Consider the following 55,437-nt stretch of genomic DNA (forward strand, 5'->3'; position numbering starts at 1 on the left):
CAGCGAGCCCTTCCACATGGTGCCGACCCAGTTGAAGAACTTCACACCGGTCGGGACCGCGATCAGGAAGGTCATGAAGGAGAAGAACGGCAGCAGCACTTGGCCGGTGACGTACATGTGGTGGGCCCACACCGTCACGGACAGACCGGCGATCGCGATGGTGGCCGCGATCAGGCCGGAGTAGCCGAACATCGGCTTGCGGCTGAAGACCGGGATGATCTCCGACACGATGCCGAAGAACGGCAGCGCGATGATGTACACCTCGGGGTGACCGAAGAACCAGAACAGGTGCTGCCAGAGCAGCGCCCCGCCGTTGGCCGGGTCGAAGACGTGTGCCCCGAACTTGCGGTCCGCCTCCAGGGCGAACAGCGCGGCGGCCAGCACCGGGAAGGCCAGCAGCACCAGCACGGCGGTCAGCAGGACGTTCCAGACGAAGATCGACATCCGGAACATCGTCATGCCGGGCGCGCGCATGCAGATGATCGTGGTGATGAAGTTGACCGCACCCAGGATCGTGCCGAAGCCGGAGAAGGCCAGGCCCATGATCCACATGTCGGCGCCGATGCCCGGCGAGCGGACCGCGTCCGACAGCGGCGCGTAGGCGAACCAGCCGAAGTCGGCGGCGCCCTGCGGGGTGATGAAGCCGGCGACGGCGATCAGCGAGCCGAACAGGTACAGCCAGTAGGCGAACATGTTCAGACGCGGGAACGCGACGTCGGGGGCGCCGATCTGCAGCGGCATGATCCAGTTCGCGAAACCGGCGAAGAGCGGCGTCGCGAACATCAGCAGCATGACGGTGCCGTGCATGGTGAACGCCTGGTTGAACTGCTCGTTCGACAGGATCTGGGTCCCGGGACGAGCCAGCTCGGCGCGCATGACCAGCGCGAGGATGCCGCCGATCAGGAAGAAGGCGAACGACGTGCCCAGGTAGAGCGTGCCGATCGTCTTGTGGTCAGTGGTGGTCAGCCACTTGATGATGGTGGAACCCGGCTTCCGGGTCCGCTGCGCCCCGACCGTGACGGCCCCGGCGCCCCCGCCGGCCGCGGCGGGCTCGTTGAGGATGGTCACTTCTCTTCACTTCCCATGGTCGTGATGCCGGAGGGCACCGCGCCGGTCTGACCCTTGGCCCGGAGCTCCTTCAGGTGAAGGTCGTACTCGGCACGGTCGACGACCTTCACGTTGAACAGCATGCGCGAGTGGTCGACGCCGCAGAGCTCGGCGCACTTGCCCATGTACTCGCCCTTGACGGTCGGGGTGACCTCGAACTTGTTCACCACGCCCGGCACGACGTCCATCTTCATCAGGAAGTTGATGGGCCAGAAGTCGTGGATGACGTCACGAGAGGTGAGGCGGAACTGCACCGTCTCGTTGACCGGCAGGTACAGGGTCGGCGCCGCCTGCGGGGTGCCCACCTCGTACGCGGCTTCCTGGTTGGCCGGGTCGGGGTTCTCGGTGTTCTCGTAGTTGAACGCCCAGCTCCACTGGAAGCCCACCACGTTGACCGTGTGCTGCGGCTTCTCGGAGACAGCGATCAGCTTCGACTCGTCGCGGGCGACGAAGTAGAAGAGGACCGACACGATGATGATCGGGACCGCGGTGTAGAGCGCCTCGATGGGCACGTTGTACCGGGTCTGCGGGGGGACCTGCACACCGGTGCGGCTGCGCCGGTGGAAGATCACGCTCCAGATGATCAGACCCCACATCAGTACGCCGACCACCAGCGCCGCGATCCAGGAGCCCTGCCACATGTGGAGGACCAGGGGTCCTTCCTCGGTGACGGGACTCGGGAGGCCAAGCCTGGGGAGGTCGTTGGCCGAGCAGCCGGTGGCGGTCGCGATGACGAGGCCCAGTGCCAGCGCCTGAGGCAGCTTCCGCCGCATCGTGCGCCGCGGCGAGCGGTCGGAGCCGTTGGGACTCACGTAGCGCCTTCCCGAAGTCTCGCCCGCCTTCGCGTCGCCCCGGAGAGGTTGTTGCCTCCCCGGCGACCCGTCCACGGGCACGGTTTGAATGCTTATGCGGGCCAAACCCTACTCCAGCCTTATGCGCTGCTGACGGGCAGGTCCCGGTAACGCGCCGCCCGGACACCCGATCAGGCCCGGCAGGGGCTGCGCCGCAGGTCATCCTAGGCATTCGGGGTCCGTACGCCCGATCGGGGGATGACCTCGGACGACGTACGTGACAGTCCGTCGGACGCGGACTATTCGGACATTCGGGGTGATCGACTGACGGTCGGTGAGCCCCCGGGGCAGCCCGGAATACACCCGGGAGTGTCGTTAAATGTGACCGTGTACTTCGATGTGGCCTCCACCGCACCGCTCCACCCCGTCGCGCGGCAGGCGCTGACCGCCGCCCTGGACGAGGGATGGGCCGACCCCGCCCGGCTCTACCGATCCGGGCGGCAGGCCCGGATGCTGCTGGACGCCGCCCGCGAGACCGTGGCCGGGGTGCTCGGCTGCCGGGCCGACGAGATCGCCTTCACCGCGAGCGGGACCCAGGCGGTGCACCTCGGCGTGCTGGGCGCGCTGGCCGGGAACCGGCGGCGCGGCGGGCACCTGGTGCACTCCGCCGTCGAGCACTCCAGCGTGCTGCACGCCGCCGACCGGCACGAGGGCGCCGGCGGCGAGGTCTCCGTCGTCCCGGTCGACCGGTACGGCCGGGCCGCCCCCGAGGGGTTCGCGGCGGCGCTGCGGCCGGACACCGCGCTCGCCGTGCTGCAGTCCGCCAACCACGAGGTGGGCACCGTCCAGCCGGTCGCGGAGGTGGCCGAGGCCTGCGGGGACGTGCCGCTGCTGGTGGACGCGGCGCAGAGCGCCGGGCGGGTGGACGTGCCGCGCGGCTGGTCGCTGCTGACCGCCAGCGCGCACAAGTGGGGCGGGCCGGCCGGGGTCGGGGTGCTCGCGGTGCGCAAGGGCGTCCGGTACTCCTCCCCGCTGCCCGCCGACGAGCGCGAGGGCGGCCGGGTACCGGGGTACGTCAACGTGCCGGCGATCGTCGCGGCCGCCGCCTCGCTGCGGGCGGTCCGGGCCGAGGCCGACCGGGAGAACGCCCGGCTGTACGAGCTGGTCGAACGGATCCGGAGCAGGGTGCCGCGCCTGGTGCCCGAGGTGGAGGTGGTGGGCGACCCGGTGCGGCGGCTGCCGCACGTCGTCACCTTCTCCTGCCTGTACGTGGACGGCGAGGTGCTGCTGACCGAGCTGGACCGGGCCGGCTTCGCGGTCTCCTCCGGCTCCTCCTGCACCTCGTCCACGCTGACCCCCAGCCACGTGCTGGCCGCGATGGGCGTGCTCACCGAGGGGAACGTCCGGGTCTCGCTGCCGTACGGCGCCGCGGAGGCGGACGTCGAGCGGTTCCTGACCGTCCTGCCCGGGCTGGTGGCCCGCGTCCGCGCCCCGCTGGGGCTGGACCTGGCCCTGCCGCCCGCGGCCGACTCCGACTCCTCCGCCGACTCCTCTGCCGGTTCGGGCTCCGGCTCCGGCTCCGGCTCCGGGGAAGCGGAGCCGGCGGAGGAGCCGACCACCGTCCTCGACGCCCTCGGCAAGCGCTGCCCGCTGCCCGTCATCGAGCTGGCGAAGCGGATCGGCGGGGTGCCGGTGGGCGGGACGATCGCGGTGCTGGCGGACGACGAGGCGGCCCGGCTGGACGTCCCGGCCTGGTGCGGGATGCGCGGACAGGAGTACCTGGGCGAGGCCCCGGCCACCGAGTACGGCGGCGACCGGGGCGTGGCCTACCTGGTGCGGCGGACTACCTGACCGAACGGACTACTTGACCAGGTGCGCCCGGACGTCGGCGGCGGCCTCGGAGCCGTAGGCGGCCTCGAAGCGCTGCAGGAAGGCGTGCGGGCGCAGCTCGTACTCCTGGGTGCCGACGGTCTCGATCACCAGGGTGGCGAGCATGCAGCCGAGCTGCGCGGCGCGCTCCAGCTCCAGCTGCCAGGAGAGGCCGGCCAGGAAGCCGGCCCGGAAGGCGTCGCCGACGCCGGTCGGGTCGGTCTTGCTGTTCTCGGGGGCGCAGCCGACCACGACCGGGGCCTCGCCCTTGCGGTCGATCCGGACGCCCTTGCTGCCGAGGGTGGTGACCCGGGTGCCGACCCGGCCGAGGATCTCGTCGGCGTCCCAGCCGGTCTTGGACTCGATCAGCGCGGCCTCGTACTCGTTGGTGAAGAGGTACGCGGCGCCGTCGACGATCTGGCGGATGTCGTGGCCGTCGAGGCGGGCCAGCTGCTGGGAGGGGTCGGCCGCGAAGGCGAAGCCGCGGGTGCGGCACTCCTGGGTGTGGCGGACCATCGCCTGCGGGTCGTCCGCGCCGATCAGCACGAGGTCCAGCCCGCCGACCCGGTCGGCGATCGGCTTGAGCTCGATGTTGCGGGCCTCCGCCATGGCACCGGTGTAGAACGAGGCGATCTGGTTGTGGTCCTCGTCCGTGGTGCACATGAAGCGGGCGGTGTGCCGGGTCTCGGAGATGTGGACGGACCGGCAGTCCACGTTGTTGCGCTCCAGCCAGCTGCGGTACTCCGCGAAGTCCGCGCCGGCCGCGCCGACCAGCACCGGGCGCAGGCCCAGCACGCCCATGCCGAACGCGATGTTGGGCGCGACACCGCCGCGGCGGATGTCCAGGGTGTCGACCAGGAAGGACAGCGACACGGTGTGCAGCTGCTCGGCGACGAGCTGGTCGGCGAACCGGCCCGGGAACGTCATCAGGTGGTCGGTCGCGATCGAGCCGGCGACGGCGATACGCACGGGGTCTCCTCAGAATGGCGGCAGGGCCATGGGACGGCGGGGGTGTAACCCACCCACGGTACCCGGCGGGAGGTGGGGGCCAGCAAGAATGCCTCCTGCGGCACCCCCCGCCCCCTCCCGTGTACTACCCTCCGGTAGCTCTGGTGGGGGCCGGAGGACCGGCCTAGGGTCGCTGACAGGGGGCCGTTCCCGGCCCCGCCCAGGCCCGTGGCACTTCTGTCACGGCACCGCTGGATCGGAAGTGATGGCCGATGATGCCCAGTCACCACCCGCTGCGGGTTCCGCCCGCCCTGCTCGGCGACGCGGACGGGGATTCGCTGGACGCGCTGGTGGACTCCTCGCGGCGGCTGCGCCGGTTCTGGCCGCTGCTGGCGACCGGCCCGCAGGACAGCGCCCCCGCCCGGGCCGCGCTCCGCGTCCCCTCCCGGACCCAGCGGCTGGTCGCGGGGATGCCCGAGTACGGCCTGTAGGGGCTTCCGGAGCACTCGCCGGGTGAGCACGGGGAACCGGAATCGTCCGGGGCACGTCACACCGGCGCGGTGCGGCCCCGGAGGCGTGCCGCTGAGCCCTCGGGAGGAAGTACAGATGGATCTGGAGACGATGCCCCGGCGTTCCGGCCGGGCACGCGCGGTGACACTGGCGGGTCTGGTGCTGTCGGCGGCGGCCGTGCTGGCCGGGTGCGGTGACGGGGAGGGCAAGGCGGGTTCGGACGCGGCTCCCGGTACGCGGGAGCCGGCGGTGAGCTCGCCCTCCTCCCCCGGCGCGACGGGCACCGCCGAGGCTCCGTCGCCGACCGCCCCGGCCCCGGCGTCCCCGTCGGCTCCGGCTCCGGTGACCACCCCGCCGGCCGACCCCTCGGCGACCGCCCCCGACCCCCGGCCGGCCAGCCCCGCGCCGGCCACCACCGTCCCGGGCCCGGCGCTGACGCCGACCCCGGCGCCGACGCCGCCGGGCGGCAACGGCATCGCGATCGGCGAGCCCGCGCCGAACGGCACCCCGAACGGTTCGCAGGTGCACCCGGCGATCACCTACCGGGCGGACGGCAACAAGTTGACGGTCTGGTTCTACGGCGGGGTCTGCGAGCGGTACGCGCTCAAGGCCGACGAGTCGCACCCGGGCCGGGTGGACATCCGGGTGACCGTCGCGGCGCCGATCCCGGCCGGGCAGGCCTGCGCCGACCTGGCCAAGCGGCAGACGGTGGCCTTCGACCTGAAGCAGCCGCTGCAGGGCCGTACGGTGACCGACCTGGCGACCGGCCGCGAGGTGCCGCTGGAGGCCGATCCGCACGTCGGCCCGGATCCGGTCGGCCCGGAGATCGCCGGCACCCCGTAGTACCCCGTAGCCGGTACTCCCTGAGCGGCACCGCGCAGGCAGCACCGCACAGGCGGCTCCGCGCGGAAACGTTTTCGCGGACACGACGAAGGCGGCCCCGGATGTCCCGGGGCCGCCTTCGCTCGAACGACTAGCTGAACGAGTCGCCGCAGGCGCAGGAGCCGGTGGCGTTCGGGTTGTCGATCGTGAAGCCCTGCTTCTCGATGGTGTCGACGAAGTCGACGGTGGCGCCGCCCAGGTACGGGGCGCTCATCCGGTCGGTGACGACCTTGACACCGTCGAAGTCCTTCACGACGTCGCCGTCGAGCGAGCGCTCGTCGAAGAACAGCTGGTAACGCAGGCCGGAGCAGCCGCCGGGCTGGACGGCGACCCGCAGCGCGAGGTCCTCGCGGCCTTCCTGCTCCAGCAGGGCCTTGACCTTGCCCGCGGCGGCGTCGGTGAGGAGGATGCCACTCTCTACGGTGGTCTCGTCCTGGACGGTCATCTGCTTTCTCCCGGTCTTGACGACGGTTCTGCCGCCAGTGCCAACCAACGGCCGTCCGGTTTCATTTCCCGGACGGCGGTCTATTCGGCTGGTCCGCGGCGGCGGGGTTTCCGTGGGCCGGGTGTGCCACCCGCTCCTACGCTCCCCATGCTCGCACACCGGCGGGGCGAGCGGTCACGCCCGAGTGGTCCGATCCCGGCGAACCGGCCCCGCGGCGGCACCGGTGCGGCCAGGATGGAGGCCATGATCCTGCGCCTGGTCCAGGACACCGCCGCCGACGCGGAGGTCGTCCAGCACATCGCCCGCGCCGCGTTCGCCTCGCTGCCCGACTCCCCCGGGGCCGCCGACCAGCCCCGCTCGCGGGTCTACCGGCTGGCCCGCACCAGACATCTCGTCCGCACCGACCCGCAGGGCTGCTGGCTGGCCGAGAGCGACGGCGAACCGGTCGGCGCGGTGCTGTCGCTGCGCCGCGAGGGGGTGTGGGTGCTCGCCCTGTTCGCGGTGGTCCCGCACGCCCAGGGCAAGGGCGTGGGCCGGCTGCTGCTGGAGCGGGCCGCCGCGCACGGGCGGGGCTGCCTGCGCGGGATGCTCTGCGCCTCGCCGTCCCCCGCGGCGGCCCGCCGCTACCGGCTGGCCGGGTTCACCCTGCACCCGGCGATGCGGCTGACCGGGCGGGTGGACCGGTCCGGTCTGCTCGACCCCGGGGACATCCCGGTGCACCCGGGCAACGCCACCCACCGGCACCTGCTGGACTCGGTGGACCGGCGACTGCGCGGCGCCGCGCACGGCCCGGACCACGAGCTGCTGCTGGCGCACTGCGACGAGCTGCTGGTCGCGGACGCGCTGGCGGGCAGCGGCTACTGCTACCGGGACGGCGGCGAGGTGAAGCTGCTGGCGGCGTCCTCGAAGCGGATCGCCGTCCGGCTGCTGCGCGAGGCGCTGGCCCGGGTCCCGGACGGCACGGACGCGCAGGTGGAGTTCCTCACCGCCGAGCAGGAGTGGGCGCTGGACGTCGGGCTGGAGCTGGGCCTGACCCTGGAGACCCGGGGCTACCTGGGTCTGCGCGGGATGCGCCCGCCGGCGCCGTACCTGCCGAACGGCGCGCTGCTCTAGGGTCCGTCCCGGACGCGCGAACCCCCGCCGGACGTGCCCGGCGGGGGTTCGGAGAGCCTGCGGGACGGGCCCTGGGCCTGGACCTAGACCATCGTGTCGAGGATCTCGCGGACCATCTCCATGGTGGTGCCCGGGTGCAGGAAGGCGAAGCGGGCGACCGTCTCGCCGTCCCAGCCGGTGGGGGTGACGAAGCCGATCTGGTCCGCGAGCAGCTGCTGCGACCAGCGGTAGTAGTCGTCGTTGGTCCAGCCGGTGCGCTTGAAGCAGACCGCGGAGAGCTGCGGGTCGAAGAGCAGTTCCAGGTTCTCGGTGTCCCGGATCAGCTGGGCGGTGTCCTGGGCGAGCTTGAGGCCGGCCTCGATGGCGTCGGTGTACGCCTGGACACCGTGCACGGCGAGCGAGAACCAGAGCGGCAGGCCGCGGGCGCGCCGGGTCAGGTGGTAGGCGTAGTCGGTGGGGTTCCACTCGTCGCCCTCGGTGTGCAGGACGTCCAGGTAGGAGGCGTCCTGGGTGTGCACGGCCCGGGCGAGCTGCGGGTTGCGGTAGATCAGCGCGGCGCAGTCGAACGGGGCGAACAGCCACTTGTGCGGGTCCACCACGAAGGAGTCGGCGTGCTCGATGCCGTCGTAGCGGGCGCGCACGGAGGGTGCGAAGAGGCCCGCGCCGCCGTAGGCGCCGTCCACGTGGAACCACAGGTCGCGCTCGCGGGCGACCTCGGAGAGGCCCTGGAGGTCGTCGACGATGCCCTCGTTGGTGGTGCCGGCGGTGCCGACGACCGCGATCACCGTCTCGGGGTTCGGGTCGGCGGCCAGGGCGGCGCGCAGCGCCTCGCCGGTGAAGCGCCGGTTCACGGTCGGGACCTTGAAGGCCTCGACGCCGATGATGTTGAAGGTGTTCTTGACCGAGGAGTGCACCTGGTCGGCGACGGCGATCCGCAGCCGCGCCTCCGGGCCGACGCCGAGGCGGCGGCGGGCGGTGTCGCGGGCGACGACGAGGGCGGAGAGGTTGCCGGCCGAGCCGCCGGAGACGAAGGTGCCGCCGGCCGTCCCGGGCATGCCCGCGCGGTCCGCGATCAGGCGCAGCACCTGGTTCTCGGCCGCGATGGCGCCGGCCGCCTCCAGCCAGGAGATGCCCTGGAGCGAGGCGCAGGAGACGACCATGTCGAACAGCAGCGCGGCCTTGGTCGGGGCGCACGGGATGAAGGACAGGTAGCGCGGGCTGTCGGCGGAGATCACCGCGCGGGAGAGCTCGTGGTCGTACAGCTTGAGCACGTCGGCCGGGGCGTTGCCGTGCTGGTTCAGCAGGCCGGACAGCTGGGTGCGCAGGTGCTCGCCGTCGCCGGGGTGGTCGAGCGGGACGGGGTCGTACTGCAGCCGGTCGCGCATGTAGTCGAAAACCAGGTCGACCAGGTCGCTGTCGGGCCGGTGCATGCGGTCGGGGGCTGCGGACACGGGTGTCCCTCTCGGCTGTGGGGGTCGGGGAGGGCCCGGTGGCACGGGGATGGGCACCGTACCGCCGGACGTGATCAGCGTAGGCAGCGCCGGGCTTCCGCCGCGCGTCGGAACGCGGCCGGTCAGGCAGGTTTCGGGCGTCTTCGGCGGGGCTCGCGCAGGATTCCTGCGCGGGCGCGGAATCGGCCGTCCGGAGGTCAGCCGATGAGCTGGGAGAGGACCACGGAGGAGCGGCTGCGCTGGACCCCGGGCTCGCGGCGGATCCGCTCGATGACCGCCTCCAGGTGGCGCATGTCGGCGGCGCGCAGGTGGACCAGGGCGTCCGGGTCGCCGGTGACCGTCCAGGCGGCGATCACCTCGGGGAACTGACGCAGACTGGCCAGGATCTCCTCGGGCGCGGTCCGCTCGCGGCAGTAGACCTCGACGAAGGCCTCGGTCTGCCAGCCGAGGACCGAGGGGTCGAGCACCACGGTGAAGCCGCGGACCACCCCGCGCGCCCGCAGCCGGTCGATCCGGCGGCGGACGGCGGTGGCGGAGAGGTTCACCTGCAGGCCGATCTCGGCGTACGAGGCCCGGCCGTCCCCGGCCAGCCGGGCGAGGAGCATGCGGTCGGTCTCGTCCAGGGAGGCCCCGACCGTCTCGTGCGCTCGGCTGCTGCTCATCGGTGCGGGGCTCCACGGGTCGTGCGGCATCGGGGACGGGGGGCGGGACGGCGACGGCCCGCCGAAACGGTTCTGCACCATTCTGGCGGATGACAGGACCGAGTCCACCGCTGGCAGATGACGGCCTGCGGTCGGTCCGCGGTCGCGCCTCAGTCCACCAGGAGCACGATCTTGCCCCGGGTGCGGCCCTCCGCGCTGAGCGCCTGGGCGGAGGCGGCCTGGGCCAGCGGGAAGGTGGACGCGACGGTCACCGTCAGCCCGCCCGCGTCGGCGAGCGCGGCCAGCTCGGCCAGCCCGGCGGCGTCCGGACGGACCCAGACGTAGTGGCCGCCGCGCGCCTTCACGCCGAAGTCGGCGATCGAGGCGATCCGCGCCGGATCCGCGACCAGCCCGGCGGAGACCTCGACGGCGTCGCCGCCGACCAGGTCCAGCGCGGCGTCCACGCCGTCCGGGGCCAGTGCGCGGACCCGGTCCGCCAGCCCCTCGCCGTGGGCGACCGGCTCGGCGCCGAGACCGCGCAGGTAGGCGTGGTTGCGCTCGCCCGCGGTGCCGATCACCCGGGCCCCGGCGGCCCGCGCGAGCTGGACGGCGAGGTGGCCGACGCCGCCCGCGGCGGCGTGCACCAGGACGGTGTCGCCCGCGCCCACGCCGACCGCGCGCAGGGCCTGGAGGGCGGTGAGCCCGGCCAGCGGCAGCCCGCCGGCCTGCGCCCAGTCCAGCGCGGCCGGCTTGCGGGCCAGCGTGCGGACGGGTGCGGAGACCAGTTCGGCGTAGGTGCCGTGCTCGACCGAGTCCTTGCGGACGTAGCCGTAGACCTCGTCGCCGGGGGCGAACTCGGTGACCCCGCCGCCGACCGCGCGCACCACCCCCGCCGCGTCCCAGCCCATCACCATCGGGAAGTGCGCGTCGAGCAGGCCGTCCAGCCGCCCGTCCCGCACCTTCCAGTCCACCGGGTTCACCCCGGCCGCCCTGACCTGCACCAGTACCGAGTCCGGGCCGACCTTCGGGTCCGGCAGGTCGGTGTACTCGACCACCTCGGGGCCGCCGTAGCGGCGGATCGCGATTGCCTTCATGGGCCCAGCCAATCCCGGGCGGGCGCGGATCCCGGCCCGGCCACGCCGGACCGCGCCACAACTTCCCTCCGGCCCGCCGGAACTTCCCTCCGGCCGCGCCACCACGCGCCGAACCGGCGAGCGGTTCTCGTCACATCGACAGGATGGCCATCGTCACTCTGACGCTAACCGGTTATCATAGATTGCGTCAGATAGACGAAAAGGCTTCACCGCTCGATCGGCCGCACAGAAGGGCACCCGCCCGTGACCACCACCATCACCGAGACCTACGGCGTCGACCCCACTCCGACGCCGCTCGCTCTGCTGCTGCTCGGCCGCGAGGCCGACCCGAACAGCGAGCGCGGCGTCGAGTGTCCCGGCGACCTTCCGCCGGCCTCCGACCCGGACCTCGTCCAGCGCGCCCGCGCGGCCAAGGCCGCCCTCGGGGACCGCGTCTTCATCCTGGGCCACCACTACCAGCGCGACGAGGTGATCGAGTTCGCCGACGTCACCGGCGACTCCTTCAAGCTCGCCCGCGACGCGGCGGCCCGCCCGGAGGCCGAGTACATCGTCTTCTGCGGCGTGCACTTCATGGCCGAGTCGGCCGACATCCTCACCGGCGACGCCCAGCAGGTCGTGCTGCCGGACCTCGCGGCCGGCTGTTCGATGGCCGACATGGCCACCGCCGACCAGGTCGCCGAGTGCTGGGACGCGCTGACCGACGCCGGCATAGCCGACGTCACCGTCCCGGTCTCGTACATGAACTCCTCCGCCGACATCAAGGCCTTCACCGGCCGGCACGGCGGCACCATCTGCACCTCCTCGAACGCCAAGCGGGCCCTGGAGTGGGCCTTCGAGCAGGGCCAGAAGGTGCTCTTCCTGCCCGACCAGCACCTCGGCCGCAACACCGCGGTGCGCGACATGGGCTTCTCGCTGGACGACTGCGTCGTCTACAACCCGCACAAGCCGAACGGCGGCCTCACCGCCGAGCAGCTGCGCGCGGCGAAGATGATCCTCTGGCGCGGCCACTGCTCGGTGCACGGCCGCTTCAGCCTGGACTCGGTGAACGACGTCCGCGCGCGGATCCCCGGCGTCAACGTCCTGGTGCACCCCGAGTGCAAGCACGAGGTCGTCGCGGCCGCCGACATGGTGGGCTCGACCGAGTACATCATCAAGGCGCTGGACGCCGCCGAGCCCGGCTCCAAGTGGGCCATCGGCACCGAGCTGAACCTGGTCCGCCGGCTCGCCAAGGCGCACCCGGACAAGGAGATCGTCTTCCTCGACCGGGCGGTCTGCTTCTGCTCCACCATGAACCGGATCGACCTGCCGCACCTGGTCTGGGCGCTGGAGTCGCTGGTCGAGGGCCGGGTGCCGAACGTGATCAGGGTCGACCCGGAGACCGAGAAGTACGCCAAGGCCGCGCTGGACCGGATGCTGGCCCTGCCGTAGCGCCGCGTCCCGGCCGCGGCCGGGGCTCGACCGCAGGACCGCGGGACCGCGACCAAAAGGGCGGGCCCCCTCCGTACGGAGGGGGCCCGCCCGCGTGTCTGGCGCGGAGACGGCGGCTATCCGGGGATCCCCGGGATCAGGCCGTCACCTTCGTCCCGCAGCAGCTGCCGGACCTCGTCGATCGTCGCATCGGCATCCGGGAGGATCAGATCGGACGGCTCCAGGGAGTCGTCCGGCAGCGCGGTGCCGAATTCCTTCACCGCACCGAGCAGCTCACCGAGCGCCCGGCGGAAGTGTTCCTCGTCCCCCGACTCCAGTGCGGTGAGGAGCTCCTCGTCGAGCTCGTTGAGCCGGTTCAGATGGGTCTCGCCCACCTGGAACTGCCCCTCACCCATGACCCTCATGATCATGCCGTGCGTCTCCCTGTTCCTGGGGAATGTTTCCCGAAGGTGTTCCGGGGTGGAGCTCAGATCACTTGTTGTAATTGATGCGCGGGCTGTCCTGCTGCGGGGCGGAGTCCTGCGGGCGGCCCTGCTCGATCGCCTGCGGGCCGGAGGCCGGGGAGCCACCGGTCAGCTCGGCCTTCATCCGGGCCAGCTCCAGCTCGACGTCCGAGCCGCCGGCCACCCGCTCCAGCTCGGCCTCGATGTCGTCCTTGCGGCCGAGACCGCTGGCGTCGTCGAGCGCGCCGGAAGCCAGCAGCTCGTCGATCGCACCGGCCCGGGCCTGCATCTGGGCGGTCTTGTCCTCGGCGCGCTGGATGGCCAGGCCGACGTCGCCCATCTCCTCCGAGATGCCGGAGAAGGACTCCGCGATCCGGGTCTGCGCCTGCGCCGCGGTGTAGGTCGCCTTGATGGTCTCCTTCTTGGTGCGGAAGGCGTCCACCTTGGCCTGCAGCCGCTGGGAGGCCAGCGTGAGCTTCTCCTCCTCGGCCTGCAGCTGCTGGTACTGCGTCTCCAGGTCGGTGATCTGGGACTGCATGTTCGCCTTGCGGGTCAGCGCCTCGCGCGCGAGGTCCTCCCGGCCGAGCGAGAGCGCCTTGCGGCCCTGGTCCTCGTACTTCGCCGACTGCTGCTGCAGCTGGGTCAGCTGGAGCTCCAGACGCTTGCGCGAGGTGGCCACGTCCGCGACGCCCCGTCGCACCTTCTGCAGCAGCTCCAACTGCTTCTGGTACGAATAGTCGAGCGTCTCTCGCGGGTCTTCCGCGCGATCCAGGGCCTTGTTCGCCTTGGAGCGGAAGATCAGCCCCATACGCTTCATGATTCCGTCGCTCATGGGCCTCGGGTGCCCCCTTCTCCGGCCTGCGGTCTCTATCTCGTTACCAGACACGACGAGTGTATGTGCAGCGAGCCCGTCGCCGCAGTGCACCTGCCTGCAACAAGCCTGCTACAGCCGACCCCCTCGCGGCCTCCTCCGCGGGGTGGATCCCGCCCTCGTCCCACCCTCCGGTCAGCGGAGTGATCCCCTACGGGAAACCCCCCGGAAACCCGTACCGGGGTACTGTCCGGCCGGATCGATATGCGTTTGGGTCCGAGGACACCGGAAGAAGCCGCCCCGCACCCCGTACGCTGGTGGTGTGTTCCGACGCCGTTCAGATGATGCCGCTGCCTCCGCCGCCGTGCTGGAGAAGCAGGACGAGACGACCCAGCCCCGCGACCCGCAGGCGAAGAAGGGCCGGCCCACGCCCAAGCGCAGTGAGGCCGAGGCCAACCGGCGTACCCGCGTGACGGTGCCCAAGGACCGCAAGGAGGCCTCCCGCCAGGCCCGCGAGCGGATGCGCGCCGAGCGCGAGAAGCAGCGCACCGCGCTGCTGGAGGGCGACGAGCGCCACCTCCCGGCCCGCGACAAGGGTCCGGTGCGCAAGTTCACCCGTGACTACGTCGACGCGCGCTGGTCGCTGGCCGAGTTCTTCCTCCCCGCCGCGGTGCTCATCCTGGTCCTCAGCATCGTCAAGGTGCAGTCCGTCCAGCTGCTCTCCACCGTGCTGTTCCTGCTCTTCTTCGTCCTGGTGATCCTGGACTTCGTCCGGCTCGGCTTCGGCCTGCGCAAGCAGCTCGCCGAGCGGTTCGCCGGGCAGAACACCCGCGGCGCGGTCGCCTACGGCCTGATGCGCATCCTGCAGATGCGCCGGCTGCGACTGCCCAAGCCGCAGGTGCGGCGCGGGGAGAAGCCCTGACCGCCGAACCGGTGGACTCCGGCTGGGCCCCTCCCGTCTGGGACGGGCCCGGCCTCTACGCGCTCCCCGGGCAGGGTGACGGCGGCCACGACCGGATCGCCCAGGAGCGGGCCGGCCACGAGCGCCGGCTGCCCTCGCGCAGCGGCTCCTTCGCCGCCGGCACCGGCCACTGGCTGGAGCGGCTCGGCACCCTGCGCAACCTCGTCCGGCAGGAGATGGTCGCCCGGCAGCTCGCCGAGCAGCTCACCGGGCGCAGCGCCCAGCGCGTGCTCGACATCGGCTGCGGCCAGGGCACCCAGGCGCTGCGACTGGCCCGGGCCGGCCACTACGTCACCGGCATCGACTCCGACCCGGACGCGCTCGGCGTCGCCCAGGGGGCGCTGGCGGAGGAGCCGGACGAGGTCCGCGACCGGATCCAGCTGCTCATCGGCGACGGCCACCAGTGCGGGCGCTGGTTCGGCGCGCGCAGCTTCGACGTGGTGCTCTGCCACGGCGTCCTGATGTACCTCCCGGACCCCGATCCGATGATCGCCTCGCTGGCCCGGCTGCTCGCGCCCGGCGGACTGCTCTCGCTGCTGGTCCGCAACCGCGACGCGCTGGCCCTGCGGCCCGCCGCCTCCGGCGACTGGCGGGCCGCCCTGCACGCCTTCGAGAGCGATCGGTACTACAACCGGCTCGGGCTGGCGGCCCGCGCCGACCGGATCACCGACCTCGCCGTCACCCTCTCCGAGGTGTCCGTGCCGCTGCGGCACTGGTACGGCGTCCGGGTCTTCACCGACAACACGCCCGACGACGCGGCGCCGCCGGTCGACGGCCGGCAGCTGGCCCAGCTGCTGGAGGCCGAGGAACGGGCCGGCCGGACCGACCCCTACCGGCAGGTCGCCGCGCTGCTCCACGTCATCGGGATGAAGTAGCCCCCGGAGCGGCTCCCCCGGTGCCCCTGGTGCCCCTGGTGCCCCCGGCTCCCCGGGGCCTCACGCCTCGTGCAGGCTCATCGAGTAGATCTCACGGCCGTCGTCCAGCAGCACGGCGGTGTCCACGCCGTCCTCGGCCAGCTGCTTCCAGGCCTCCCCGATCCACGTCTCGGCGTCCCCCTGGCCGGCGAACTCCTCCACCTGGCCGTCGCCCGGTGCCACCGCGGTGCCGTCCGCCTTCTCGTACCGCCACGTCCAGACCATGCCCGGCTCCTCCCACTGGCGACCACCCGCGACCGCTGCCGGTCGCCGATGGTCGCTGCTGATCGCTGATGGCGCGCTTGTGCTGCGCAGCCTAAGTCCTCAGGTTGCCCAGCAGGATCTTCGGTATGCGCGGTGGGAGAGGATGGGACGCATGACTGACGACGCCCCCCTGCCCCGCACGCTCGTCCTCGGCGGCGCCCGGTCCGGCAAGTCGACCAGGGCCGAGCAGCTGCTCGCCCCGTACGGCGACGTGCTGTACGTCGCGACGAGCGGCACCCGGGACGGGGACTCCGAGTGGGCGCAGCGGGTCGCCCTGCACCGGGACCGGCGGCCGGCGAGCTGGCGCACCGCCGAGACCTGCGCGCTGGAGGCGGTGCTGGCGGACGCCTCCGACCCGGCACCGGTGCTGATCGACTGCCTGGCGCTCTGGCTCACCGCGGTGATGGACGACTGCGGCGCCTGGGACGACCTGGTGTGGGCGGACGGCGGCGAGGCGGCCGTGCAGGCCCGCTGCGAGTCGCTGGCCGCGGCGTGGGCGGCCACCGGGCGGCGCGTGGTGGCCGTCAGCAACGAGGTCGGCATGGGCGTCGTCCCGGCCACCGCCGCCGGACGCCGGTTCCGCGACACCCTGGGCCGGCTGAACATGGCGGTCGCCGACGCGTCCGAGCGTGTGCTGCTCGTCGTGGCCGGGCAGGTTCTCACCGTCAAGCCCGCCGTTGGCTGAACACCCACGGCGTGTAGCCTTCCGGACGATGGACACGACCGTGGATCTCGATACGTTCTCCTCGCTCGTCGAACGCCCCGACGAGAGCGCCCGACGCGCCGCCGAGGAGCGCTGGCAGGAGCTGGACCGGCCGCGCAACGGCCTCGGCAGGCTGGAGGAGCTGGGCGCCTGGCTGTCGTCCGTGCAGGGGCGCTCCCCCGTACGGCCGCTCTCCGCGCCCAAGGTGGTGCTGTTCGCCGCCGACCACGGGGTGGCGGCCCTCGGCGTCTCCCGGCTGCCCGCGCAGGGCGGCACCGCGGCGCGGGTCCGGGCCGTCCTCGACGGCACCGCGCCGGTCGCCCTGCTCGCCCGGCGCTTCGGCGCCGAGGTGCGGGTGGTCGACGTCGCGGTCGACGCGGACGCCGCGGACTTCCCGGACGAGGTGACGGCCCACCGGGTGCGGCGCGGCTCCGGCCGGATCGACGTCGAGGACGCGCTGAGCCCCGAGGAGACCGCCGAGGCGTTCCGGGCCGGGATGGCCGTCGCCGACGAGGAGGCCGACGCCGGGACCGACTTGGTGGTGCTGGGCGACCTCGGGGTCGGCGCGACCACGGTGGCGGCGGTGCTGGTCGGCGCGCTCTGCGGGACGGACGCGGCGGCGGTCACCGGGCGCGGCTCGGGCATCGACGACAAGGTGTGGATGGTCAAGTGCGCGACCGTCCGGGACTCGCTGCGGCGGGCCAGGCCGGTCCTGGGCGACCAGCTGGCGCTGCTCGGCGCGACCGGCGGCGCGGACTTCGCGGCGATCACCGGGTTCCTGCTGCAGGCCGCGGTGCGCAAGCTCCCGGTGGTGCTGGACGGGGTGGTCTCGTCGGCGTGCGCGCTGGTCGCGCAGCGGATCGCGTTCCGGGCGCCCGAGTGGTGGCGGGCCGGGCAATCCAGCGGCGAGCCGGCGCAGGCCAAGGCGTACGACCGGCTGACGCTGACGCCGCTGCAGGAGCAGGGCATCACCATGGGCGAGGGCGTGGGCGCGCTGATGGCGCTGCCGCTGCTGCAGGCCGCGTCGGACACGCTGGCGGAGAAGGTGCCGGCGCCGTTCGTACCGGCCGCTCCGAAGGAGTCGGCGAAGCTGCCGTCGGCGGCGGAGCTGCTGGGCCGGCTGTAGGAGACGTCTTGTGGCCCCCGGGCCGCCGGGGGCCGTCCGCGACGGCGATCCGGCGGCCCGGGGGCCTTTCGCCGTGCGCGGCCCCCGGCGCCCCGCGGCGCGCGGGAGGCGGGCCGGCGGGGAGTACGGAAGGCTGGTCACGGTGGAGGCACGGGCGATGACGGGCGGGCAGGGCGCGGACGGGCCGGGGCCGGACGGGCGGGCCGGATGGGCGGACGGGCTGCGGTTCGCGTTCGGGACGCTGTCGGTGCTGCGGGTCCGGGTGGAACGCTGGGACCGGGCCGCGGGCGGCCGGGCGATGATCGCCGCACCGCTGGTCGGCGTCGTCCTCGGAGCGTCGGCGGCGGGCACCGGGGCACTGGTGGCGTGGCTCGCGGGCGGACCGCTCGGGGCGGTCGCGGCCGTCGCGGTCCTGGCGGCCCTGACCCGGGGGCTGCACCTGGACGGGCTCGCCGACGTCGCCGACGGCCTGGGCAGCGGCAAGCCCGCCGAGGACGCGCTGCGCATCATGAAGCAGTCGGACATCGGACCGTTCGGCGTCCTCACCCTGGTGCTGGTCCTGCTCGCACAGGTCGCCGCGCTGTCCGGGCAGTTCTCCGCCTCCCCGCTGCGCGGCGCACTGACGGTGCTCGCGGCGGCGGTGGCCGCGCGGTGCGCGCTCGCCTGGGGGTGCCTGCGGTCGGTGCCGGCCGCGCGGCCGGGCGGGCTCGGCGCGATGGTGGCGAGCACGGTGACGCCGGCGGCGGCGGTGCTGTCGACCGGCGCCGCGGCGTTGCTGACCGCGCTCGCCGGACTGTCTGACGGCTGGTCAGCCCTGCGGCTGCCGCTTGCCGTTGTCGTCGGCACGGGCTGCGCCGTGCTGCTGTTGCGGCGCTGCGTGCGACGGTTCGGCGGGATCACCGGGGACGTGCTCGGCGCGATGGCGGAGACCGCCGCGACCGGGACCCTGCTGACGATCGCGCTGGCGGGCTGAGTACGGCGCCAAAGCCCCTGCACCGAAAGGCGGTACACCGGGCGGCGCGTGATCCCAGCATGCGGACTACCATGCGGGGAGCACCGCAGCCCTGCACCGTCGCAGGTCCTGCCCGGCCGACGCGCGTTGGGGCGCCGGGGCCTCTGGTGTGTGCGGCCGCCGCGGGGCGGCGGGGGCACACAGCCAGGGGCCCCGGGCCCGACGGGCCCGGCCGGACGGCCCTGGCCGGCGGTTCCGGGCTGCGCCGGTGCGGCACCCGCGCCGACCGGCCGTGGACCGCGAAAGAACAGGACGCATTACGTGACTGCATTGTCTGTGAGCACCTCCTCCGCCGCTTCGCTGCGCGCGGACGCCCTGGTGATCGGTGTCGCGAAGGGCCCCAAGGGCATTGTGCTGGCCCCCGGCGCCGAGGCCGTGAGCGAGGCGTTCGAGGGCAAGCTGGCCGAGATCCTCACCACGCTGGGCGCGACCGGCGCCGAGGGCGAGGCCGTCAAGGTGCCCTCCCCCTCCGGCCTGAAGGCCGCGCTCGTGCTCGCGGTCGGCCTCGGCGACGCCGCCGAGGGCGCCTACGAGCTGGAGGCCCTGCGCCGCGCCGCCGGTGTCGCCGCCCGTACCCTCGCCGGCAGCAAGAAGGCCGCGCTGGCCCTGCCGGCCGAGTCGGCCGAGGAGATCGAGGCGGTCGCGCTGGGCGGCCTGCTCGGCGCCTACGCGTTCGGCACCTACAAGAACAACGGCGGTGCCAAGGAGCCGGTCGGCGAGCTGATCGTGCTCTCGACCCGCAAGGGCAGCAAGGACGCCAAGGCGGCCGTCGAGCGCGCCCTCGTCGTCGGCGAGGAGATGAACCGCGCCCGCGACCTCGTCAACACCGCGCCGAACGACCTCAACCCGAAGGGCTTCGCCGCGATCGCCCAGGCGGCCGGCAAGGAGCACGGCCTCAAGGTCGAGGTGCTGGACGAGAAGGCGCTGCTCAAGGGCGGCTTCGGCGGCCTGCTGGGCGTCGGCAACGGCTCGGTCAACCCGCCGCGGCTGGTGAAGGTGGCGTACACCCACCCGAAGGCCAAGGCGAGCCTGGCGTTCGTCGGCAAGGGCATCACCTACGACTCGGGCGGCATCTCGCTCAAGCCGGCCGGCCACAACGAGACCATGAAGTGCGACATGGCCGGCGCCGCCGCGGTGTTCGCCGCCGTGGTCTCCGCCAAGCGCCTGGGCCTGGCCGTCAACATCACCGCCTGGCTGGCCCTCGCCGAGAACATGCCGTCCGGCTCGGCCACCCGCCCGGGTGACGTGCTGCGGATGTACGGCGGCAAGACCGTCGAGGTCCTGAACACCGACGCCGAGGGCCGCCTGGTGCTGGCCGACGCGATCGTGCGGGCCGGCGAGGAGAAGCCGGACGTCATCGTCGACGTGGCGACCCTGACCGGCGCGATGATGCTGGCGCTGGGCAACCGCACCTTCGGCGTGATGGCCAACGACGACGAGCTGCGCTCGGCCCTGCACGCGGCCTCCGGCGAGGTGGGCGAGCAGTCCTGGCCGATGCCGCTGCCGGCGGAGCTGCGCAAGGGCATGACCGAGTCGACCATCGCCGACCTCGCCAACATGGGCGAGCGGATGGGCGGCGGCCTGGTGGCCGGCCTGTTCCTGAAGGAGTTCGTGGCCGAGGGCATCGACTGGGCGCACCTGGACATCGCCGGTCCGGCGTTCCACGAGGGCGCGCCGTTCGGCTACACCCCCAAGGGCGGCACCGCGAGCGCGGTCCGCACCCTGGTCCGCTTCGCGGAGCAGAAGGCGGCGGGCGGCAAGGCCTGACCGACCGGGACCGCCTTCGGGCGGAGGACGGCCGTGGGACGGGGTCCGGCGCGAGCGCGCCGGACCCCGTCCGGCTTCCCGGGAAGGGTTACCCGCCGGTAGGGGGCGTGGCAGGGGATCCGCACCCCTGTTCGCTGCGGGCGAAACTTTGTTCCACACTGCGGAACCAGGCGCTCCGGAGTCCCCGCCGACACCTTCGGGCCCGCTGTCAACCCCGCGTTGAGCTGCGGTGATGCCCCTCCGTCCGGGGTGTTCCCACCCCTGCGACCGCCCTTCGGGACACCCCTGGACCGGACCCGGACATCAGCCGCCGCGAACAAGTGCGAAGATGTATTTCCGGCACGACTGGGCGCCCCACAAAGGCTTCCGAACTACCGGACCGTGACCGGCCCGGCGATCCACACCCCATTGCATGGAGGACGTGACGTGGCGAACGACGCCAGCACCGTTTTCGACGTAGTCATTCTCGGAGGCGGAAGCGGCGGTTACGCCGCGGCGCTCCGCGCCGCCCAGCTGGGCCTGAGCGTCGCCCTGATCGAGAAGGGTGAGCTCGGCGGCACCTGCCTGCACCGCGGCTGCATCCCGACCAAGGCGCTGCTGCACGCGGCCGAGATCGCCGACGAGACGAAGGAGGCCGCCGAGTTCGGCGTGCTGGCCACCTTCCAGGGCATCGACATCAACGGCGTCCACAAGTACAAGGACGACGTCATCGCCGGCCTGTACAAGGGCCTCCAGGGCCTGGTGGCGTCCCGCAAGGTCACCTTCATCCAGGGCGAGGGCAAGCTCTCCTCGCAGACCTCGGTGGACGTCAACGGCCAGCGCGTCGAGGGCCGCCACATCGTGCTGGCCACCGGCTCCGTGCCGCGCTCGATCCCGGGCCTGGAGATCGACGGCAACCGCGTGATCTCCTCCGACCACGCCCTCAAGCTCGACCGCATCCCGAAGTCGGCCGTCATCCTGGGCGGCGGCGTGATCGGCGTCGAGTTCGCCTCGGTCTGGAAGTCGTTCGGCGTCGAGGTCACCATCGTCGAGGCCCTGCCGCACCTGGTCCCGCTGGAGGACGAGAACTCCTCCAAGCTCCTGGAGCGCGCCTTCCGCAAGCGCGGCATCAAGTTCGAGCTGAAGGCCCGCTTCTCCGGCGTCGAGTACACCGAGACCGGTGTGCGCGTCTCCACCGAGAACGGCAAGCAGATCGACGCCGACCTGCTGCTGGTCGCCATCGGCCGCGGCCCGGTCTCGGCCGGCCTCGGCTACGAGGAGAACGGCGTCGCGATGGACCGCGGCTACGTCCTCGTCGACGAGTACATGCGCACCAACGTGCCGACCATCTCGGCCGTCGGCGACCTCGCCCCGACCCTGCAGCTGGCCCACGTCGGCTTCGCCGAGGGCATCCTGGTCGCCGAGCGCCTGGCCGGCCTCAAGCCGGTGCCGATCGACTACGACGGCGTCCCGCGCGTGACCTACTCCAACCCCGAGGTGGCCTCCGTCGGCATCTCCGAGGCCAAGGCCGTCGAGCTGTACGGCAAGGAGAAGGTCGTCACCCTCAAGTACAACCTGGCCGGCAACGGCAAGAGCAAGATCCTGAAGACCGCCGGCGAGATCAAGCTCGTCCAGGTCAAGGACGGCGCCGTGGTCGGCGTCCACATGGTCGGCGCCCGGATGGGCGAGCAGGTCGGAGAGGCCCAGCTGATCTACAACTGGGAGGCTCTGCCGGCGGAGGTCGCGCAGCTCATCCACGCGCACCCGACCCAGTCCGAGGCTCTGGGCGAGGCGCACCTGGCGCTGGCCGGCAAGCCGCTGCACGCGCACGACTGATCGCGCCCCACACCCCCCAACTTCCAGTACGCAAGACTTGATAGGAGTCGCTGAAACCATGGCGGTCTCAGTAACACTGCCCGCGCTGGGCGAGAGCGTTTCCGAGGGCACCGTCACCCGTTGGCTGAAGGCCGAGGGTGAGCGCGTGGAGGTCGACGAGCCGCTGCTCGAGGTCTCGACCGACAAGGTCGACACCGAGATCCCGGCCCCGGCCTCCGGCATCCTGGCCTCGATCAAGGTCGGCGAGGACGAGACTGTCGAGGTGGGCGCCGAGCTGGCGATCATCGACGACGGCTCCGGCGCCCCGGTCGCCGCTCCGGCTCCGGTCGCCGAGGCCGCTCCGGCTGCTCCGGCCGCCCCCGTCGCCGAGGCCCCGGTCGCCGCTCCGGCCGCCCCGGTCGCCGCTCCGGCCGCCGACGCCACCCCGGTGCTGCTCCCCGCGCTGGGCGAGTCGGTCTCCGAGGGCACCGTCACCCGCTGGCTGAAGGCCGAGGGTGACACGGTCGAGGTCGACGAGCCGCTGCTCGAGGTCTCCACCGACAAGGTCGACACCGAGATCCCGTCGCCGGTCGCCGGCACCCTGGTGAAGATCCTGGTCGGCGAGGACGAGACGGCCGAGGTCGGCGCCCAGCTCGCGCTGATCGGTGCCGCCGGTGCCGCCGTGGCCGCTCCGGCCCCGGTCGCCGCCCCGGCTGCTCCGGCTCCGGTCGCCGCCCCCGCTCCGGCCGCCCCGGCCGCCGCCCCGGCTCCGGTCGCCCCGGCCGCGCCCGCCCCGGCTCCGGTGGCCGCTCCGGCCCCGGCCGCCCCGGTGGCCGCCCCGGCTCCGGTCGCCCCGGCCGCGCCCGTCGCCGCCCCCGCTCCGGCCGCGCCGGCCGCCCCGGTGGCCGACGCCGGTGACGCCTACGTCACCCCGCTGGTCCGCAAGCTCGCCGCCGAGCAGGGCGTCGCGCTGGCCTCCGTCACCGGTACCGGTGTCGGCGGCCGCATCCGCAAGCAGGACGTCCTGGCCGCCGCCGAGGCCGCCAAGGCCGCGCCGGCCCCCGTCGCCGCTGCCGCCCCGGCCGCCGCGCCGAAGGCCGCCGCCGCCCCGTCCCCGCTGCGCGGCCAGACGGTCAAGATGACCCGCATGCGCAAGGTCATCGGCGACAACATGCTGAAGGCCCTGCACGAGCAGGCCCAGCTGACCAGCGTGGTCGAGGTGGACGTCACCAAGATCATGTCGCTGCGGAACAAGGCCAAGGACGGCTTCCTCGCCCGCGAGGGCGTCAAGCTGTCCCCGATGCCGTTCTTCGTCAAGGCCGCGGCCCAGGCGCTGAAGACCAACCCGGTCGTCAACGCCCGGATCAACGAGGCCGAGGGCACCATCACCTACTTCGACACCGAGAACATCGGTATCGCGGTGGACTCCGAGAAGGGTCTGATGACCCCGGTCATCAAGGGTGCGGGCGACCTCAACATCGCCGGCATCTCCAAGAAGACCGCGGAGCTGGCCAGCAAGGTGCGCGGCAACAAGATCACCCCGGACGAGCTGTCCGGCGCCACCTTCACCATCAGCAACACCGGCTCGCGCGGTGCGCTGTTCGACACCGTGATCGTCCCGCCGAACCAGGTCGGCATCCTGGGCATCGGCGCGACCGTCAAGCGCCCGGTCGTCATCGAGGCCGACGGCGGCACCGCCATCGGCATCCGTGACATGACCTACCTGTCGCTCTCCTACGACCACCGCCTGGTGGACGGCGCCGACGCCGCCCGCTACCTGGTGGCCGTCAAGGAGATCCTGGAGGCCGGCGAGTTCGAGGTCGAGCTCGGCCTGTAAGGGTCCGCAGAGGTACCGGAACCCCGCGTCGTCCACGGACGGCGCGGGGTTCCGCGTTCTCCTGGGTGCGGCGAGGTGCCCGGTGCTGGTCGGGTCTGCTCCGAGCTGTTCCGGGCTGCTCCGGGTCCGCCGCGTGCTCGCTTCGCGGGGCTCCCGCGGGTGCGGAGGCGCCGCGCGGTGCCGGATTTTCCTGCGATTCCGGGTTTTTCCTGCGGTTCCGGGGTGATTCGCCCGGTCATCGCATGCGCTCGTGCTGGGGAACAGGGATGCTGGAGCGGTGATGGACGAGACCGACTTCTGGCAGATCATCGACGAGACCCGGGAAGCCGCCGACGGCGACCCGGACGAGCAGGCCGAGCGCCTGGTGGAACGGCTCGCCCAGCTGGCCCCGCCCGATGTCATCGACTTCGCGCGGCTCTTCGAGTCCCGGTTCCAGCGCGCCTACCGCCACGACCTGTGGGGCGCGGCGTACCTGTTGCTCGACGGCGCCTCCGAGGACACCTTCGACTACTTCCGCTGCTGGCTGATCGGCCAGGGCCGGGACGTCTTCGAGGGCGGGCTGCACGAGCCGGACGACCTGGCGGACCTGCTGCCCGACTTCGACGAGGAGGAGGACGGCGAGGCCGAGGACCTCGGCTACGCCGCCGACGAGGCGTACGAGCAGCTGACCGGACTGCCGCTGCCCGAGGTGGGCGAGCGGCAGCCCGCGCGGCCGTCCGGAGCCGCCCTGGACTTCGACGACCCGGACGTCATGGCGAAACGGTTCCCCAAGCTCTGGGAGCGGTACGGGGACTGAGAGCACCGCGGCGGGCGGTCAGGTGTTGGAGCCGCCCGCCGCGCTGGTGTCCTGCTTGATGCCCCTGAGGATCTGGTCCAGCACGGTCGGGTCGGGTGCGCCCGCGGCGTCGTCCACCCCGCCCTCGAAGGCCACGTAGCCGCCGCCCTTGGCCGGCACCGCCACCATCAGGATGTAGCCCTTGCTCCCGTCCGCGGTGACGATGTGCCAGCGCACCGCGTAGCCGGAGATGCCCGCGACCGTGGTGCTGGACGAGCCGGCGTCGGTGTGCGAGGCGATGTTGCTGAAGATCGCCGCGGCGTAGGTGGGCATCGCGGCCTCGGCGGCCGCCCGGGCCGTGGTGCCCGAGATGGTGTCCTTCTCCACCGAGAACTGGCCGCGGATGCAGGAGCCGCCGCCGGGGCAGGTGTACCGGCCGCTGCCGAGGAAGACCGTCGAGTGCTCGCCGTCGGTCGTCGCGTCCCAGCCGTCGAAGACCGGCACGGTGATGGCGTGCTGGGGGTCGGCCACGGTGTCCTTGACCGCCGGCGCGGGGCGCGCGGTCGTCGTGGGGGTGGTCCCCCGGGTCGGGGTCGGGGTCGGCGTCGGCGTCGGCGTCGGGGTGGCCGTGGGGCTCGGGGTGTCCGTGACGGTGACGGTCGCCGGAGTGGTCGGGCCGGCCGTCGGCGTGCCGCCGCCGCTGTTGAGCGCGATGGCGGCCACCACGCCGACCACGGCCAGCACCCCGACCACGATGCCGACGGCCGTGCCGGTCTTCATCCGGTTCGGCTGCTGCTGGGGCGGATAGGCGGCCGGCGGGTAGCCGTAGGAGGGCGGGTTCTGCGTCGGGTAGCCGTACCCGGGCTGCCCCTGCTGCTGGGCGCCGTAGCCGTAGGAGGGCGGCGCGGAGGCCTGCGGCGGGTTCTGCCAGGAGACCTGTGTCGGGGCGTCGGCGATCTGGCCGCCGCCCGCCTGGACGGGACGCACCTCGCTCGTCCAGGCGTTGCCGTCCCACCAGCGCTCATGACCGGCCGTGCCGTCCGCACCCGGTACCGGGTACCACCCCGGAGGCGTCGAGTTGCTCACGGCCGTACGGTACCCGTCCGGGTGACGGTCCAGACAGGCTGGGTCTGTCACGACTCTGCACCACCCGTGTCCGGATCTGACGACTCGTCGGCAACGTGGCTGGTGGGGGCGGGGAGCGAGGTGCGGGGCGGGGGAGCGAGGTGCGGGCCGGGGGTGCCGGGCCGGTCCCCGGCGGGTGCGGGACCGGCGGCACGGACCGGGGTGGGGCTGGGCCCGGGCCTGCGCCCGGGCTGGTGGAGGGGCCGCTGGAGGGGGGTCAGGCCGTCAGGGTGCGGGCCATGAAGACGTCGTCGACGTACCGGCCGTCGATCAGGAACTCCTCGGCCAGCACGCCCTCGACGGCGAAGCCGCAGCGCTCGTAGAGGCTCCGGGCCGGGGTGTTGTGGCCGAGCACGCGCAGGGTGATCCGGCGGGCGCCCTGCGCGCGGGCGGCCTCGCAGGCGGCCTCGACCAGTGCGACACCGATCCCCCGGCCCCGGGCCGCGGCGTCGACCGCCAGACCCTGGATCTGGCGGACGTGCTGGTTGCTGACCAGCGGCGTGGGCGGGACGACGCGGACGTAGCCGACGATCCGGTCGCCGAGCAGGGCGAGCAGGAACTGGTCCGGGGCGTGGCGCTCGTCGAACACGCCCGCGTCCTCGGCGGGCTGCGGGGCGACGTCGGCCAGCCAGGTCCAGGCCGCGCGGTTGAGGGCGGAGAGTTCCTTCTCGTCCTCGGAGTGGGCGGGACGGATGATCAGATCGTCGGCTTCGCGCATGCGCGTCATGCTAATCAGGACCTCCCCGGGCGTACACGGAATTAACGGCCGGAGCGGGACGGCCGGAGTGCCACGGCGGCGGCGCCGCGGCTCCCGACGCGACGATCCCCCGGCGCCGGTCCGTGCCCCCGGTCGGCGGCGCTCCGGGCGGCAGGGTCCCGGCCGACGGGGTCCCGACTGCGAGGATGGCCGCATGAGAATCGCGGTCACAGGATCCACGGGACTGATCGGCTCGGCACTCGTCGGCTCACTGCTGGCGGACGGTCACGAGGTGGTGCGGCTGGTCCGGCACCGGTCGAAAACCGGTCCGCGGCCGGACGGCACCACCGCCATCGGCTGGAACCCGCTGCTGGGCCAGATCGACCGGGCCGGGCTGGCCGGGGTCGAGGCCGTCGTGCACCTGGCCGGCGCCGGGGTCGGCGACCGCCGCTGGACCGACGCCTACAAGCGGGAGATCCGGGAGAGCCGGGTGCTCGGCACCGAGACGCTCGCCAACGCCGTGGCCGGACTGGCCGAGCCGCCGCGGGTCTTCGTCAGTGCCTCGGCGGTCGGCTACTACGGGCAGACCGGGGACCGGGTGATCGACGAGGAGTCGCCGGCCGGGGACGACTTCCTGGCGGAGGTCTGCGTCGAGTGGGAGGCCGCCGCCGGCGCGGCCGAGCGGGCCGGGGTCCGGGTGGTGCACCCGCGGACCGGGCTGGTGCTCTCGGCGGCCGGCGGCGCGGGCGGGCGACTCTTCCCGCTCTTCCGGCTGGGCCTCGGCGGGCGGCTCGGCGACGGCCGCCAGTACTGGAGCTTCATCTCGCTGGCCGACGAGGTCGCGGCACTGCGGTTCCTGATCGACCGGAACGACCTGAGCGGCCCGTTCAACCTGACCGCGCCGGAGCCGGTGACCAACGCCGAGCTGACGGCCGCGCTCGGGCGGGAGCTGCACCGGCCGACGCCGTTCCCGGTGCCGGAGGCCGTCCTGGGCGCGGTGCTGGGCGAGCTGGCGATCGAGGTGGTCGGCAGCCACCGGGTGGTGCCGCGGCGGCTGCTGGAGGCGGGCTTCCGGTTCCGGCACCCGGACGTGGACTCGGCGGTGCGGGCGGCGCTCTGACCGGACGGCGGGGTGGGGGCCTGCTGCCCGGCGGTCGGGCCCGGGCGGGCGGCACCCGGCGGACCCTCGGGCCGCGGGGCCCGGCCGGACGGGCGACCCGGCGGACGGGCGGCCCGGCGGACGGGGTGGCGGGCGGGGTGGCGGGCGGGACGGCAGGCGGTGGCCCGGCGGCGGGGGCGCGCGGTCGCTCCCGCCGCCGCCGCGTAGGCGCGGTACGACATCCGCCCTGGCCAGGGGCATATGCCCGGCGGAGTACGGGCGGGGCTCCGGGAGGGGGCGCACGGGAGCATGCGGCGGGCGCGTCGCACGCCCCCGGTGACCGTGTGCGCCCGCCGGACCGGAATCCCGCCCGGATCGAATCACAGTCCGTGACCGAGCCCCCACCGGATGCTGTCGCTCCTCTTCCCGGCCCCGGATCCGGCCCGATGTGCCTGTCTGACGCTCACACTGACTGGGCATCACATCGTCGGACCGTGTCCCAGCACCCCGCTGCCTGCGCCGGCCCGAAACCCCGGGACCAGGGAGGGAGCCACCCGTGCCCACGTATGACTTCATTCGCCGCACCCGTCGGCAGTCCGATCCGGACGTCGTTGTGGTCGGAGCCGGACTCGCGGGCCTGGCCGCCGCCCGCGTCCTCACCGGCCACGGCCTGACCGTCCAGGTCCTGGAGGCCTCGGACCGGATCGGCGGCCGAGCGGCCACCCAGGAGCTGGACGGCTTCCGGCTCGACCACGGAAGCCATCTGCTGAACACCGCGTTCCCCGAACCGCGCCGCGTGCTCGACCTCGACCGCCTCGAACTGCGCCCGCTCGCGCCCGGCGTACTCGTGCACAGCGGCGGGCGCCGGTACCGGGTCGGGGACCCCCAGCTGACCGCCGCCCGGCAGGCTGCCGTCCGGGCACCGCTCGGCAGCCCGCTGGACAAGGCGAGGCTCGGCAGCTGGCTCAACCGGCTCGCCGCGACCCCTGCCGCCCGCCTGAAGGCCAGGCCGGAGACCACCGCCGCCCGGGCGCTCGCCGACCGCGGGCTCGCCCCGCGGACCGTCGACGGCCTGTTGCGGCCACTGCTCGGCGCCCTGCTCAGCGATCCGGCGCTCGGCACCAGCAGCCGGGTCGCCGACCTGGTGCTCCGCTGCTACGCGCGCGGCCGACTCTGTCTGCCCGCCGGCGGGATCGCGGCCGTGCCGGCCCAACTGGCCGCCGCCCTCCCCGCCGGCACCGTGCGCACCGGCGTGCGGGTCACCTCGATAGCGGCCGACGGCGTGGAGACCGCCGGCCACGGGCGGATCGGTGCGCAGGCCGTGGTCGTCGCCACCGACCCCCGGTCCGCCACCGGCCTGTTGCCGGGCCTGCGCCTGCCGGGCTTCCACCCCGTCACCACCTACTACCACGCGGCCGACCGGAGCCCGCTCGGGGAGGCCGTCCTCCTCCTGGACGGCGACCGTCCGGGCGGTCAGCCGTCGCTGGTCTCGCACTCGCTGGTGCTCAGCGAGCTGCACCCCTCGTACGCGCCGCCCGGCCAGGCGCTGATCGCCACCACCGTGCTCGGCCGCCGCACCTTCGACGCCGGCGGGCCGGCCGCGCTGGAACCCGCGGTGCGCGCGCGGCTGGCGGAGCTGTACGGGACACCGTCCACGGGCTGGCACTTCCTGAGCGTGCGCCACCTCCCGGACGCGGTGCCGGCCATGCCGCCACCGCACAACACCCGGCGGCCGGTCCGGCTGCTGGCCGGGCTCTACGTCTGCGGCGACCACCGGGACACCAGCAGCGTGCAGGGCGCGCTGGTCTCCGGCCGGCGGGCCGCCGAGGCCGTGGTGCGCGACCTCGGGGTGCCCGGCACCGTGCGGGAGGCGGAGGCCGCGGCCTGACGCAGCGCTGCCGCCGGTTCCGGCGGCGGGCACGCGGGCGGGCGAGCCGGTCGGCCGGGCGGCCAGTCGGCTGACCGACTGACCGGCCGACTGCCGGCGGAAGGCCCGCGCTGTCGTACGCGGCACGCGGGCGGGCTGCCGGGGCGGGGCCCGCCCGCGTGCCAGTATGCCGATATGATCGCTAATCGGATGGTTTCCTCCCCCCGGTCGGTCACCCGGTGAGCACCGGGCTGGAGGTCCAGCCGATCGCGCTGATCCTGGTCCCGGCCGCCGCCGTGGCGGCCCCGCTGCTCGCCGACCGGCTGCTGCGCTGGGTCGCCGTCCCCACCGTGGTGTTCGAGATCGTGCTCGGCGTGCTGATCGGACCGGACGTCCTGGCCTGGGTGCACGTCGACGACCTCGTCGACGCGCTCTCCCGGTTCGGCCTGGCCATGCTGATGTTCCTGGCCGGGTACGAGATCGACTTCGCCAAGCTCCGCGGCGGCCCGCTCAGGCAGGCGGGCGTCGCGTGGCTGGTCGCCCTGGTGGTGGCGCTCGGCGTCGGGGCCCTGGTCAACCGGGACCCGCTGAACGGCGCCTTCGCCGGACTGGCGCTGACCACCACGGCGCTCGGCACCATCCTGCCGATCCTGCGCGACTCCGGGGAACTGCCCACCCCGTTCGGCTCGCTGGTGATGGCGACCGGCGCGGTCGGCGAGTTCGGGCCGATCATCGCCATCGCGGTGCTGCTCAGCGGCAACACCCCGGCCCGGACCGCCGTCATCCTGGCCGCGTTCGCCGTGATCACCGCGGTCGCGATCGGCTACGCCCGGCGCGCCCGGCCGGTCTGGATGAGCCGGCTGATCCGGCACACCCTGCGCACGTCCGGCCAGTTCGCCGTCCGCATCGTGATCCTGGTGCTCGCGACCATGGTGGCGGCCGCGCTCTGGCTCGACCTCGACATGCTGCTCGGCGCGTTCACCGCCGGCATCGTCTCCCGGCTGCTGCTCTCCGACATGCCGGAGGCCGAGGAGGAGGTGATCGCGGCCAAGCTGGAGGGCATCGGCTTCGGCTTCCTCGTCCCGGTGTTCTTCGTCGTGAGCGGGATGAACTTCGACCTGGAGTCGCTGCTGGACGACCCGGGCACGCTGCTGCTCGTCCCGCTCTTCCTGGCCCTGCTGCTGGCCGTGCGCGGACTGCCCGCGGCACTGCTCGCCCCGATCGGGCTCGGGCGGCGCGACCGGGTGGCGCTCGGGCTGTACGGCGCGACGGCGCTGCCCCTGGTCGTGGTGATCACCACGATCGAGGTGGACGCCGGACGCCTGCCGTCCTCCACGGCGGCCGCGCTGGTCGGCGCCGGGATGCTCTCGGTGCTGTTCTTCCCGCTCGTCGCCCAGCGGCTGCGCGGGCGTGTCCGCCCGCCGGCCGCCGTCGGGGGCGACCGGCCGCGGGTGAACGCCGAGAGCTGGTGAGCGCTCCGCTGCACGTCGGCCGGACGTACGTCGGCCGGACGCGCGGCGATCGCACGGGGGAGATCGGACGTACGGAGGTCGGAGGTACGGAGATCGGGCGTACGGAGGCCGGAGGTACGGAAGTAGGACGCGGGTGGTCAGATCACCCCCGCCTGGCGGACGGTCTCCTCGAACGCCCGGGCCACCGGGCTGCCGCGGTACGGGGTGAGCCGGCGGTGGAAGTCCCGCACGTACTCCAGCGAGCGGGCCGAGCGCATCTCCCCCGCCGCCCGCAGCGCGTCGGTGGCCATGCCGCAGGCCTCGTCGAGGTCGCCCATCCCGAGCCGGGCGGTGGCCAGCACGAGCCGGCAGAAGATCCGGCTCCGGGCGTACGCGGGCGAGCGCAGCCGCAGCGACTTCTCGGCGTGCTGGGCGGCCGTCCGCCACTGCTGGAGGTCCCGGTAGCAGTGCGCGAACTCGTCGGAGAGCTGCGCCTCGTCGAAGAACCTGGCCCAGGAGGGCAGTTCGTCGCCGGACCGGGCCGCGGCCAGCGACCGCTCGGCGCGCACGAGCGCCGTGGTGCAGGAGCGGACGTCGCCGAGCAGGCCGTGCCCGCGCGCCTCGGCGGCGTGCAGCAGCGCCTGCACGGTGGGCGGCACGGCCCCGCCCACGCCCTGCTGGGCGACCCGGGCCAACTGGACGGCCTCCCGGCCGTGGCCGAGGTGCACGGCCTGCTGGCTCATCGTCACCAGGACGTACCCGCCGAGCGCGCGGTCCCCGGCGGCCTGGGAGAGCCGCAGGGCCTGGACGAAGTAGCGCTGGGCGAGGCCGTGCGCGGCGATGTCGAAGGACGTCCAGCCGGCCAGCCGGGTGAGGTCCGCGACGGCGCCGAACAGGGCGCGGCCGATCTGCTCGCCGTAGCGGCCGCGCAGCATGGGCTCGGCCTCGCTCTCCAGGTAGCGGACCAGCGCCTGGCGGGCGTGGCCGCCGCCGTAGGCGTGGTCCAGCGCGCGGAAGAGGTCTCCGACGGCGCGGATGGCGGCGATGTCGCCCCGGCCGACCCGCAGCGCCGGGCGGGGCTCACGGGCCGGGTCGTGGTAGGGCGGCTCGACGGCGATGGGCGGGCGACGGCTCTGGGTCGGGACCCGGCCGAGCGCGGTCGTACCGGCCGCCGCGCCGGAGGCCGGCCCCGCGGTCGCCCCGGTGGCCGGCCCCGCCCCGGCGGGCGCCCCGGCCTGGGCGGCGACCCGGCCGGGGGCCGTTCCCGGCGCACCGGACGCCCCGGGGGCGGATCCGCGGGCCGGGGGCGCGGCGGACGCGGCCTGACCGGGTGGTCCGGCGGGCGGCGCCCCGCTGCCCGGATCGGGCCGGGCCAGGGTGGAGCCGTCCCGGGCGACCCGCTCGTCGGTCCGGCCGATCAGCCAGTCCCGGCTGGGCACGACCAGTCCGGCCGGGGTGAAGGCGATCCGGCGCAGCTCGGACTGCGGTCCGTTGTCCTTGCGCCACATGCTCGCCACGATGTCCACCGCCTCCTGCGGCGTCTCGGCGAACTCCAGGCCCGCGTAGACCGGGGCGCAGGCGTCCAGGCCGAGGTCCTGGGCGGTGAGGCGGCGGCCGAGCCGGCGGGTGAACACCTCGGCGATCAGCGCGGGAGTGGCGCCCCGCGGCTGCTGGCCGCGGAGCCAGCGGGTGACCGAGGTCTTGTCGTAGCGCAGGTCCAGACCGTGCTCCAGGCCGAGCTGGTCGACCCGGCGGGCCAGGCCGGCGTGCGAGAAGCCGGCCTCCTCGATCAGCGCGGCCAGCTGGAGGTTCTGCGTGGCCGACCCGGAGTGGCCGCCCGTCTGGCCGCCCGCCTGGTTGGCCGACTGGTTGGCCGCCTGGCCGCCCGCGGGTCCGCTCCGGGCCGGCCGGGCCGGCTCCTCCGCGGTGGCGAGGGCGGTCGGGTGCCGTTCGGGCGCGGCCTGCGCGGGGAGCCGCAGCTCGTCGGCGGTCGGGGCTTCGGGGGCGTCCGGAAGGGCCCGGCCGACCGGACCTCGGTGCTGGTCGAGCGGGTCGAGCGGTCCGTACGCCGGGCTGTCGGTTGCAGGCCTTTGGGGCATAGTCAGTCAACACCTCTCGGACGCCGCACCGGCTCCACCAGCGGTTCGGCTGCCTGTGGCGACGCCCCCTGTCGGGAATCGGCGTGAATGTAGCGAGCATTCGGGCGCTATGGGCGGTTCTGACCGAGCAATCCTCCGAACGGGTGAAGCATCCGCGCCCATTGTGGGGAAGACGCCTCAGGATGGGTTTGGCTTTCACGGCCTCAGCCGCCGATCGGCCCTCGTGGCGGTGATCACCACAGTCCGCCGGGGTGCTGTGGCGTGCCACCACATAGGACTGCGGACGCCGGATTCCTACCGTTCTCGGCCATGGACACCACTTCAGCCCGCCCGCTCGACGGCCGCACCGCCCTGGTCACCGGGGCCGCCTCGGGCATCGGCCGGGCCTGCGCCGAGGCCTTCGCCGCGGCCGGCGCCCGGGTCTACGTCGTCGACCTCGCCGCCGATCCGGCCCGCCGGCTCGCCGAGCGGATCGGGGGCGTCGCGCACGTCGCCGACCTCTCCGATCCGGAGGCGGTGGAGGCGCTCCCCGCCGACGCCGACATCGTCGTCAACAACGCCGGCCTCCAACACGTCGCACCGGTCCACGAGTTCCCGGTCGACCGGTTCACCCTGATCCAGCGGGTGATGGTCGAGGCCCCGTTCCGCATCCTGCGCCGGACCCTCCCGCACATGTACGCGCGGGAGTGGGGCCGGGTCGTCAACATCTCCTCCGTCCACGGCCTGCGGGCCAGCGCCTTCAAGTCGGCCTACGTGACCGCCAAGCACGCGCTGGAGGGGCTGAGCAAGACGGTGGCCCTGGAGGGCGCGCCGTACGGCGTCACCAGCAACTGCGTCAACCCCGGCTACGTCCGCACCCCCCTGGTGGAGCGCCAGATCGCGGCCCAGGCCCTCGCCCACGGCATCCGCGAGGACGAGGTGGTGGAGCGGATCATGCTCGACCGCACCGCCGTGAAGCGCCTCATCGAGCCCGACGAGGTCGCCGGGCTCGCCCTCTGGCTCTGCTCCCCGCACGCCTCCTACATCACCGGCGCCAGCCTCCCGATCGACGGCGGCTGGACCGCGCACTGACCGACCATCCGCGTCGTACGCACGGCTCCCAGGACCACAGCCACTCCCGGGGATGTGTGGGTCATCCACATAGCCCCGAGGGTTGGCGCTTCCTACCGTGTGGCGACGATCTCCCCCGGCCCGGAAGTGGTGACCATGACAGCCGCTGTCTCCGATCAGGCACCAAACCGCTCGCTGCCCAGAGTCGTGGCCGCGAGTCTGATAGGTACCACCATCGAGTGGTATGACTACTTTTTGTACGGTACGGCGGCCGCGCTCGTGTTCGGGAAGCTGTTCTTCCCGTCGAGCGATCCGCTGACCGGGACGCTGCTCTCCTTCCTCACGTACGCCATCGGGTTCGCGGCACGGCCGCTCGGGGCCCTGGTGTTCGGGCACTTCGGGGACCGGATCGGGCGGAAGAAGCTGCTGGTGGTGAGCCTGCTGCTGATGGGCGGCTCGACCACGCTGATCGGGTGCCTGCCGACGTACACGTCGATCGGCGCCATGGCGCCGGTCCTGCTCACCGTGCTGCGGCTGGTGCAGGGGTTCGCGCTCGGCGGCGAGTGGGGCGGTGCGGTGCTGCTGGTCTCGGAGCACGGGGACGCCCGGCGGCGCGGGTTCTGGGCGTCCTGGCCGCAGGGCGGGGCACCGGCCGGGAACCTGCTGGCGGCCGGGGTGCTGTCGCTGCTGACCACCGTGCAGTCGGAGGAGACCTTCCTGGCCTGGGGCTGGCGGGTGCCCTTCCTGCTGTCGGCGGTGCTGGTGGGGGTCGGGCTGTGGATCCGGCTCGCGGTGGACGAGTCTCCGCTGTTCAAGCAGGCGCTGGCCCGGGCGGAGGCGCGCGAGGCGCAGGGGAAGGCCGAACAGCCGCCGCTGGTGGCGGTGCTGCGGCACCACTGGCGGGAGGTGCTGGTGGCGATGGGCGCCCGGATGGCGGAGAACATCTCGTACTACGTGATGACCACGTTCGTCCTGGCCTACGCCGTCACCCACGTGCACCTGTCGAAGCAGACGGCACTCAACGCCGTACTCATCGCCTCGGCCGTCCAGTTCGCACTGATCCCGCTCTTCGGGGCGCTCTCCGACCGGGTCGGCCGCAAACCGGTCTACCTGGTCGGCGCGGTGGGCGTCGGCGTCTGGGCGTTCGTCTTCTTCGGGCTCGTGGACACGAAGTCCTTCGGCTCGCTGCTGCTGGCGGTCACCGTCGGACTGGTCTTCCACAGCGCGATGTACGCACCCCAGGCCGCCTTCTTCTCCGAGCTGTTCGCCACCCGGATGCGCTACTCCGGCGCCTCGATCGGCGCCCAGTTCGCCTCGGTCGCGGCGGGCGCCCCCGCCCCGCTGATCGCCACCGCGCTGCTCAAGGACCACGGCAGCTCCACACCCATCTCGGTGTACGTCGCGATCGCCGCCGTGATCACCGTGCTGGCCGTGCTCTGCGCGCGGGAGACCCGCGGGCACGACCTGGCGGAGACGGAGCCGGACGTTCCGGGGGAGACCGCGGTGGGAGCCGGGCAAGAGAAGGGGACGGACGGCGCGGTGGTGGCCAAGTCCGCGGCCGCCTGACCCCACGGGCGGTCCGACCCGGCATCCGACACCGCGTCCGGCACGGCGAACGGCACGACAACCGGCACGACGAACGGCTCGACGACCGTCACGGCGAAGGGCACGAGACCGGCTCGACGACCGGCACGACATCCGGCTCCGCGTCAGGCGGCCGGCGCTCATTACCGCATGAGCGCCGGCCGCCCACGACCACCCCGGCTGAACAGCTACGATCGCGCTTCCCTCCCCAGGGCCGAGACCCACTGCCGATTGGCGGCCGCACCATGAACGACCGCGCCACGAACGACCCCGCCACCGACGCTCGCGCCGCGAACGACCTCCGACCCGGCTCGGCACCGGCGCTGCGACGGCTCCTCGACCTGCTCGCCTCCGGCGCCGCAACCGAGGACTTCGCCGACGTGCTGGCCGACGCCCGCCGGCGGGGTGCGCCGGCCGCGGTGCTGAGCGAGATCGACGACGCCACCTGGCAGGCGCTGCGCGTCCACCGGACGCTGCGCCAGCACCGGCGCCGCGAAGCCGAACTGACCGCCCTGTTCGACACCGCCGGGGACCTCGCCGCCTCCCGGGACCTCGACACCGTGCTCCAGGCCATCGTCCGCCGAGCCCGGATGCTGCTCGGCACCGACACCGCCTACCTGACCCTCCCGGACGAGACCGCCGGCGACACCTACATGCGGGTCACCGACGGCTCGGTCTCCGTCCTCTTCCAGACCCTGCGGCTCAGCCTCGGCGACGGCCTCGGCGGCCTGGTCGCCCAGACCGCCCGCCCGTACGCCACCCCCGACTACCGGACCGACGACCGGTTCCACCACACCGGCACCATCGACGCGGGCGTCCTCGACGAGGGCCTGGTGGCGATCATCGGGGTGCCGCTGCTGCTCGGCGGCCGGGTGATCGGCGTCCTGTTCGCCGCCGACCGCTCGCCGCGCGCCTTCTCCCCCGACGAGGTCGCGCTGCTCTGCACGCTGGCCGCACACGCCGCGATCGCGCTGGACACCGCCAAGTCGCTGGCCGACACCCGGGCCGCGCTCGCCGAGCTGAACACCGCCAACGCGCTGATCCGCGCCCACTCCGCCGCCGTCCAGCGCGCCGAACAGGGCCACGACCGGCTCACCGACCTGGTGCTGCGCGGCGCCGAGGTGCCGGACGTCGCCGCCGCCGTGGCCGGCCTCCTCGGTGGCGAGATAGCGGTACTGGACGCCGAGGGCGAGCCGCTGGCCGGACGGGCCGCACCCGGCGCCGGGCTCGCCGAGGCGGCGGCCGCGTCCCGCGCCGAGGGCCGGTCGGTGCCGCACGACGACGCCTGGGTCTGCGCGGTCCTGGCCGGCCAGGAGCAGCTCGGCACCCTGGTGCTGCGCGGCCGCCCGGACGTCGACGACGCCGACCGCCGGCTGTTCGAGCGGGCCAGCGTGGTGACCGCGCTGCTCCTGCTGCTGCGCCGTTCGGTCGCCGAGACGGAGAACCGGGTCCGCGGCGAGCTGCTGGCCGACCTCCTCACCGCCCCCGGCCGTGACCCGGCCGGGCTGACCGCCCGCGGGCGGCGGCTCGGGGTGGACCTCGGGCGCCCGCACCTGGTGCTGGTCGCCGAGCCCGCCGGTTCCGGCGCCGGCGCCACCGCCGCCGCCACGGACCGGGCCCGGCTGGCGGGCGCGGCCGGGCGGTACCTGTTCGGGTCCAAGGGGATCAGCGCGGAGCACGGCGACGCGGTGGTGCTGCTCGTCCCGGCCTGCGACGGCGAGTCCGGGGACGCCGCGCAGCGGGCGGCCGAGCAGGCCGCCGAACGGCTCGCCCGGCTGACCGGCTTCCCGGTCACCGTGGGCGCCGGCCGCACCGCCGCCGGGCCGGTGGCGCTCGCCGCCGCGCACGCCGAGGGGCTGCGCTGCGTCCGCGCGCTGCGGGTGCTCGGCCGGGCCGGGGACGGCGCCTCGGCCGGGGCGCTCGGCTTCCTCGGCGTCCTGCTCGGCGACGGCCACGACGTGGACGGCTTCGTCCGGGCGACGCTCGGCCCGCTGCTGGAGTACGACGCCCGGCGCGGCACCGAGCTGGTCCGCACCCTGCGCGCCTACTTCGACTGCGGCGGCAGCCTCACCCGGGCCAAGGACGAGCTGCACGTCCACGTCAACACGGTGGTGCAGCGACTGGACCGGGTCGAGGTGCTGCTCGGGCGGGACTGGAACCACCCCGAGCGCTCGCTGGAGCTCCAGCTGGCGCTGCGGCTGCAACTGCTCTCGGACACCTGAACGGGTACGACGGCGGCGGGCCGCGGCACAGGACGGAGGACGGCCACCCCCACGGGCACCTGGACGGCTCCTCGGCGGGCGGGCGTACAGTGGCCAGGTTGGTCTCGAACGCCTGGCAAGGAGCAGTTGGTGAGCGAGAACGTACGTTTCGTGCGGATGGGCATAGGCGAGGGCGCCGTGCCCTACCAGGAGGCCTGGGAGGAGCAGCAGCGGCTGCACGCCCTCCGGGTCGCGGACGAGATCCCGGACACGGTGCTGCTGCTGGAGCACCCGCCCGTCTACACCATGGGCAAGCGCACCAACCCCGCCGACCTGCCGCTGGACGGCACCCCGGTGGTCGAGGTCAACCGGGGCGGCGAGATCACCTGGCACGGCCCGGGCCAGCTGGTCGGCTACCCGATCGTGAAACTCCCCGACCCGATCGACGTGATCGCGTACGTGCGCCGGCTGGAGGAGGCGCTGATCCGCGCCTGCGGCGCGGTCGGCGTGGACACCACCCGGATCGAGGGCCGCAGCGGCGTCTGGGTACTGGGCGACTCCATCCCGGACGCGGTGGTGGACCCGTCCCAGGTGGTGGACATCGGCAAGCTCACCCTACGGATGGGCCTCCCGCTGGGCATCGACCCGCGGCTGGCCGGCCCCGAGTACGCGCCCTCCAACGCCGGGCAGCGCGGCGACGACCGCAAGCTCGCCGCCATCGGCGTCCGGGTCGCGCGCGGGGTGACCATGCACGGCTTCGCGCTCAACTGCGATCCGGACATGACCTGGTTCGACCGGATCGTGCCGTGCGGCATCCGGGACGCGGGCGTCGCCTCGCTGGCCGGCGAGCTGGGCCGGGACTTCACCGTCGCCGAGGCGCTGCCGCTGGTCGAGAAGCACCTGGCCGAGGTGCTCGCCGAACTGCCCGAGCCCGCGCTCGGCCGCTGAGCGCCCGCGGCCCGCGCCTCACCGCCCGCGAAGCCACCGCCCGCGCCTCACCGCCCGCAAACCCCCTCCCCGAAGCCGCCCACCCTCGAAGTCCCGGGCGGCTCCCGGGGAATCTACCCGCCGGTAGTGCTGTTGCCCTGCGATTGCAGGCAACAGCCCCAGCGAAGGCCGTACAAGCACAGGCGTACCCTGGGGGTACCCCGTCTAGTTCTAGGAGTCGCACGTGTCCGCTGTCGCACCCGACGGCAGGAAGCTTCTCCGCCTGGAGGTCCGCAACAGCGAGACCCCCATCGAGCGGAAGCCCGAGTGGATCAAGACCCGCGCGAAGATGGGCCCGGAGTACAACGCCCTCCAGTCGCTGGTGAAGAAGGAGGGGCTGCACACCGTCTGCCAGGAAGCCGGCTGCCCCAACATCTTCGAGTGCTGGGAGGACCGCGAGGCGACCTTCCTCATCGGCGGTGACCAGTGCACCCGCCGCTGCGACTTCTGCCAGATCGACACCGGCAAGCCCGCCGACTTCGACCGGGACGAGCCGCGCCGCGTTGCCGAGTCCATCGTCACCATGGACCTCAACTACGCCACGATCACCGGCGTCGCCCGCGACGACCTGCCGGACGGCGGCGCCTGGCTGTACGCCGAGACCGTCCGCCAGGTGCACGCGATGACGGCCGGCCGCGAGAGCGGCCGCACCGGCGTCGAGCTGCTGATCCCCGACTTCAACGCGGTGCCCGAGCAGCTCGCCGAGGTCTTCTCGTCCCGGCCCGAGGTGCTGGCGCACAACGTCGAGACGGTGCCGCGGATCTTCAAGCGGATCCGCCCGGCGTTCCGCTACGAGCGCTCGCTCGACGTCATCACCCAGGCGCGCGCGGCCGGGCTGGTCACCAAGTCCAACCTGATCCTCGGCATGGGCGAGACCCGCGAGGAGGTCAGCCAGGCGCTGGCCGACCTGGTCGGGGCCGGCTGCGAGCTGATCACCATCACCCAGTACCTGCGCCCCTCGCTGCGCCACCACCCGGTGGAGCGCTGGGTCAAGCCGCACGAGTTCGTCGAGCTGCAGCAGGAGGCCGAGGAGCTCGGCTTCGCCGGGGTCATGTCCGGCCCGCTGGTGCGCTCCTCGTACCGCGCCGGGCGGCTGTACCGGCAGGCGCTGGAGCACCGCGAGCAGCACGAGCAGGCGGCGGTCTGAGCCGCGGTCCGGTGCGGACCGGCGGTTTTACGCCATCGGAGGGGGCGGAGCTTCGGCTCCGCCCCTTTCGCTTCACCGGGCTTTGACTGCCTGGTCACGGACTGGTAACACGGGGTGGGGACGATGGCGGGGTCGCGATCGTTCGATTCTTCTCGGCCACGGCACGTCGTGGCCGGGCGACAGCGGGGACGAACGGGTCCCCGCGGGGAATCTCCCCGGCCATGAGAGGAGCTGTTCGGCATGCGGGTCGGTATCCGGTCCATGGGCACCGCGCTGCGGCTGGCCGAGAGCGTGCTGCTGGCGGGCGGCCAGCGCCAAGCCCGGCGGAATGCCTGGTCAGCGGTCTGCGAGAACCGTCGGTACGCCGCGGACAGGGAGCGGGACGCGCGGGTCGCGACCGTCCCGGCGAAGGCCGCGGGGCACTGACGGAGGGCACCGGTACGAGGGCGCACGGGTCACGGTTCGGGGCGAACGGGTACCCGGGCTTGGATATCCCGTACCCACGCCACGTACCATGAGCGTTATGGCGAGGGAAACATCCGAGAACCCCGGGCGACTGAAGCAGATCCGCCTGGCGTACACCATGACCAAGAAGGTCGACACCAAGATCGGCCTGATCATCGCCGGCGTCGGCCTGCTGACCTTCGGCGTGTTCCTCGCCATCGGCTTCGCGATCGAGCACCCTGTCTACCTGGGCATCCTGGGCTTCATCGTGGCCTTCCTGGCCATGGCGATCGTCTTCGGGCGCCGGGCCGAGCGCGCCGCGTTCGGACAGATGGAGGGGCAGCCGGGGGCCGTCGCGGCGGTGCTGAACAACATCCGGCGAGGCTGGAGCGCGAACTCCACCCCGGTCGCGGTCACCCGTAGCCAGGACGCGGTGTACCGCGCCGTGGGCCGGGCCGGCATCGCGCTGATCGGCGAGGGCAACCCGAACCGGGTCCGCCAGCTGCTGGCCTCCGAGAAGAAGAAGACGGCCCGGATCGTCGGCGACAGCGTGCCGGTGCACGACATCGTGGTGGGCACCGGCGAGGGCGAGATCCCGCTCAAGAAGCTGCAGATCCACCTGATGCGCCTGCCCCGCGCCATCACCCCCACCCAGGTCACCGAGACCAACGACCGCCTGCGGGCGCTGGGCGACCTGCTCTCCAAGGCGCCGATCCCCAAGGGCCCGATGCCCAAGGGCGCCCGGATGCCCAAGGGTGGCCAGGTCCGCTGACCCCCTCCCCGTCGACAGAACGGCCCCGCCGCGGAAGCTCCGCGGCGGGGCCGTTCTTACGTTTCCGGCTCCTGGGTCGGCCCGGCTCCCGGGTCGACTCCCGGGCCGGGTCAGATCCTGACCTCGACCGTGCCGACCGCCTTGTCGTGCAGGCCGCGGGTGTCGCGGTCCCAGACCAGGGCCGGCACCACCAGGAAGAGCAGCACCGTGCGCAGCAGCACCTGCGGGATGGTGGCCCGGCTGCCGTCCAGACGGACCACCCGCAGGCCGAACAGCCGCTTGCCGACGGTCGTCCCGGTGGTGGCGAGCAGCAGCACGATGACGGTGAAGAGCAGCGGGGTGGTCCACATGTTCGCCGAAGCCGCCGTCCCCTTGCCGATCAGCCCGAAGGCGACCAGCGCGACCAGCCAGCCGTCGACGAACAGCGCGCCCATCCGGCGGCCCGGGCCGCCGATCGAGCCGGGGCCCTCCTGGGGCAGTCCGAGGCGCTCACCGCGGTAGCCGAAGTCGGCGCCCATCTTCTCGGCGGCCGCCTTCGGGCCGTCGATCCACGATCCCAACGCTTCTCTGGTGTCCACCGATCCACACTAACCGGGCATACGCCCGGCACCGCCACCGGCTCCCCCGGGGAGTCCCGGAGATGCCCGGGGGCACTCCCCCGAAGAGTGAACCGCGCCACTCGGGCTTTCCCTCACCCTTCCCAAGTGGTCCAGACCACTGCACGGGTTCGACCTGGGAGGGCGAGGCGTTTTGTCCGAGACCGTACGGCTTTGCCGCCCGCTCGACGACGGCGGTTAACATTCAGGAAACGACTGGGTCACCGGTCGGAAACGGGCCATTCCTAGGGTGAGCCCCATTCGCACGCCGAGGAGGACGAATGTTCAACAACGCCACCGAAGTGAAGCAGTTCATCCAGGACAACGACGTCAAGTTCGTCGATGTCAGGTTCTGCGACCTGCCGGGCGTCATGCAGCACTTCTCCGTACCCGCGGCGACCTTCGACCCGTCCGAGGTCCTGATGTTCGACGGTTCGTCGATCCGGGGCTTCCAGGCGATCCACGAGTCCGACATGGGCCTCGTCCCCGACCTGGCCACGGCCCGGCTCGACCCGTTCCGCCAGGAGAAGCACCTCAACATCAACTTCTTCATCCAGGACCCGGTCACCGGCGAGGCCTACAGCCGCGACCCGCGCAACGTCGCCAAGAAGGCCGAGGCCTACCTCGCCTCCTCCGGCATCGCCGACACCGCGTTCTTCGGCCCCGAGGCCGAGTTCTACGTCTTCGACTCGGTGCGGTTCGACACCAGCGCCAACGCCTCGTACTACCACATCGACTCCGAGGCCGGCGCCTGGAACACCGGTTCCGCCGAGGGCGACGCGCGCGGCTACAAGGTCAAGTACAAGGGCGGCTACTTCCCCGTCCCGCCGGTCGACCACTTCGCCGACCTGCGCGCCGAGATGTCCCTGGAGCTGGCCAAGGCCGGCCTGGAGGTCGAGCGCCAGCACCACGAGGTGGGCACCGCCGGCCAGGCGGAGATCAACTACAAGTTCAACACCCTGCTGCACGCCGCCGACGACCTGATGCTGTTCAAGTACATCATCAAGAACGTCGCCTGGCGCAACGGCAAGACCGCCACCTTCATGCCGAAGCCGATCTTCGGCGACAACGGCTCGGGCATGCACGTCCACCAGTCGCTGTGGACCGAGGGCACGCCGCTCTTCTACGACGAGCAGGGCTACGCCGGGCTCTCCGACACCGCCCGCTACTACATCGGCGGCCTGCTCAAGCACGCCCCGTCGCTGCTGGCCTTCACCAACCCCTCGGTGAACTCCTACCACCGCCTGGTGCCCGGCTTCGAGGCCCCCGTCAACCTGGTCTACTCGCAGCGCAACCGCTCGGCCGCGATCCGCATCCCGATCACCGGCTCCAACGCCAAGGCCAAGCGCATCGAGTTCCGCGCGCCCGACCCGGCCTCCAACCCGTACCTGGCCTTCGCCGCCATGCTGATGGCCGGCCTGGACGGCATCAAGAACAAGATCGAGCCGCTGCAGCCGGTCGACAAGGACCTCTACGAGCTGGCCCCCGAGGAGCACGCCAACGTCCCCCAGGTGCCGTCCTCCCTCCCGGCCGTCCTTGAGGCCCTGGAGGCCGACCACGAGTACCTGCTCGCGGGCAACGTCTTCACGCCCGACCTGATCGAGACCTGGATCGACTTCAAGCGCACCCACGAGATCGCCCCCATCGCCCTCCGCCCCCACCCGCACGAGTTCGAGCTCTACTACGACCTGTAGAAGGCCCTCGCCTGCGGGGACGCGGGAACTCCGGGACCGTTGCCGGGCTCCGAGCCGCGGCAACGGTCCCGCCGGTCCCCGGAGCGCGGCCGGCCTCGGCGGGGAGGCCTCGCGGGCCGGTGGGGACGGTTCCGGCAGGTGGGGTGGGGGGATGCGCGGGATACTGGGGGCATGGCGAAGAACACTCCGCCGCCGCACGGCCCGCCGACGATCACGGTCAAGGGCAGGGACCTGCGGCTGCGCACGATCGGGATCGCCGTCCTCGCGGTCCTCGCTGTCTGGTTCATCGCGGCCAACACCGATTCGGTGTCGATCACGTTGTGGGTCGCCGACGTCACGATGCCCCTGTGGGTGGTCCTGAGCGCGACCCTGCTGGTCGGCCTGGTGATCGGCTTCTTCGTCGGCCGGCGCCGCCGGAAGGTCTAGGTCCCACCAACGGCGCATGCGGGCCTTCGGGCGGGCCGGCGGGGCGGGGGTGTCGCCGCTGTGGTGGGCGCCGGAGGCGCCGGCGACGGTGACCGCGGCCACCGCGCCGTAGGCCACGAAGGCGCGCTGCGAGGCCGGGATGCCGTTGACGGTCGCCGCCGCCAGGCAGGCGAGGAGTGCGGTCGTTCCGACCAGGAGGACCTGTCGGGGCGCGGAGCGGCAAGGGCCGGCGGCGCCGCGAGCAGGGCGAGCAGGACCGTGGCGCCGACCAGGATGTCGAGTCCGGTCACGGCGGCGATCAGCGCGTACGGCGGGAGGGCGCCCGTGGGTGTGCGGGGGCGCACGCGGCGGCCGCCCCGCGGCGTCAGCGGACCGTGACGGGAAGGGTGTCGTAACCGCGCAGGACGAGGCGGTCGCGGCGGGTCGGGACGCCGCCGGAGGCCAGCCGGGGGAAGCGGTCGAGGAGGGCGGGCACCGCGATGTCCGCCTCCAGGCGGGCGAGCCTGCTGCCGAGGCAGAAGTGCGGCCCGCCGCCGAAGCTGAGCGGCTGGCTGTCGGTCCGGGTCGGGTCGAAGCGCTCCGGGCGGTGGTAGCGGGCCGGGTCGTGGTTGGCCGCGCCCAGCATGACGAACACCACGGTGCCGGGCGGCGCGGACAGGTCCGCCACCGTCAGCCCGTCGGCGGCGGCGACCCGGGTGGTCAGCTGGACCGGGGAGTCGAAGCGCAGCACCTCGTCGGTGAACCGCCCCGGGTCCAGCGCCCCGGTGCGCAGCCCGTCCGCCGCCTCCGGGTGGTGGAACAGCAGGGAGAGGCCGTTGCCGAGCAGGTTGGTGGTGGTCTCGAAGCCGGCCACCAGGAGCAGGACGAGGTTGCTCAGCAGTTCCCGGCCGGAGATCCGGTCCGGCGAGTCGGCGGCGATCCGGGCCAGGTCGCTCACCAGGTCGCCGGTCGGGCGGGCCAATCGCTCGGCCACCAACTCGGCGAAGTAGTCGGACAGTTCGCCGGCTGCGGCGTCGGCCGACGCGAGGTCCGAGAGGTCCTGGATCAGCTCCAGCGCGATGGTGAGATCCGATGCCAGGGTACGGAAGCGGTAGCGGTCCTCGACCGGCACGCCGAGCAGCTCGCAGATCACCTCGACCGGCAGCCGGAAGGCGAAGGCCTCCATGAAGTCGACCGGCGAGCCGTCGGCGCCCTGCTCGGCCAGCCGGTCGAGCAGCCGGTCCACCGCCGTCTCGATCGACGGGCGGAGCGCGGCCACCCGGCGGGTGTTGAAGGCCGAGGCGATCAGCGAACGGACGCGGGCGTGGTCGGGGGCGTTCCGCTGCAGGATCGACTGGCTGAGCAGGGCGATCGACGCGTGCGCGAACAGCTCCTCGTCGGCTCCCGCCAGGGTCGCGGCGTCCTCCAGCGCGAAGGCGGGGTTGCGCAGGACCTGGTTGGCGGCGGTGTGGCCGACCGCGAGGATCACGTCCGGGCCGGCCGGGGCGGCGGCGCCGAGCTCATGGGCCCGCGCGTAGAGCGGATAGGGGTCGAGCCGCCCCTCGGTGGTCATGAGCTGCTCGATGATCGCTGCGCCGTCCATCCGGTACTCCCCTCCAGAGAAACCAACTCCCTTCGGACCAACCGTTGGTAGGGGCACGGTAGTTCCCGGCGGGCGGGAGCGGCGCTGCTCGGCGGGAGGCGGGACGGTGGGGCCGGCAGGGGCCGGCGGGGCCGGGGCACTGCGCGGGAGGCGGGACGGGGCGCGGCGCGGGTGGGGGCCGGGCGGGCGGATGGTCGGTAGGCTGACGGGATGGAGATCTGGATCAACCCGCGTTGCGGGAAGTGCCGTGCCGCGCTGGGCGCCCTGGAGGGCGCGGGTGCGAAGTACACCGTGCGGCGCTATCTGGAGGATCCGCCGAGCGTCGCCGAGCTGGAGCAGGTGCTGGAGCGGCTGGCCCTGGAGCCGTGGGACATCACCCGGATCGAGGAACCGGTGGCCAAGGAGCTGGGCATGAAGCAGTGGAACCGGGAGCCGGACGACCGGGCGCGCTGGATCGCGGCCATGGCGGAGCACCCGATCCTGATCCAGCGGCCGATCATCACCGCGGACGACGGGCACGCCCTGGTCGCGCGGACTCCCGAAGCGGTCAGGTCCGTCCTGCCGTAGGCCTTGGCCCGTCGGCCCTCGGCCACCGGGGTCTCCCGGGGGCCTGGCGGCGGGCCGGCCGTCAGTGGCGCTGGACGGTCCGCACCGGCTCACCCGGGCGCCAGGAGCTGATCCGGACCGCGTCGCCCTCGACCGTGGTGTGCACGACCTGCTCAAGCTCCAGCCGGAACGCGTGGTACGGGCCGGGCGGCGGCTCGGGGAGCTCGGCCTCGTAGGCGGCTCGTTCGGCCTCGTCGGTCAGCTCGACGGCCCGGCCGGAGAGCTTGGAGTCGCCGTCGGCGAGCGTCTCGTCGCTCGGGTTGCTGTGCAGCGCGAAGCGGGGGTCGCGGCGCAGGTCCAGCGCCTTGACGGCGCCGTGCATCGACCCGAGCAGCAGGTCGGCGCCGATGAAGTCCACCTCGATGCCGCTGACCCGGGGCGAACCGTCCTTGCGGAGCGTCGCCAGGACATGGTGCTTGTTGGCCTCGAACCGGGCCCGCACGGCGGGGGCGAGGTCCGGTGCCTCGTGCTCGAAATCCTGCCAGGTAGCCATGGCGCCAGTCTGGCACCCGGCGCCGACGGCCGCCCGGGCACGCGGGGCAGCCGAGCGGGCCGGGCCTGCGGGCGGGTGCGGGCGGCGGGTGCGGGGCCTCCCGGGCGGGTGCGGCCGGCTTGTCGGTGCCGGGTGCCAGACTGACCGGGTGACCTCCACCACCACGTACATCGCCTTCCTGCGGGCCGTCAACGTCGGCGGCCGGACAGTGCGGATGGAGCGGCTGCGCGCCCTCTTCACCGAACTCGGCCTGGACCGCGTCGGCTCCTACATCCAGAGCGGCAACGTCTTCTTCACCGCCGACGCCCTCGACGAAGCCGGCCGGGCCGCGCTCACCACCCGGATCGAGCAGCACCTCGCCGAGTCGCTCGGCTACCCTGTGCCGGTGCTGCTGCGGACCGTCGACGAGGTCGAGGCGCTGCTCGCCGCCGAGCCGTTCGCCGGTGTCGAGGTGACGCCGGACGTCCGGCTGACGGTGAACTTCCTCTCCGAGCCGCTGCCCGCCGACTTCCCGGTCCCGTACACCTCGCCCAAGGGCGACTACGAGGTGATCGGGGCCGACGCCGGCACCGCCTACGTGGTGGTGCACCTGAAGGACGGCAAGTGGACGACCAGCGGCTCACTGTTCGGCAAGTCCTACAGCGGAGCGGCGACTTCGCGCTTCCTGCACACCACGGTCAAGATCCTGGCGGCCGCCCGGAAGACCTGACCCCTTCCCCGGAGACCTCCTTGCCCCGATCCGCCCTCACCGCCTTCGCCGCACTGCTCGACCGCTCGATCGCCCGGATCGCCGAGGCGGCGGCCGACGGGCGGACCTTCGACCGGCAGGACGTCGTCCGGTGCTCGGACGTCTGGGACAACAACACCCTCCCGCTGTGGGCCGCCGCCGGGCGGTGGACGGCCCTGAGTCGGGAGCGCGCCGCGCGGCGCGGGCTGCGGTGGATGGCGGAGCTGGGCGAGGCCCGGCACTCGTGGATGGTGGAGCAGTCGGAGGCGGCCGGACACCCGGTGGCGGGGCTGATACCGCCCCCCGGGACGGACTTCCTGCGGCAGCCGTACCGGGGGTGCACCGGGCAGCTCTTCCCGGTGACCGTGCCGCTGACGGAGGAGGCGGTGGCCGGGTACGACCTGGCCCGCTGCCGGTTCCTCGGCCTGGCGCTGGAGCTGGTCGGCGTGCGCCTGGACGCCCGGGTGACCCTGGAGGTCCCCCGCGCGTACGCGCTCGGGGGCGAACCGGCAGGGCGGGAGCCACTGTTGACGCTGACCCTGAGCGACGTGTCGGAGGCCGAGTTCGGGTCCGGCGCCACCCTGACGGGGCCGGTCGGGTGGCGGACGGACGCGGCGGGCGTGGAGTTGACGCTCGCCGGGCACGGGCGGCTGCGCGCGGCCCGGGCCGAGTCGCACGTCTCCGACGACTTCTGGCACCTGACCGGGACCGGACGGGCCGCGGACACCGCGACGCCGCCGTTCGAGCCGCGCGGAGAAGCCCGGTCGCGCGCCGTGCGGGGCCCCTGGTCCGACCCGCGGGCGGCCCTGCTCCTGCACGGGGCGATGCTGGAGATCCGGACCGCGCGGTACGCCCGTGCGGCCTCCCGGCGGAACGTCCTGGAGCTCTGCCGCATCTTCGAGGGCGCCGGGACGGACCTGGTGGCGGCCGCCCGGCGCGGCGGGGCCGGACAGCGCTCGCTGGTCGAACGGTGGGTGGAGCGCGGCGGCGCCGAGTGGGCGGGCTGGTTCGCGGAGCAGCTCTCCATGCGGCGCGCCGGAGAGGGCGACGACTGGGCGGGGCGGCTGATCGACGGGCTGCGCGCGGTCCCGAAGACCGAGCGGGACCCGGGCCGGAGGCCCGGACGAGCGGCGCTCCGGATGCTCACGGTGGACTTCGCCGGTTCCGGGCACGACCCGGACGAGCCCGCCTCGGCGGTCGTCCACCTCGCGGTGCCGCCGCCGAGCGGGAGCGGGGGCGTCGCCGGGAGCGGGGGCGTCGCCGAGGACGGGGGCGCTGCCGGGAGCGGGGGCGCTGCCGAGGACGGGGGCGCGGAAGACGGGCCGTGGGGGCTGAGCGTGGTGCGGATCGCGCGCCTGGAACGGCTCCGGCTCGGTGCGGGGGCGTTCGGCACGGCGGGTACGGTCCGGGTGGACGGCGGACAGCGGGCCGGCGGGCGGCTGACGGTCGGCGCGGGGTTCGAGGTGGAGTGGCGGGCCCGGGAATCTGGACAGGCGGACAGGGCCGAGCCGACAATCGGGCCATGACGTCTCCTGAGATCCGGACACACGTGGTCCGGCCGTCCGAGGCCGAGCGGGAGCAGGCGCTCGACGTGCTGAGGGACGGCGCGGGCAGCGGCCGGCTGTCGCACGACACCTTCCTCGGAAGGCTGGACCTCGTCCTCCACGCGAGCAGCCGCGCCGAGTTGAACGCCGCGATGGCGGACCTGCCCGCCGGGAACCCGGTCGGGCGGTTCGTGCTGCGCGCGGTGGGCCGGGTCTCGGCGTTCGGGGTGCGGCTGCGCGGGGCGTGGCGGGTCGAGCGGCTGCCGGGACTGAGCCTGCCGCACGCCGGTGCGCGGCAGTTGACGATCGGCCGGATACCCGGCTCCGGCCTGCGGCTGAACGACGCCTCGGTCTCCCGACACCACGCCGAACTGCGGCGTGAGGGCGAGGACTGGGTGCTGTACGACCTCGGCTCGACCAACGGGACGCACGTGAACGGCTACCGGATCGCCGGCGGGGTGCGGGTGCGGCCGGGCGACCAGGTCCGGTTCGGCAACCTGGAGTTCAGGCTCGCCTCGGGCTGAGCCGGCGGGCCCCGGGGCGGGCGGGGCGGCCCCGGGGGCAGGCGGGGCGGCTGCGGAACGGGCGGCCGGCCGGCCGCAGGGCGGGCTGTGCGGGGTGCCGTCAGTGCGGAAACCGCCGGGCGGGGCGTCGGGCGGGCAGGTCGTCCTGGAACTCGCCTATCGCGGCGATGATCTGGCGCATCGAGACGGTCGTTTCGAGCCGGTCGAGGTAGTGGTGCTCGGCGGCCAGCGCCTCGACGGTGACGCCGAAGTAGAGCGTCATCAGCGGATTGACGAAGAGCTCGCTGTGCCTGGTGCGGTCGGTGAACCGGACATCGCCGAACTCGCCGCGCAGGGCCGCCGCCACCGAGCCCTGGACGATGCTCGGATGCTCCGGGAAGGCCGCCCTGGCGTGCTCGACGGCGTCCAGGTAGAGCGCGCCCTCCCGGCTGTCGCGCGGGATCGAGAAGGCCCCGAGGTAGCCGCCGGCCCGTTCGAGCGCGGCGAGGTTCTCCAGCACCAGCGAGTGGTTGACGCCGTGGTAGGCGTCGACGCCGAAGCCGAGGCAGGCGACCAGGCGCTCGGGCACCTCGGTCAGCCCGGCCACCGCCGCGAGGCTGGCCATGTCCTCCTCGGGGGTGCCGAGGCCCGCCTCGTCGCCGCGCATCAGGATGTCGGTGCCGCCGTCGACGAGCAGGACGGCGTCGATGCCGAGATGGCCGACGAGCGCGCGGTAGGCGTCGCGCAGCGGCCGCACGCCGGACCGCGGGAAGGCCCAGACGGTGTCCGGCATGCCGTGCGTCCGGAGCCAGCGGGCCAGCGTCCGCTCCGGGAAGTAGCCCTCCGGGGCCGCGGTGTCGGGGCCGATCCGGGCCGCGTCGGGCGCCAGCCAGACGTCGAGGGGCAGGCCGTCGAGCGGGGCGAAGGAGAGGTTGGCGAGGTGCACCTCGCGGCCGGCCGCGCGCAGGGCGAGGGCCAGCGGCAGGCCCGCGTAGACGTCGAAGCCGCCGCCCGCACCGGCGATCAGGATGCGCTCGGCGGCGAGCAGACGGGTGATCAGCGGGGGTTGGAGGAGGGAGGACACCCGGGGACGGTAGCACCGGCGGAGGTCTGCCGAACGGCCGGCCGGATTGTCGGTGGCGGGTGCTTGGATACGGTCATGGACCAGGACACCGTGCACACCACTCTTGACGTCGAGTCGCTGCGGGACGCCGAGCAGCTGGCCCGTGAGCTGATCCGGTGCGGCTTCCAGGAGCCGGACGAGATAGCCGAGTCCCTGGTCGAGGACCTCGACGACCAGGGACTGACGGCGGAGGAGGCGGAGCGGATCGTCGCTCCGCTGTGGCGGGCGCGTCTGGAGGAGCAGGCGTCCTGGCCGGAGACGACCGACGTCGACCGGCTGGAGGCCGCCTTCGACGCCCTGGAGAAGCAGGGCATCGTCGCCGCGATGGACTTCACCTGCTGTGCGACCTGCGGCTACGCGGAGATCGGTGGCGAGGCCGACGAGGACTCGCGCGGCTTCGTCTTCTTCCACCAGCAGGACACCGAACGGGCCGCCTCCGGCGGTGCGCTGATGCTGCGGTACGGCGGTTTCCAGGTGGACGGGGAGTCGACGGAGGCGGCCGTCCGGCGGACGGTCGGGGTCGGGCGCGAGGTGGACGCGGCGCTCAGGGCGGCGGGGCTGCCCGTGGAGTGGGACGGCTCGCCGGAGACGTCGATCGCGGTCACGCCGATCGTCTGGCTCAACCGTCTGCCGGAGTAGGCGCGTTCGCAGCACGCCCGGCGACGGTCGGCACCGCGCCCTGGCCACCGCTCCCTCGGCACCGCTCCCTCGGCGGCGGGCCTCCGGTCAGCGGACGACGTGGAGTTCGGCGGAGTGCTCCCGCGCGCTGGCGTGGCGGAGGGTGACCTTCGCCCCGCCGAGGGCCGTCTCGGTGTCCTCGGTGAGGGTCTTGGTCTCCTCGCCGAGCTTCACCTCGGCCGTGGTGTCGGTGATCCGGCCGACGGTCAGCCGGACGGTGCGGTCGCCGCCGAAGACCTCGACGGTGTGCGTGGAGTCGGCGTCGTCGGTGCGGACGACGACGTCGCAGCTGTTGTCGCTGAGGCAGAGCGAGGCGCCGCCCTTGCAGGCGGTGAGCCCGGCGCCGAGCAGCAGCACGGCGCCGGCCGCGAGTACGGCCGAGCGAACGGCCGGGATGCGGCGGCGGGCGGTCCGCCTGGCAGGGTGGTGGTCGGGGTGGCGGTCGGGTCGGTGGGCGTGGTGCGATGCGGTGGGCTCGCTGGTCATGGCACCGACGGTAGGCGCGTGTCCGCCGTCGGCCATCGGCCCCCGGCGGTACCCGCCCCCTGGCCGGCCCCGGACCGGGCGGGCGGCCGGGGCCCGGAGGCGGATGGGTCGAAACCCCTAGGGGTCGACCGGAGTTGAAGGCGCGAGCAGGCCTTCCACGCCGGCCACCACGATGGCGACGCCGCGCTCGAAGCGCTGGTCGAAGCCGCCGAAGAGGTCCTGCCCCGCGGCGGCCGCCAGAGCGTGCTCGGGGTCGATGGCGGCGGCACGCCGCTCCGGGTCGTACCCGGGGGCCCGCTCCCCCGGCACCGGGTGGACGGCCTGCTCCTCGATCACGAAGCCGATGGTGAACGCGTACGCGGTGGTGAACGCCAGCACGGCGTCGGCGAGTTCGAACCCGGCCCGGGTGAACGCGGCGAGCATGACGTGCTGCCCCTCGGCGTGCCCGTAGTCGGTGAGCCGGGTGCCGCTGAAGACCTTGGCGCCGTCGCGGTAACCCAGCAGCCCGGAGCGCAGGGTGCGGCAGGTGACGGTCACCGCCTCCTGCCAGGAGGCGGGAGGCCCGACCGGGCCCGCGTACATCCGGCGGAGCATCTCGGTGGCCATCTCGTCCAGCAGCGCCTGCTTGTTGGCGAAGTGCCAGTAGAGCGCGGGGGCCTTGACCTCCAGCTCGGTGGCGATCCGGCGGAGCGTGAGGCCGTCGAGCCCGGTTTCGTCGAGCAGGCGCAGGGCGGTGTCGACCACCTGCGCCCGGTCCAGCTTCGGCGGCATGCCGTTCCTCTCGCAGCACTCCCGGCCCGGCACCCGTGCGACCGATCCGGCATTGACAATTTAACACCGTTAAGCCCATGCTTCCGGACGTCAGCCACTTAACAACGTTAAGGAGAGCGTCCATGTCGCACGTCCGGATCCCCCAGCAGACCGACGTCCTGATCGTCGGCGCCGGCCCCACCGGCCTCACCCTCGCCTGCGACCTGGCCAGGCAAGGGGTGAGCGCCCTGCTGGTCGAGAAGGCCGCGGCGCTGTTCCCCGGCTCCCGCGGCAAGGGGCTCCAGCCCCGCACCCAGGAGGTCTTCGACGACCTCGGCCTGATCGCCGCCGTGCGCGCCGCCGGCCACCCCTACCCGCGGATGATGTCCTGGGAGAACGGCGAACGGCAGGGCGAGTGGGACCTGGTCGAGAGCGGCCGCCCCGACCCCACCGTCCCGTACCCGGCGGTCTGGATGCTCCCCCAGTGGCGCACCCAGGAGCTGCTGCACGACCGGCTCCGCGAGCTCGGCGGGCAGGTCGCCTTCGGCACCGCACTGGCCGGCCTCGACCAGCACCCCGACCGGGTCGAGGCCCGGCTGACCGGCCCGGACGGCGCCGAGCGGACCGTCTCGGCCCGCTACCTGGTCGCCGCCGACGGCGGACGCTCGACCGTCCGCCGGGCGGTGGGCATCCCGATGGTGGGCGAGGAGGTCGACCCGCGGCCGTCCCTGGTCGCCGACGTCGAGATCGAGGGCCTCGACCGCGACAACTGGCACGTCTGGCCGAAGGCGCCCGGCGGCGCGCTGCTGCTCTGCCCGCTGCCGAGCACCACCGCCTTCCAACTGTTCGCGCAGTTCGGCGCGGACGGCGGCAGTGCGGACGGCGGCACGGACGGCGGCAGTGCGGGCGGCGGTGCAGGCCGCGGGGAGGACGCGGCGGGCGCGGAGCGGCCGGACACCTCGGCGGAGGGCGTCCGCCGGACCGTCGCGGCGCGCACCCACCTGCCCGAGTCGGCGGTCGGCCAGGTGCACTGGGCCTCCGACTTCCGCCCGCGGACGGCACTGGCCGAGCGGTTCCGGGCGGGCCGGGTGTTCCTGGCCGGCGACGCGGCGCACATCCACTCCCCGGCCGGCGGGCAGGGGCTCAACACCAGCGTCCAGGACGCGTACAACCTGGGCTGGAAGCTCGGCCGGGTGCTGCGGCACGGCGCGGGCGAGGAGCTGCTGGACAGCTACGAGGCGGAGCGGCTGCCGATCGCGGCCGACGTCCTGGACCTCTCCACCCGGCTGCACCGCGCGGGCGGGGTCCGGGCCGGCGAGCTGCGGCGCGGCCCGCGGACCGAACAGCTCGGGCTCGGCTACGAGGGCGGCCCGCTGACCGTGGAGGCACGCCCCGGCCTGGCCGAGGACGCGCTGCGGGCCGGTGAGCGGGCGCCCGACGCGCCGTTGGGCGGTGCGGCCCCGGGTGGAGCGACGCTGTACGGCGCGGCAGCGGGAGGCGACACGGCGGGAGAGGACACGGCGGCGGACGACACCGCGGCGGACGCCTCCGGTGCGCGGCGGCTCTTCGACCTGTTCCGCGGCCCGCACGTCACCGTGCTCGCGGTCGGCTGCGAGCTGCCCGGGCCGGACCGGCTGCCGGTCGGCGTGCACGGCCACCGGATCGACGGCGGGATCGCGGAGCGCGTGTACGGGCGCGGGCTGTTCGTCGTCCGGCCGGACGGCTACCTGGGCCTGGCCACCCACGATCCGGCCGACCTGCCGGGGTACCTCGCCCGGCTCGGCCTGCGCTGAGGCACCCCGGGACGCCCCGTGACGCCCTCGGATGCCGTGGGGCGTCCACGGCGGACCGCTGTCGACAAGTGCTTCGGGCATAGGCCGGAGGCACTTGCCACGCGCGTAGAACGAGGGCCGCGAAAGGACCCGGTGATCACTCGCCGGCCGCGTCCCGGGCCTCGGGCGTCCCCCAGAGCGGCGCCGTGCAGCGCTGGTAGGTCGCCTGCCAGTGCGGCCAGTGCCGGGCCACCACGTCGTCGCAGTCGGCCAGCAGCCGTTCGATGACCGCCGGTTCGACACCCTCCAGCAGCCAGGCGAGCGCGTCGGCGGTGCCCGGACCGTCGGCCGACTGCAGGACGTCCAGCAGCTCGGGAAGGCCGCCGACGCGGGAGTTCTCCGTGAAGACCCGCTCCATCCGGGGCAGCAGCTGCCGCTCCTCGATCCGCAGGTGGGTCTCCAGCCGCGCCGCCAGGTCCTCGATCGCGTAGGCCACCGGCCAGACCGACCCGGCGTCCCGGCTGGCGATCCGGACCAGGGTGGTGACCCGGGTGAACGAGTGGTCGAGGTTGTGGTGGTCCGACTCCAGCCAGTTGAGCAGCAGCCGCAGCTCGGGCGCGAACCGGCTGACGATCGGCCAGATCCGGGTGTCCTGCTGCTCGTGGTGGCAGGTCAGCATGGCGGTGAGGAAGTTCCAGTGCCGCAGCAGTGCGGCGCCCTTCTCGTCCTCGCCGGGCTGGATCAGCCGGAGCGCGTTGGGCAGCCGGGCGAGGTCCCGGCGGAGGGCGGCGTGCACCAACTTCAGCCCGGCGAAACGGACGGCCTGCGGTTCCTCGTCGGCGGCGCGCTCACGCGAGGAACCCCTCTGGGCGGGCACGGGCGGGGACGCTACGGGCAGCAGGTGGCTGGGCATGGCACTCTCTTCACGGCTTGGCATGGCTGGGCTGGGCTGGACCTGGCACAGCTGGCGGGCCGGCTGTCCCACCACAGTGGGCAGAGCACATCAGGACGGAATCAATGTCCGATTGACGTGCAGGTCAGCGGCCCGCGGCAGGGGTTCCGGCCCCGTCCTGCGGGGTCACGGGGACCTGCCGGGCCCGCCGCGCGGAGAGGGGTGAGAGTGCGTACGGCGGCGACGGCGGACGGCGGACGGCGGGGCGGCCGGGGAGGAGTGAGGCCGGAGCCCGCATCGCCCGCGGCCCGGCTCAGTCGCTCTGCGGCCCCGCGAGGTTCCTGGTCAGCCACTGC

53 protein-coding genes (2 of these 53 running past the window's edge) are annotated in these 55,437 nt (G+C 73.7%); 32 read left to right on the plus strand and 21 right to left on the minus strand.

The features are described 5' to 3' along the window. Positions 1-1,068 carry the 5' portion of an aa3-type cytochrome oxidase subunit I gene (ctaD, locus tag AC067J_RS01785; RefSeq protein WP_478295966.1) on the minus strand. It extends 708 nt beyond the left edge of the window, so the window shows 1,068 of its 1,776 coding nt (coding positions 1-1,068); it begins with the start codon at positions 1,066-1,068; its stop codon lies off the left edge, out of view. Continuing rightward, complete coding sequence (gene ctaC, locus AC067J_RS01790; RefSeq protein ID WP_478295967.1) at positions 1,065-1,919, minus strand: aa3-type cytochrome oxidase subunit II; 855 nt, start codon at positions 1,917-1,919, stop codon at positions 1,065-1,067. Before ctaC ends, ctaD begins: the two co-directional genes overlap by 4 nt. Before the next feature lie 360 nt (positions 1,920-2,279). Between ctaC and AC067J_RS01795 the strand changes: the two genes are divergently transcribed. Then, positions 2,280-3,749 (plus strand): aminotransferase class V-fold PLP-dependent enzyme, encoded by a 1,470-nt coding sequence (locus tag AC067J_RS01795; protein ID WP_478296357.1) that lies wholly within the window; start codon positions 2,280-2,282, stop codon positions 3,747-3,749. Positions 3,750-3,758: 9 nt separating this feature from the next. Here the strand turns inward: AC067J_RS01795 and AC067J_RS01800 are convergent, their stop codons facing one another. After that, entirely contained in the window at positions 3,759-4,736 is a 978-nt protein-coding gene (locus AC067J_RS01800; protein ID WP_478295968.1) for a carbohydrate kinase family protein, read from the minus strand. Positions 4,737-4,987: 251 nt separating this feature from the next. Between AC067J_RS01800 and AC067J_RS01805 the strand changes: the two genes are divergently transcribed. Both AC067J_RS01805 and AC067J_RS01810 read left to right on the plus strand, forming a co-directional pair. Next, complete coding sequence (locus AC067J_RS01805) at positions 4,988-5,206, plus strand: hypothetical protein (RefSeq protein ID WP_478295969.1); 219 nt, start codon at positions 4,988-4,990, stop codon at positions 5,204-5,206. Positions 5,207-5,321: 115 nt separating this feature from the next. Beyond that, positions 5,322-6,068, plus strand: coding sequence for a hypothetical protein (locus tag AC067J_RS01810; protein ID WP_478295970.1), 747 nt, complete (start codon positions 5,322-5,324; stop codon positions 6,066-6,068). 130 nt (positions 6,069-6,198) lie between these two features. On the opposite strand, the gene erpA is transcribed toward AC067J_RS01810, so the two are convergent. Next, a complete protein-coding gene (gene erpA / locus AC067J_RS01815; protein WP_478295971.1) occupies positions 6,199-6,552 on the minus strand; it encodes an iron-sulfur cluster insertion protein ErpA in 354 nt (117 codons plus the stop codon). Between the two features lie 243 nt (positions 6,553-6,795). On the opposite strand from erpA, the gene AC067J_RS01820 reads away from it, so the two are divergent. Beyond that, positions 6,796-7,665, plus strand: coding sequence for a GNAT family N-acetyltransferase (locus tag AC067J_RS01820; protein ID WP_478295972.1), 870 nt, complete (start codon positions 6,796-6,798; stop codon positions 7,663-7,665). Between the two features lie 83 nt (positions 7,666-7,748). Here the strand turns inward: AC067J_RS01820 and AC067J_RS01825 are convergent, their stop codons facing one another. The 3 genes from AC067J_RS01825 to AC067J_RS01835 all read right to left on the minus strand — a co-directional run bounded on the left by AC067J_RS01825 (position 7,749) and on the right by AC067J_RS01835 (position 10,851). After that, positions 7,749-9,116, minus strand: coding sequence for a pyridoxal phosphate-dependent decarboxylase family protein (locus tag AC067J_RS01825; protein WP_478295973.1), 1,368 nt, complete (start codon positions 9,114-9,116; stop codon positions 7,749-7,751). Positions 9,117-9,313: 197 nt separating this feature from the next. After that, entirely contained in the window at positions 9,314-9,778 is a 465-nt protein-coding gene (locus AC067J_RS01830) for an Lrp/AsnC family transcriptional regulator (RefSeq protein WP_478295974.1), read from the minus strand. Positions 9,779-9,927: 149 nt separating this feature from the next. Continuing rightward, positions 9,928-10,851: an NADP-dependent oxidoreductase gene (locus tag AC067J_RS01835; protein ID WP_478295975.1), complete on the minus strand. Its 924-nt coding sequence runs from the start codon at positions 10,849-10,851 to the stop codon at positions 9,928-9,930. Positions 10,852-11,094: 243 nt separating this feature from the next. Here AC067J_RS01835 and nadA point away from each other — a divergent pair, with 243 nt between their 5' ends. Further along, entirely contained in the window at positions 11,095-12,279 is a 1,185-nt protein-coding gene (gene nadA / locus AC067J_RS01840) for a quinolinate synthase NadA (RefSeq protein ID WP_478295976.1), read from the plus strand. Between the two features lie 116 nt (positions 12,280-12,395). Here the strand turns inward: nadA and pspAA are convergent, their stop codons facing one another. Continuing rightward, positions 12,396-12,689: a PspA-associated protein PspAA gene (gene pspAA, locus AC067J_RS01845; protein ID WP_478295977.1), complete on the minus strand. Its 294-nt coding sequence runs from the start codon at positions 12,687-12,689 to the stop codon at positions 12,396-12,398. 61 nt (positions 12,690-12,750) lie between these two features. Continuing rightward, a complete protein-coding gene (locus AC067J_RS01850) occupies positions 12,751-13,554 on the minus strand; it encodes a PspA/IM30 family protein (protein ID WP_478295978.1) in 804 nt (267 codons plus the stop codon). A 301-nt stretch (positions 13,555-13,855) separates the two neighbouring features. Here AC067J_RS01850 and AC067J_RS01855 point away from each other — a divergent pair, with 301 nt between their 5' ends. Together AC067J_RS01855 and AC067J_RS01860 are read left to right on the plus strand one after the other, a co-directional pair. Then, the gene (locus AC067J_RS01855; RefSeq protein ID WP_478295979.1) at positions 13,856-14,455 is read left to right on the plus strand and encodes a DUF3043 domain-containing protein; all 600 of its coding nucleotides are present in this window, start codon (positions 13,856-13,858) and stop codon (positions 14,453-14,455) included. Positions 14,456-14,670: 215 nt separating this feature from the next. Continuing rightward, entirely contained in the window at positions 14,671-15,369 is a 699-nt protein-coding gene (locus tag AC067J_RS01860) for a class I SAM-dependent methyltransferase (RefSeq protein WP_478296358.1), read from the plus strand. Between the two features lie 60 nt (positions 15,370-15,429). Here the strand turns inward: AC067J_RS01860 and AC067J_RS01865 are convergent, their stop codons facing one another. Continuing rightward, the gene (locus AC067J_RS01865; protein ID WP_327676433.1) at positions 15,430-15,633 is read right to left on the minus strand and encodes a hypothetical protein; all 204 of its coding nucleotides are present in this window, start codon (positions 15,631-15,633) and stop codon (positions 15,430-15,432) included. Positions 15,634-15,784: 151 nt separating this feature from the next. Between AC067J_RS01865 and cobU the strand changes: the two genes are divergently transcribed. From cobU to AC067J_RS01900, 7 genes are all read left to right on the plus strand, one after another. Beyond that, positions 15,785-16,357, plus strand: a complete 573-nt coding sequence (cobU, locus tag AC067J_RS01870) for a bifunctional adenosylcobinamide kinase/adenosylcobinamide-phosphate guanylyltransferase (protein ID WP_478295980.1) — start codon at positions 15,785-15,787, stop codon at positions 16,355-16,357. A gap of 28 nt (positions 16,358-16,385) precedes the next feature. After that, entirely contained in the window at positions 16,386-17,501 is a 1,116-nt protein-coding gene (locus tag AC067J_RS01875) for a nicotinate-nucleotide--dimethylbenzimidazole phosphoribosyltransferase (RefSeq protein ID WP_478295981.1), read from the plus strand. Positions 17,502-17,658: 157 nt separating this feature from the next. Then, the gene (locus AC067J_RS01880; RefSeq protein ID WP_478295982.1) at positions 17,659-18,474 is read left to right on the plus strand and encodes an adenosylcobinamide-GDP ribazoletransferase; all 816 of its coding nucleotides are present in this window, start codon (positions 17,659-17,661) and stop codon (positions 18,472-18,474) included. Between the two features lie 300 nt (positions 18,475-18,774). Next, positions 18,775-20,280, plus strand: a complete 1,506-nt coding sequence (locus AC067J_RS01885; protein WP_478295983.1) for a leucyl aminopeptidase — start codon at positions 18,775-18,777, stop codon at positions 20,278-20,280. A gap of 408 nt (positions 20,281-20,688) precedes the next feature. Next, positions 20,689-22,095 carry a dihydrolipoyl dehydrogenase gene (gene lpdA / locus AC067J_RS01890; RefSeq protein WP_478295984.1) on the plus strand — a complete coding sequence of 469 codons (1,407 nt, stop codon included), beginning with the start codon at positions 20,689-20,691 and terminating at the stop codon, positions 22,093-22,095. A 58-nt stretch (positions 22,096-22,153) separates the two neighbouring features. Further along, complete coding sequence (gene sucB / locus AC067J_RS01895) at positions 22,154-23,911, plus strand: 2-oxoglutarate dehydrogenase, E2 component, dihydrolipoamide succinyltransferase (protein WP_478295985.1); 1,758 nt, start codon at positions 22,154-22,156, stop codon at positions 23,909-23,911. Positions 23,912-24,191: 280 nt separating this feature from the next. Beyond that, entirely contained in the window at positions 24,192-24,707 is a 516-nt protein-coding gene (locus tag AC067J_RS01900) for a DUF4240 domain-containing protein (RefSeq protein ID WP_478295986.1), read from the plus strand. A gap of 18 nt (positions 24,708-24,725) precedes the next feature. On the opposite strand, the gene AC067J_RS01905 is transcribed toward AC067J_RS01900, so the two are convergent. Further along, positions 24,726-25,772 carry a DUF2510 domain-containing protein gene (locus tag AC067J_RS01905; RefSeq protein WP_478295987.1) on the minus strand — a complete coding sequence of 349 codons (1,047 nt, stop codon included), beginning with the start codon at positions 25,770-25,772 and terminating at the stop codon, positions 24,726-24,728. A gap of 256 nt (positions 25,773-26,028) precedes the next feature. Then, positions 26,029-26,529: an N-acetyltransferase family protein gene (locus AC067J_RS01910; RefSeq protein ID WP_478295988.1), complete on the minus strand. Its 501-nt coding sequence runs from the start codon at positions 26,527-26,529 to the stop codon at positions 26,029-26,031. A 193-nt stretch (positions 26,530-26,722) separates the two neighbouring features. Here AC067J_RS01910 and AC067J_RS01915 point away from each other — a divergent pair, with 193 nt between their 5' ends. From AC067J_RS01915 to AC067J_RS01925, 3 genes are all read left to right on the plus strand, one after another. Then, positions 26,723-27,628, plus strand: coding sequence for a TIGR01777 family oxidoreductase (locus tag AC067J_RS01915; RefSeq protein ID WP_478295989.1), 906 nt, complete (start codon positions 26,723-26,725; stop codon positions 27,626-27,628). Between the two features lie 535 nt (positions 27,629-28,163). After that, positions 28,164-29,495: an NAD(P)/FAD-dependent oxidoreductase gene (locus AC067J_RS01920; RefSeq protein WP_478295990.1), complete on the plus strand. Its 1,332-nt coding sequence runs from the start codon at positions 28,164-28,166 to the stop codon at positions 29,493-29,495. 218 nt (positions 29,496-29,713) lie between these two features. Further along, positions 29,714-30,946, plus strand: coding sequence for a cation:proton antiporter (locus AC067J_RS01925; protein ID WP_478295991.1), 1,233 nt, complete (start codon positions 29,714-29,716; stop codon positions 30,944-30,946). A gap of 137 nt (positions 30,947-31,083) precedes the next feature. On the opposite strand, the gene AC067J_RS01930 is transcribed toward AC067J_RS01925, so the two are convergent. Continuing rightward, a complete protein-coding gene (locus tag AC067J_RS01930; RefSeq protein WP_478295992.1) occupies positions 31,084-33,024 on the minus strand; it encodes a DNA polymerase III subunit gamma/tau domain-containing protein in 1,941 nt (646 codons plus the stop codon). A gap of 309 nt (positions 33,025-33,333) precedes the next feature. Between AC067J_RS01930 and AC067J_RS01935 the strand changes: the two genes are divergently transcribed. The 7 genes from AC067J_RS01935 to AC067J_RS01965 all read left to right on the plus strand — a co-directional run bounded on the left by AC067J_RS01935 (position 33,334) and on the right by AC067J_RS01965 (position 41,209). Next, complete coding sequence (locus AC067J_RS01935) at positions 33,334-34,095, plus strand: 3-hydroxybutyrate dehydrogenase (RefSeq protein ID WP_478295993.1); 762 nt, start codon at positions 33,334-33,336, stop codon at positions 34,093-34,095. Between the two features lie 135 nt (positions 34,096-34,230). Further along, a complete protein-coding gene (locus tag AC067J_RS01940) occupies positions 34,231-35,640 on the plus strand; it encodes an MFS transporter (RefSeq protein ID WP_478295994.1) in 1,410 nt (469 codons plus the stop codon). A 263-nt stretch (positions 35,641-35,903) separates the two neighbouring features. Then, complete coding sequence (locus AC067J_RS01945; protein WP_478295995.1) at positions 35,904-37,880, plus strand: helix-turn-helix domain-containing protein; 1,977 nt, start codon at positions 35,904-35,906, stop codon at positions 37,878-37,880. Between the two features lie 156 nt (positions 37,881-38,036). Then, entirely contained in the window at positions 38,037-38,807 is a 771-nt protein-coding gene (gene lipB / locus AC067J_RS01950) for a lipoyl(octanoyl) transferase LipB (RefSeq protein WP_478296359.1), read from the plus strand. Between the two features lie 223 nt (positions 38,808-39,030). Then, on the plus strand, positions 39,031-39,993 hold the full coding sequence (locus tag AC067J_RS01955; RefSeq protein WP_478295996.1) for a lipoyl synthase: 963 nt from the start codon (positions 39,031-39,033) through the stop codon (positions 39,991-39,993). Positions 39,994-40,233: 240 nt separating this feature from the next. Then, the gene (locus tag AC067J_RS01960) at positions 40,234-40,419 is read left to right on the plus strand and encodes an SCO2195 family GlnR-regulated protein (RefSeq protein ID WP_478295997.1); all 186 of its coding nucleotides are present in this window, start codon (positions 40,234-40,236) and stop codon (positions 40,417-40,419) included. A gap of 97 nt (positions 40,420-40,516) precedes the next feature. Continuing rightward, positions 40,517-41,209 (plus strand): DUF4191 domain-containing protein, encoded by a 693-nt coding sequence (locus tag AC067J_RS01965; RefSeq protein WP_478295998.1) that lies wholly within the window; start codon positions 40,517-40,519, stop codon positions 41,207-41,209. A gap of 110 nt (positions 41,210-41,319) precedes the next feature. On the opposite strand, the gene AC067J_RS01970 is transcribed toward AC067J_RS01965, so the two are convergent. After that, positions 41,320-41,787, minus strand: coding sequence for an RDD family protein (locus AC067J_RS01970; protein WP_478295999.1), 468 nt, complete (start codon positions 41,785-41,787; stop codon positions 41,320-41,322). Positions 41,788-42,086: 299 nt separating this feature from the next. Between AC067J_RS01970 and glnA the strand changes: the two genes are divergently transcribed. Together glnA and AC067J_RS01980 are read left to right on the plus strand one after the other, a co-directional pair. Further along, positions 42,087-43,499, plus strand: a complete 1,413-nt coding sequence (gene glnA, locus AC067J_RS01975; RefSeq protein WP_478296000.1) for a type I glutamate--ammonia ligase — start codon at positions 42,087-42,089, stop codon at positions 43,497-43,499. A gap of 171 nt (positions 43,500-43,670) precedes the next feature. After that, positions 43,671-43,925, plus strand: a complete 255-nt coding sequence (locus AC067J_RS01980; protein ID WP_478296001.1) for a lipopolysaccharide assembly protein LapA domain-containing protein — start codon at positions 43,671-43,673, stop codon at positions 43,923-43,925. 364 nt (positions 43,926-44,289) lie between these two features. On the opposite strand, the gene AC067J_RS01985 is transcribed toward AC067J_RS01980, so the two are convergent. Further along, entirely contained in the window at positions 44,290-45,507 is a 1,218-nt protein-coding gene (locus AC067J_RS01985; RefSeq protein WP_478296002.1) for a cytochrome P450, read from the minus strand. A gap of 210 nt (positions 45,508-45,717) precedes the next feature. On the opposite strand from AC067J_RS01985, the gene AC067J_RS01990 reads away from it, so the two are divergent. Next, the gene (locus AC067J_RS01990) at positions 45,718-46,074 is read left to right on the plus strand and encodes an arsenate reductase family protein (protein ID WP_478296003.1); all 357 of its coding nucleotides are present in this window, start codon (positions 45,718-45,720) and stop codon (positions 46,072-46,074) included. Positions 46,075-46,135: 61 nt separating this feature from the next. Here the strand turns inward: AC067J_RS01990 and AC067J_RS01995 are convergent, their stop codons facing one another. After that, on the minus strand, positions 46,136-46,606 hold the full coding sequence (locus AC067J_RS01995) for a pyridoxamine 5'-phosphate oxidase family protein (RefSeq protein ID WP_478296004.1): 471 nt from the start codon (positions 46,604-46,606) through the stop codon (positions 46,136-46,138). A 148-nt stretch (positions 46,607-46,754) separates the two neighbouring features. On the opposite strand from AC067J_RS01995, the gene AC067J_RS02000 reads away from it, so the two are divergent. From AC067J_RS02000 to AC067J_RS02010, 3 genes are read left to right on the plus strand one after another with little or no spacing between them, the layout of a single operon-like run. Next, entirely contained in the window at positions 46,755-47,315 is a 561-nt protein-coding gene (locus AC067J_RS02000) for a DUF1697 domain-containing protein (protein ID WP_478296005.1), read from the plus strand. Positions 47,316-47,335: 20 nt separating this feature from the next. Next, entirely contained in the window at positions 47,336-48,859 is a 1,524-nt protein-coding gene (locus AC067J_RS02005) for a hypothetical protein (protein WP_478296006.1), read from the plus strand. After that, positions 48,856-49,401: an FHA domain-containing protein gene (locus tag AC067J_RS02010; RefSeq protein ID WP_478296007.1), complete on the plus strand. Its 546-nt coding sequence runs from the start codon at positions 48,856-48,858 to the stop codon at positions 49,399-49,401. The genes AC067J_RS02005 and AC067J_RS02010 overlap by 4 nt, the downstream gene beginning before the upstream one ends. Positions 49,402-49,501: 100 nt before the next feature. Here the strand turns inward: AC067J_RS02010 and AC067J_RS02015 are convergent, their stop codons facing one another. After that, positions 49,502-50,464 (minus strand): DUF1152 domain-containing protein, encoded by a 963-nt coding sequence (locus tag AC067J_RS02015; protein ID WP_478296008.1) that lies wholly within the window; start codon positions 50,462-50,464, stop codon positions 49,502-49,504. A 75-nt stretch (positions 50,465-50,539) separates the two neighbouring features. Between AC067J_RS02015 and AC067J_RS02020 the strand changes: the two genes are divergently transcribed. After that, complete coding sequence (locus AC067J_RS02020) at positions 50,540-51,142, plus strand: DUF6891 domain-containing protein (RefSeq protein WP_478296009.1); 603 nt, start codon at positions 50,540-50,542, stop codon at positions 51,140-51,142. 87 nt (positions 51,143-51,229) lie between these two features. Here AC067J_RS02020 and AC067J_RS02025 read toward each other — a convergent pair whose 3' ends face one another. Together AC067J_RS02025 and AC067J_RS02030 are read right to left on the minus strand one after the other, a co-directional pair. Continuing rightward, positions 51,230-51,667 (minus strand): hypothetical protein, encoded by a 438-nt coding sequence (locus AC067J_RS02025; protein ID WP_478296010.1) that lies wholly within the window; start codon positions 51,665-51,667, stop codon positions 51,230-51,232. A gap of 117 nt (positions 51,668-51,784) precedes the next feature. After that, positions 51,785-52,438 carry a TetR/AcrR family transcriptional regulator C-terminal domain-containing protein gene (locus tag AC067J_RS02030; RefSeq protein ID WP_478296011.1) on the minus strand — a complete coding sequence of 218 codons (654 nt, stop codon included), beginning with the start codon at positions 52,436-52,438 and terminating at the stop codon, positions 51,785-51,787. 122 nt (positions 52,439-52,560) lie between these two features. Between AC067J_RS02030 and AC067J_RS02035 the strand changes: the two genes are divergently transcribed. Then, complete coding sequence (locus AC067J_RS02035) at positions 52,561-54,210, plus strand: FAD-dependent monooxygenase (RefSeq protein ID WP_478296012.1); 1,650 nt, start codon at positions 52,561-52,563, stop codon at positions 54,208-54,210. A 136-nt stretch (positions 54,211-54,346) separates the two neighbouring features. Here the strand turns inward: AC067J_RS02035 and AC067J_RS02040 are convergent, their stop codons facing one another. Next, positions 54,347-55,102, minus strand: coding sequence for a hemerythrin domain-containing protein (locus AC067J_RS02040; protein WP_478296013.1), 756 nt, complete (start codon positions 55,100-55,102; stop codon positions 54,347-54,349). A gap of 292 nt (positions 55,103-55,394) precedes the next feature. Continuing rightward, positions 55,395-55,437: the final stretch of an alpha/beta hydrolase gene (locus tag AC067J_RS02045; protein WP_478296014.1), read on the minus strand. The gene runs 1,079 nt beyond the window's last position; the window shows 43 of its 1,122 coding nt (coding positions 1,080-1,122); its start codon lies off the right edge, out of view; its stop codon occupies positions 55,395-55,397.

This window comes from Kitasatospora sp. NPDC042419 (assembly GCF_056437345.1).

Excerpts from the sequence above, each read along its gene's own strand:
- AC067J_RS01805 (WP_478295969.1), top strand. The coding sequence starts at position 4,988 with ATGATGCCCAGTCACCACCCGCTGCGGGTTCCGCCCGCCCTGCTCGGC.
- AC067J_RS01810 (WP_478295970.1), top strand. The coding sequence starts at position 5,322 with ATGGATCTGGAGACGATGCCCCGGCGTTCCGGCCGGGCACGCGCGGTG.
- erpA (WP_478295971.1), bottom strand. The coding sequence starts at position 6,552 with ATGACCGTCCAGGACGAGACCACCGTAGAGAGTGGCATCCTCCTCACC.
- AC067J_RS01820 (WP_478295972.1), top strand. The coding sequence starts at position 6,796 with ATGATCCTGCGCCTGGTCCAGGACACCGCCGCCGACGCGGAGGTCGTC.
- AC067J_RS01830 (WP_478295974.1), bottom strand. The coding sequence starts at position 9,778 with ATGAGCAGCAGCCGAGCGCACGAGACGGTCGGGGCCTCCCTGGACGAG.
- AC067J_RS01835 (WP_478295975.1), bottom strand. The coding sequence starts at position 10,851 with ATGAAGGCAATCGCGATCCGCCGCTACGGCGGCCCCGAGGTGGTCGAG.
- pspAA (WP_478295977.1), bottom strand. The coding sequence starts at position 12,689 with ATGATCATGAGGGTCATGGGTGAGGGGCAGTTCCAGGTGGGCGAGACC.
- AC067J_RS01850 (WP_478295978.1), bottom strand. The coding sequence starts at position 13,554 with ATGAGCGACGGAATCATGAAGCGTATGGGGCTGATCTTCCGCTCCAAG.
- AC067J_RS01860 (WP_478296358.1), top strand. The coding sequence starts at position 14,671 with ATGGTCGCCCGGCAGCTCGCCGAGCAGCTCACCGGGCGCAGCGCCCAG.
- AC067J_RS01865 (WP_327676433.1), bottom strand. The coding sequence starts at position 15,633 with ATGGTCTGGACGTGGCGGTACGAGAAGGCGGACGGCACCGCGGTGGCA.
- cobU (WP_478295980.1), top strand. The coding sequence starts at position 15,785 with ATGACTGACGACGCCCCCCTGCCCCGCACGCTCGTCCTCGGCGGCGCC.
- AC067J_RS01875 (WP_478295981.1), top strand. The coding sequence starts at position 16,386 with ATGGACACGACCGTGGATCTCGATACGTTCTCCTCGCTCGTCGAACGC.
- AC067J_RS01880 (WP_478295982.1), top strand. The coding sequence starts at position 17,659 with ATGACGGGCGGGCAGGGCGCGGACGGGCCGGGGCCGGACGGGCGGGCC.
- sucB (WP_478295985.1), top strand. The coding sequence starts at position 22,154 with ATGGCGGTCTCAGTAACACTGCCCGCGCTGGGCGAGAGCGTTTCCGAG.
- AC067J_RS01900 (WP_478295986.1), top strand. The coding sequence starts at position 24,192 with ATGGACGAGACCGACTTCTGGCAGATCATCGACGAGACCCGGGAAGCC.
- AC067J_RS01910 (WP_478295988.1), bottom strand. The coding sequence starts at position 26,529 with ATGCGCGAAGCCGACGATCTGATCATCCGTCCCGCCCACTCCGAGGAC.
- AC067J_RS01915 (WP_478295989.1), top strand. The coding sequence starts at position 26,723 with ATGAGAATCGCGGTCACAGGATCCACGGGACTGATCGGCTCGGCACTC.
- AC067J_RS01930 (WP_478295992.1), bottom strand. The coding sequence starts at position 33,024 with ATGCCCCAAAGGCCTGCAACCGACAGCCCGGCGTACGGACCGCTCGAC.
- AC067J_RS01935 (WP_478295993.1), top strand. The coding sequence starts at position 33,334 with ATGGACACCACTTCAGCCCGCCCGCTCGACGGCCGCACCGCCCTGGTC.
- AC067J_RS01940 (WP_478295994.1), top strand. The coding sequence starts at position 34,231 with ATGACAGCCGCTGTCTCCGATCAGGCACCAAACCGCTCGCTGCCCAGA.
- AC067J_RS01945 (WP_478295995.1), top strand. The coding sequence starts at position 35,904 with ATGAACGACCGCGCCACGAACGACCCCGCCACCGACGCTCGCGCCGCG.
- lipB (WP_478296359.1), top strand. The coding sequence starts at position 38,037 with ATGGGCATAGGCGAGGGCGCCGTGCCCTACCAGGAGGCCTGGGAGGAG.
- AC067J_RS01960 (WP_478295997.1), top strand. The coding sequence starts at position 40,234 with ATGCGGGTCGGTATCCGGTCCATGGGCACCGCGCTGCGGCTGGCCGAG.
- AC067J_RS01965 (WP_478295998.1), top strand. The coding sequence starts at position 40,517 with ATGGCGAGGGAAACATCCGAGAACCCCGGGCGACTGAAGCAGATCCGC.
- glnA (WP_478296000.1), top strand. The coding sequence starts at position 42,087 with ATGTTCAACAACGCCACCGAAGTGAAGCAGTTCATCCAGGACAACGAC.
- AC067J_RS01980 (WP_478296001.1), top strand. The coding sequence starts at position 43,671 with ATGGCGAAGAACACTCCGCCGCCGCACGGCCCGCCGACGATCACGGTC.
- AC067J_RS01985 (WP_478296002.1), bottom strand. The coding sequence starts at position 45,507 with ATGGACGGCGCAGCGATCATCGAGCAGCTCATGACCACCGAGGGGCGG.
- AC067J_RS01990 (WP_478296003.1), top strand. The coding sequence starts at position 45,718 with ATGGAGATCTGGATCAACCCGCGTTGCGGGAAGTGCCGTGCCGCGCTG.
- AC067J_RS01995 (WP_478296004.1), bottom strand. The coding sequence starts at position 46,606 with ATGGCTACCTGGCAGGATTTCGAGCACGAGGCACCGGACCTCGCCCCC.
- AC067J_RS02010 (WP_478296007.1), top strand. The coding sequence starts at position 48,856 with ATGACGTCTCCTGAGATCCGGACACACGTGGTCCGGCCGTCCGAGGCC.
- AC067J_RS02020 (WP_478296009.1), top strand. The coding sequence starts at position 50,540 with ATGGACCAGGACACCGTGCACACCACTCTTGACGTCGAGTCGCTGCGG.
- AC067J_RS02025 (WP_478296010.1), bottom strand. The coding sequence starts at position 51,667 with ATGACCAGCGAGCCCACCGCATCGCACCACGCCCACCGACCCGACCGC.
- AC067J_RS02030 (WP_478296011.1), bottom strand. The coding sequence starts at position 52,438 with ATGCCGCCGAAGCTGGACCGGGCGCAGGTGGTCGACACCGCCCTGCGC.
- AC067J_RS02035 (WP_478296012.1), top strand. The coding sequence starts at position 52,561 with ATGTCGCACGTCCGGATCCCCCAGCAGACCGACGTCCTGATCGTCGGC.
- AC067J_RS02040 (WP_478296013.1), bottom strand. The coding sequence starts at position 55,102 with ATGCCCAGCCACCTGCTGCCCGTAGCGTCCCCGCCCGTGCCCGCCCAG.